The organism is Pseudomonas sp. Leaf59, from assembly GCF_920984685.1.
In the GTDB taxonomy this organism is placed as follows: Bacteria; Pseudomonadota; Gammaproteobacteria; order Pseudomonadales; family Pseudomonadaceae; genus Aquipseudomonas.
The window spans coordinates 1-46,305 of the sequence record NZ_CAKLBR010000032.1; the positions used below are offsets into that span (position 1 = coordinate 1).

At 59.8% G+C, this 46,305-nt stretch carries 46 protein-coding genes and 1 tRNA gene; 32 read left to right on the plus strand and 15 right to left on the minus strand.

Translation table 11 applies throughout. From position 1 onward, the window contains the following. Nucleotides 1-137: 137 nt before the first annotated feature. Nucleotides 138-1,589: a pyruvate kinase gene (gene pyk, locus LUB09_RS23005; RefSeq protein WP_209984319.1), complete on the minus strand. Its 1,452-nt coding sequence runs from the start codon at nt 1,587-1,589 to the stop codon at nt 138-140. Nucleotides 1,590-1,764: 175 nt separating this feature from the next. Here pyk and LUB09_RS23010 point away from each other — a divergent pair, with 175 nt between their 5' ends. Then, on the plus strand, nt 1,765-2,139 hold the full coding sequence (locus tag LUB09_RS23010) for a tetratricopeptide repeat protein (protein ID WP_209984316.1): 375 nt from the start codon (nt 1,765-1,767) through the stop codon (nt 2,137-2,139). Nucleotides 2,140-2,361: 222 nt separating this feature from the next. Next, nucleotides 2,362-2,721 carry a PilZ domain-containing protein gene (locus LUB09_RS23015; RefSeq protein ID WP_209984313.1) on the plus strand — a complete coding sequence of 120 codons (360 nt, stop codon included), beginning with the start codon at nt 2,362-2,364 and terminating at the stop codon, nt 2,719-2,721. Between the two features lie 60 nt (nt 2,722-2,781). Here LUB09_RS23015 and LUB09_RS23020 read toward each other — a convergent pair whose 3' ends face one another. The 6 genes from LUB09_RS23020 to LUB09_RS23045 are packed head-to-tail and all read right to left on the minus strand — an operon-like array spanning nt 2,782 to nt 9,455. After that, nucleotides 2,782-4,113: a DUF58 domain-containing protein gene (locus LUB09_RS23020; protein ID WP_231423785.1), complete on the minus strand. Its 1,332-nt coding sequence runs from the start codon at nt 4,111-4,113 to the stop codon at nt 2,782-2,784. A gap of 7 nt (nt 4,114-4,120) precedes the next feature. Then, nucleotides 4,121-5,116 carry an AAA family ATPase gene (locus tag LUB09_RS23025; protein ID WP_209984308.1) on the minus strand — a complete coding sequence of 332 codons (996 nt, stop codon included), beginning with the start codon at nt 5,114-5,116 and terminating at the stop codon, nt 4,121-4,123. After that, nucleotides 5,113-6,270 carry a DUF4350 domain-containing protein gene (locus LUB09_RS23030; protein ID WP_231423786.1) on the minus strand — a complete coding sequence of 386 codons (1,158 nt, stop codon included), beginning with the start codon at nt 6,268-6,270 and terminating at the stop codon, nt 5,113-5,115. The genes LUB09_RS23025 and LUB09_RS23030 overlap by 4 nt, the downstream gene beginning before the upstream one ends. Continuing rightward, nucleotides 6,267-7,799 (minus strand): DUF4129 domain-containing protein, encoded by a 1,533-nt coding sequence (locus LUB09_RS23035; RefSeq protein WP_231423787.1) that lies wholly within the window; start codon nt 7,797-7,799, stop codon nt 6,267-6,269. The genes LUB09_RS23030 and LUB09_RS23035 overlap by 4 nt, the downstream gene beginning before the upstream one ends. Then, a complete protein-coding gene (locus LUB09_RS23040; protein ID WP_209984300.1) occupies nt 7,786-8,766 on the minus strand; it encodes a stage II sporulation protein M in 981 nt (326 codons plus the stop codon). Before LUB09_RS23040 ends, LUB09_RS23035 begins: the two co-directional genes overlap by 14 nt. Continuing rightward, a complete protein-coding gene (locus LUB09_RS23045) occupies nt 8,763-9,455 on the minus strand; it encodes an RDD family protein (RefSeq protein ID WP_231423788.1) in 693 nt (230 codons plus the stop codon). Before LUB09_RS23045 ends, LUB09_RS23040 begins: the two co-directional genes overlap by 4 nt. 167 nt (nt 9,456-9,622) lie before the next feature. Between LUB09_RS23045 and sbcB the strand changes: the two genes are divergently transcribed. Next, a complete protein-coding gene (gene sbcB / locus LUB09_RS23050; protein ID WP_231423789.1) occupies nt 9,623-11,050 on the plus strand; it encodes an exodeoxyribonuclease I in 1,428 nt (475 codons plus the stop codon). 89 nt (nt 11,051-11,139) lie between these two features. Here sbcB and mvaT read toward each other — a convergent pair whose 3' ends face one another. Continuing rightward, entirely contained in the window at nt 11,140-11,514 is a 375-nt protein-coding gene (gene mvaT / locus LUB09_RS23055) for a histone-like nucleoid-structuring protein MvaT (RefSeq protein ID WP_003175830.1), read from the minus strand. 349 nt (nt 11,515-11,863) lie between these two features. Here mvaT and purU point away from each other — a divergent pair, with 349 nt between their 5' ends. The 3 genes from purU to LUB09_RS23070 all read left to right on the plus strand — a co-directional run bounded on the left by purU (nt 11,864) and on the right by LUB09_RS23070 (nt 14,566). Beyond that, nucleotides 11,864-12,712, plus strand: a complete 849-nt coding sequence (purU, locus tag LUB09_RS23060; RefSeq protein ID WP_003237644.1) for a formyltetrahydrofolate deformylase — start codon at nt 11,864-11,866, stop codon at nt 12,710-12,712. 82 nt (nt 12,713-12,794) lie between these two features. Beyond that, the gene (locus tag LUB09_RS23065) at nt 12,795-12,965 is read left to right on the plus strand and encodes a hypothetical protein (protein WP_231423790.1); all 171 of its coding nucleotides are present in this window, start codon (nt 12,795-12,797) and stop codon (nt 12,963-12,965) included. 122 nt (nt 12,966-13,087) lie between these two features. Continuing rightward, a complete protein-coding gene (locus LUB09_RS23070) occupies nt 13,088-14,566 on the plus strand; it encodes a helicase HerA-like domain-containing protein (protein ID WP_231423791.1) in 1,479 nt (492 codons plus the stop codon). Between the two features lie 4 nt (nt 14,567-14,570). Here the strand turns inward: LUB09_RS23070 and LUB09_RS23075 are convergent, their stop codons facing one another. Beyond that, a complete protein-coding gene (locus LUB09_RS23075) occupies nt 14,571-15,026 on the minus strand; it encodes a DUF721 domain-containing protein (protein ID WP_209984289.1) in 456 nt (151 codons plus the stop codon). Between the two features lie 305 nt (nt 15,027-15,331). Between LUB09_RS23075 and secA the strand changes: the two genes are divergently transcribed. From secA to LUB09_RS23090, 3 genes are all read left to right on the plus strand, one after another. Next, nucleotides 15,332-18,067 carry a preprotein translocase subunit SecA gene (gene secA, locus LUB09_RS23080; protein WP_209984287.1) on the plus strand — a complete coding sequence of 912 codons (2,736 nt, stop codon included), beginning with the start codon at nt 15,332-15,334 and terminating at the stop codon, nt 18,065-18,067. Between the two features lie 123 nt (nt 18,068-18,190). After that, nucleotides 18,191-19,408: a bifunctional glutamate N-acetyltransferase/amino-acid acetyltransferase ArgJ gene (gene argJ / locus LUB09_RS23085; protein ID WP_057007180.1), complete on the plus strand. Its 1,218-nt coding sequence runs from the start codon at nt 18,191-18,193 to the stop codon at nt 19,406-19,408. Between the two features lie 62 nt (nt 19,409-19,470). Then, complete coding sequence (locus LUB09_RS23090) at nt 19,471-20,415, plus strand: Nudix family hydrolase (RefSeq protein WP_231423792.1); 945 nt, start codon at nt 19,471-19,473, stop codon at nt 20,413-20,415. Nucleotides 20,416-20,540: 125 nt separating this feature from the next. Here LUB09_RS23090 and LUB09_RS23095 read toward each other — a convergent pair whose 3' ends face one another. Genes LUB09_RS23095 through LUB09_RS23105 form a run of 3 tightly spaced genes read right to left on the minus strand, consistent with a single transcriptional unit; the run spans nt 20,541 to nt 24,122 of the window. Next, nucleotides 20,541-21,119 (minus strand): cob(I)yrinic acid a,c-diamide adenosyltransferase, encoded by a 579-nt coding sequence (locus LUB09_RS23095; protein ID WP_209984269.1) that lies wholly within the window; start codon nt 21,117-21,119, stop codon nt 20,541-20,543. Between the two features lie 2 nt (nt 21,120-21,121). Continuing rightward, complete coding sequence (locus tag LUB09_RS23100) at nt 21,122-23,158, minus strand: sensor histidine kinase (protein ID WP_231423793.1); 2,037 nt, start codon at nt 23,156-23,158, stop codon at nt 21,122-21,124. A gap of 46 nt (nt 23,159-23,204) precedes the next feature. Next, on the minus strand, nt 23,205-24,122 hold the full coding sequence (locus LUB09_RS23105; protein WP_231423794.1) for a putative 2-dehydropantoate 2-reductase: 918 nt from the start codon (nt 24,120-24,122) through the stop codon (nt 23,205-23,207). Between the two features lie 123 nt (nt 24,123-24,245). On the opposite strand from LUB09_RS23105, the gene LUB09_RS23110 reads away from it, so the two are divergent. Further along, the gene (locus LUB09_RS23110; RefSeq protein WP_231423795.1) at nt 24,246-24,731 is read left to right on the plus strand and encodes a YajQ family cyclic di-GMP-binding protein; all 486 of its coding nucleotides are present in this window, start codon (nt 24,246-24,248) and stop codon (nt 24,729-24,731) included. Nucleotides 24,732-24,750: 19 nt separating this feature from the next. Further along, nucleotides 24,751-25,593: a mechanosensitive ion channel family protein gene (locus LUB09_RS23115; protein WP_231423796.1), complete on the plus strand. Its 843-nt coding sequence runs from the start codon at nt 24,751-24,753 to the stop codon at nt 25,591-25,593. 200 nt (nt 25,594-25,793) lie between these two features. On the opposite strand, the gene LUB09_RS23120 is transcribed toward LUB09_RS23115, so the two are convergent. After that, entirely contained in the window at nt 25,794-27,089 is a 1,296-nt protein-coding gene (locus LUB09_RS23120) for an OprD family porin (protein ID WP_209984255.1), read from the minus strand. 745 nt (nt 27,090-27,834) lie between these two features. On the opposite strand from LUB09_RS23120, the gene LUB09_RS23125 reads away from it, so the two are divergent. Both LUB09_RS23125 and LUB09_RS23130 read left to right on the plus strand, forming a co-directional pair. Further along, nucleotides 27,835-28,260, plus strand: coding sequence for an HIT domain-containing protein (locus LUB09_RS23125; protein WP_209984253.1), 426 nt, complete (start codon nt 27,835-27,837; stop codon nt 28,258-28,260). Nucleotides 28,261-28,263: 3 nt separating this feature from the next. After that, nucleotides 28,264-28,470: a SlyX family protein gene (locus LUB09_RS23130; RefSeq protein WP_209984251.1), complete on the plus strand. Its 207-nt coding sequence runs from the start codon at nt 28,264-28,266 to the stop codon at nt 28,468-28,470. Nucleotides 28,471-28,542: 72 nt separating this feature from the next. On the opposite strand, the gene LUB09_RS23900 is transcribed toward LUB09_RS23130, so the two are convergent. Continuing rightward, nucleotides 28,543-29,145, minus strand: coding sequence for a cold-shock protein (locus LUB09_RS23900; RefSeq protein WP_057007172.1), 603 nt, complete (start codon nt 29,143-29,145; stop codon nt 28,543-28,545). Nucleotides 29,146-29,471: 326 nt separating this feature from the next. Between LUB09_RS23900 and LUB09_RS23140 the strand changes: the two genes are divergently transcribed. The 19 genes from LUB09_RS23140 to nadA all read left to right on the plus strand — a co-directional run bounded on the left by LUB09_RS23140 (nt 29,472) and on the right by nadA (nt 45,581). Beyond that, nucleotides 29,472-29,945 carry a Dps family protein gene (locus tag LUB09_RS23140; RefSeq protein ID WP_003193874.1) on the plus strand — a complete coding sequence of 158 codons (474 nt, stop codon included), beginning with the start codon at nt 29,472-29,474 and terminating at the stop codon, nt 29,943-29,945. Nucleotides 29,946-30,125: 180 nt separating this feature from the next. Beyond that, a complete protein-coding gene (locus LUB09_RS23145; RefSeq protein WP_231423797.1) occupies nt 30,126-30,467 on the plus strand; it encodes a ribbon-helix-helix domain-containing protein in 342 nt (113 codons plus the stop codon). 171 nt (nt 30,468-30,638) lie between these two features. Then, the gene (locus LUB09_RS23150; protein ID WP_003237677.1) at nt 30,639-30,860 is read left to right on the plus strand and encodes an FmdB family zinc ribbon protein; all 222 of its coding nucleotides are present in this window, start codon (nt 30,639-30,641) and stop codon (nt 30,858-30,860) included. 107 nt (nt 30,861-30,967) lie between these two features. Then, nucleotides 30,968-32,743 carry an aspartate--tRNA ligase gene (gene aspS, locus LUB09_RS23155; RefSeq protein ID WP_021491234.1) on the plus strand — a complete coding sequence of 592 codons (1,776 nt, stop codon included), beginning with the start codon at nt 30,968-30,970 and terminating at the stop codon, nt 32,741-32,743. 136 nt (nt 32,744-32,879) lie between these two features. Further along, nucleotides 32,880-33,626 (plus strand): YebC/PmpR family DNA-binding transcriptional regulator, encoded by a 747-nt coding sequence (locus tag LUB09_RS23160; protein WP_231423798.1) that lies wholly within the window; start codon nt 32,880-32,882, stop codon nt 33,624-33,626. A gap of 154 nt (nt 33,627-33,780) precedes the next feature. Then, entirely contained in the window at nt 33,781-34,305 is a 525-nt protein-coding gene (gene ruvC / locus LUB09_RS23165; RefSeq protein WP_003237683.1) for a crossover junction endodeoxyribonuclease RuvC, read from the plus strand. 63 nt (nt 34,306-34,368) lie between these two features. Further along, nucleotides 34,369-34,980 carry a Holliday junction branch migration protein RuvA gene (gene ruvA, locus LUB09_RS23170; RefSeq protein ID WP_046069316.1) on the plus strand — a complete coding sequence of 204 codons (612 nt, stop codon included), beginning with the start codon at nt 34,369-34,371 and terminating at the stop codon, nt 34,978-34,980. After that, complete coding sequence (ruvB, locus tag LUB09_RS23175) at nt 34,981-36,039, plus strand: Holliday junction branch migration DNA helicase RuvB (protein ID WP_057007167.1); 1,059 nt, start codon at nt 34,981-34,983, stop codon at nt 36,037-36,039. 150 nt (nt 36,040-36,189) lie between these two features. Then, on the plus strand, nt 36,190-36,645 hold the full coding sequence (gene ybgC, locus LUB09_RS23180; RefSeq protein ID WP_209984239.1) for a tol-pal system-associated acyl-CoA thioesterase: 456 nt from the start codon (nt 36,190-36,192) through the stop codon (nt 36,643-36,645). A 1-nt stretch (nt 36,646) separates the two neighbouring features. Beyond that, on the plus strand, nt 36,647-37,342 hold the full coding sequence (gene tolQ / locus LUB09_RS23185) for a protein TolQ (protein WP_003237690.1): 696 nt from the start codon (nt 36,647-36,649) through the stop codon (nt 37,340-37,342). Nucleotides 37,343-37,365: 23 nt separating this feature from the next. Then, nucleotides 37,366-37,818 (plus strand): protein TolR, encoded by a 453-nt coding sequence (tolR, locus tag LUB09_RS23190; protein ID WP_162276088.1) that lies wholly within the window; start codon nt 37,366-37,368, stop codon nt 37,816-37,818. After that, a complete protein-coding gene (gene tolA / locus LUB09_RS23195) occupies nt 37,818-38,891 on the plus strand; it encodes a cell envelope integrity protein TolA (RefSeq protein ID WP_003237694.1) in 1,074 nt (357 codons plus the stop codon). Before tolR ends, tolA begins: the two co-directional genes overlap by 1 nt. A gap of 17 nt (nt 38,892-38,908) precedes the next feature. After that, nucleotides 38,909-40,189, plus strand: coding sequence for a Tol-Pal system beta propeller repeat protein TolB (gene tolB, locus LUB09_RS23200; RefSeq protein ID WP_032871425.1), 1,281 nt, complete (start codon nt 38,909-38,911; stop codon nt 40,187-40,189). 59 nt (nt 40,190-40,248) lie between these two features. Beyond that, the gene (gene pal / locus LUB09_RS23205; protein WP_003209827.1) at nt 40,249-40,749 is read left to right on the plus strand and encodes a peptidoglycan-associated lipoprotein Pal; all 501 of its coding nucleotides are present in this window, start codon (nt 40,249-40,251) and stop codon (nt 40,747-40,749) included. 6 nt (nt 40,750-40,755) lie between these two features. After that, nucleotides 40,756-41,589, plus strand: coding sequence for a tol-pal system protein YbgF (gene ybgF / locus LUB09_RS23210; RefSeq protein ID WP_003237697.1), 834 nt, complete (start codon nt 40,756-40,758; stop codon nt 41,587-41,589). A gap of 164 nt (nt 41,590-41,753) precedes the next feature. Beyond that, entirely contained in the window at nt 41,754-42,401 is a 648-nt protein-coding gene (gene queE, locus LUB09_RS23215) for a 7-carboxy-7-deazaguanine synthase QueE (protein ID WP_231423799.1), read from the plus strand. A 111-nt stretch (nt 42,402-42,512) separates the two neighbouring features. After that, nucleotides 42,513-42,588: transfer RNA gene (locus LUB09_RS23220), tRNA-Lys, on the plus strand. A 150-nt stretch (nt 42,589-42,738) separates the two neighbouring features. After that, nucleotides 42,739-44,301 (plus strand): lactate dehydrogenase, encoded by a 1,563-nt coding sequence (locus LUB09_RS23225; RefSeq protein ID WP_231423800.1) that lies wholly within the window; start codon nt 42,739-42,741, stop codon nt 44,299-44,301. Between the two features lie 221 nt (nt 44,302-44,522). Then, nucleotides 44,523-45,581 (plus strand): quinolinate synthase NadA, encoded by a 1,059-nt coding sequence (gene nadA, locus LUB09_RS23230; protein WP_231423801.1) that lies wholly within the window; start codon nt 44,523-44,525, stop codon nt 45,579-45,581. Nucleotides 45,582-45,650: 69 nt separating this feature from the next. Here nadA and LUB09_RS23235 read toward each other — a convergent pair whose 3' ends face one another. Beyond that, nucleotides 45,651-46,139 carry an RDD family protein gene (locus tag LUB09_RS23235; protein ID WP_231423802.1) on the minus strand — a complete coding sequence of 163 codons (489 nt, stop codon included), beginning with the start codon at nt 46,137-46,139 and terminating at the stop codon, nt 45,651-45,653. Nucleotides 46,140-46,305: the final 166 nt, after the last annotated feature.

The window sequence follows — 46,305 nt, forward strand, 5'->3', positions numbered from 1 at the left end:
GTGGATGAGTCGGTGCTGATCTACAACGGGGAGCGGCCGCACTTATCCCTGAAATACAAAACGCCCGATGCGGTGCATCAGGCGTTTTGAGACTGAAACAGGTGTAAACCTATTTCAGGACTAGACAAGCGAGTCACTCAGAACTGCGGGTCACCTACGTGCAGAATCTTCATGCCATTGGTGCCACCGGTGGTGTGGTAGCTGTCGCCCTTGGTCAGGATGACCCAGTCGCCCTTCTCCACAACACCGCGTTTGATCAACTCGTCGATGGCGGCCTGGCTGACTTCATGAGGCGGCAGCGAAGCAGGATCGAACGGCACGGTGTAGACGCCACGGAACATAGCCGCGCGGGCCTGGGCTTCGCGGTGCGGGGTGAACGCGTAGATCGGCACCGAGGAACGGATACGCGACATGATCAACGGCGTGTAGCCACTTTCGGTCAAGGCGATGATCGCTTTCACGCCCGGGAAGTGGTTGGCGGTGTACATCGCCGCCAGGGCGATGCTCTGGTCGCAGCTTTCGAAGACCTTGCCGATACGGTGGCTGGAGGTCTTGCTGGTCGGGTGCTTTTCGGCACCGACGCAGATACGCGCCATCGCCTGCACGGCTTCCAGTGGGTACGGGCCGGCGGCACTTTCGGCCGAGAGCATCACGGCGTCGGTGTAGTCGAGCACGGCGTTGGCCACGTCGGACACTTCGGCGCGGGTCGGCATCGGGTTCTGGATCATCGACTCCATCATCTGGGTCGCCACGATGACCGCTTTGTTGTGGCGGCGTGCGTGCAGGATGATTTTCTTCTGGATGCCGATCAGCTCGGCGTCGCCGATTTCCACACCCAGGTCGCCACGGGCAACCATCACGGCGTCGGAGGCCTTGATCAGGCCGTCGAGGGTTTCGTCATCGGCCACGGCTTCAGCGCGTTCGATCTTCGCCACCAACCAGGCGGTACCGCCGGCTTCGTCGCGCAGTTTACGGGCGTATTCCATGTCGGCAGCGTCGCGCGGGAAGGATACGGCGAGGTAGTCCACTTCCATCTCGGCGGCGAGCTTGATGTCGGCCTTGTCTTTTTCAGTCAGGGCCGGGGCGGTCAGGCCACCGCCGCGACGGTTGATACCTTTGTGGTCCGACAGCGGGCCACCGATGATCACGGTGCAGTGCAGTTCAGTCGGGGTGGCGGTGTCGACGCGCATGACCACGCGGCCATCGTCGAGCAGCAGTTCGTCGCCGACGCCACAGTCCTTGACCAGATCCGGGTAATCGATACCCACGACCTGCTGGTTGCCGTCGGTCAGCGGATGGCTGGTGGAGAAGGTGAACTTGTCACCAATCTTCAGCTCGATGCGCTTGTTGGTGAATTTGGCGATACGAATTTTCGGGCCTTGCAGGTCACCCAGCAACGCGACGAAGCGGCCGTGTTTAGCGGCCAGATCACGCACCAGCTTGGCGCGAGCCTTGTGCTCGTCCGGGGTGCCGTGGGAGAAGTTCAGACGGGCAACGTCCAAACCAGCCAGAATCAGCTGTTCGAGGACTTCCGGCGAGTTACTGGCCGGGCCAAGGGTGGCGACGATTTTGGTGCGACGGACGGACATGCACAGACTCCTGAGTTCAAGCGCTGGGGAAGGCTACTATGCTCTTTGGTTGTAGTCATTGTTCGTTTGCACTACTTATCGACGATTGGCTGGTTTGAGCGTCAATTGAATAGACGAACATCCTTGAAGATTTTCGACGAGGGGTCGATACACTGCACAAGACAGGAGAACCCCCATGCGAATTTTGCTCGTTGCTGCCCTGGCCGTCAGTGTTGTCGGCTGCACCCGCTGGTCCATGGACCATCATTTGAACAACGCCTACCGTGCGTACAAGGTGGGTGACTGTGAGCGCGTGACCCTGGAATTGTCCCAGGTCGACCGTGAAAGCCGTACCCGGCGCTACGTACAGCCGGAAGTTTCGATGTTGCGCGGGCAATGCCTGGAGCGACAGAAGCTGTTTGTGGATGCGGTGCAAACCTATCAGTTCATCATCAGCCAGTACCCGTCCAGCGAATACGCGTACCGCGCCCGCGCCCGCCTGGACACGCTGCAGCAACTGGGTCATTACCCCGGCGCCAGCGTCGCGCAACCCCGGCCCGCATCCCTTTGATAAAATTTGTCACGCTGTAACTGGCCCGTCTCACGTCTTAGGCTAATATTTGTATATCTGTTCGATATTTTTATATTCAAATGGATTGAATGTCTGGAGTTGGTAGATTCATAGCGATGACGCACAGCACCGTTGTCGCGCCGACCTCGGGGAGAGCGGGCCTGTATCGCCGTTCCGAATCACTGGCTCGGCCAGAGTAATATCCAATGGATGGCACTCATCATGTTTACTAATCGACGTATTGAGCGGCATGAGTTATCCCGTTTCCTGCAAGTGTTCAATCGGTTTACGGACAAGCCTATTGGTTACCTGGGCAATGTGTCTGAAGACGGGCTGATGTTGATCAGCCAATTACCGATGATGATCAGCGCGACGTTTGAACTGTGCGTGAAGGTTCCCATGGCGAATGGGGACGTTCAGGCAATCGACCTCACTGCTACATGTTTGTGGAGTCGTGAGGACGTCAATCCGCAGCACTATGACTCAGGTTTCAGTGTGGTCGCCGCGCCTGCGGAGTACAGACAACTGATCACCGCCTTGTTGCGTTACTTCAGTTTTGACCACTTGCAGGCTTCTGCCTAGACATCGCGCGTTGTCGACCCGGGCAGGTGTGTTTACCTTCGCCGTGGTCGTGCGCATTTTTTATAGCACCCCGGCTTTTTTCCAGTCCATGTAACGCGTCACCAACGCCGGTCCCAGCGCTGAGGGCAGGGTATCCAGTACGGCCAACCCGTGGGCGTTCAGACGATCATGCAATTCGTCGCGCCGGGTGAGGTAGTCGACGGCGCCGCTGTAGGCCAATGCCTCGGGCAAGGTTTGCACGGAAGACTGGCGCAGTTGGTCGAGCACTTCCTCGCGCAGGCTGGCGACCAGCACCCGGTGTTGGCGGCCGATGCGTTTGACTGCAGTCAGTAATGCCTCATCGTCCTCGTCCCGCAGGTTGCTCACTACAATGACCAGCGCACGGCGTTTCTGTCGGGCCAGCAGTTGGCTGGCAGCGGCTTCGTAATCGGCGGTGCGTTGCGTGGTATCCAGGTCGTAGACGTTGTTGAGCAACAGGTTCAACTGGCCGGTGCCCTTGACGGGCGCCAGATAACGGGGCTGATCGCAGGCAAAGGTGCACAGCCCCACCGCATCGCCTTGACGCAAGGCGACGTAGCTGAGCAGCAGGCAGGCATTGAGGGCGTGGTCGAAGTGGGAAAGCTCGGCGTCCTGGCTGCGCATGCGCCGACCGCAATCGAGCATGAACACGATTTGCTGGTCGCGCTCGTCCTGATACTCCCGGGCGATGGGTGTGCGTTGGCGTGCGGTGGCCTTCCAGTCGATCTGCCGCAGGCTGTCGCCCTCGCGAAACTCGCGCAACTGATGAAACTCCAGCCCTGGGCCGCGTCGCGGATGCTGTCGAACACCCAATTGGCTCAGCCAGCTGTCCACGCCCAGCAGTTGTGCGCCATACAGGCGCGCGAAGTCCGGGTAGACGCGGGTGGCGTCGGATACCTCCACAAAGCGTCGAGCCGACCACAGCCCCAGTGGGCTGGGCAGATGAATTTCACACCGACTGAAACTGAAATGCCCGCGCCGCAACGGGCGCAGGCGATAGCCCAACTCGCTGCGCGTGCCGGGTCGCAGTTCAATCAGTTGGGGCATGTTCTCCACGCTCAGCCCATCGGGTGCGTGATCGAATACCTGCACGGTCAGCGGCTGCGGATAATCGTGGTGCAGGGTCAGGCGCACGTCGCCCCAGCGACCCAGGGCCAGGCTGCCAGGCATCTGCCGTTGCACCCGGATGCCCGGGCGGCGGCGCAGGCGAAGGGCGTCCAGCAGGGCCAGCAGCAACAGCGCCAGCAACAGGCCCCACGCCACCTGGTGCAGGGTGTCGGGCAGCTTGAGCTGCAACGCCGCGGTGATACCCAGCAGAGTGTTCAAACCCAGCAGGACACCGAGCCAGATCAGCAGCAGACGGGTTGGCTTCATGGGTGGCTCATTGCCTCGGCGCCGGAATCTGATCCAGCAGTTGTTTGAGCACCTGATCCACATCCAGGCCATCGATGTCCAGTTCGGGGGCAATTCGTACCCGGTGGCGCAGCACTGCCATGGCGCAGCTCTTGATGTCGTCCGGGGTGACAAACTCGCCGCCGCGCAACAGGGCGCGGGCACGAGCGCCGCTGACCAGGGCAATTGAGGCGCGCGGACCGGCACCGATGGTCAGTCCTGGCCAACTGCGGGTGGCCCGGGCCAGGCGTACGGCATAGTCGAGCACTTGCTCATCCAGCGGCAGCTCAGTGGCGACCCGCTGCAGGTGCAGCACATCCGCAGCGAGCAGCACGGTACGCAGCGGTTGTACATCCAGCATGTCGGCACGCGAAGAACGCGTGACTTCGCGCACCATGTCCAGTTCCTGCCGAGCATCCGGGTAGTCCATGCGAATTTTGAGCATGAAGCGGTCCAGTTCGGCCTCCGGCAGGGGGTAAGTGCCTTCCTGCTCAATGGGGTTCTGAGTGGCCAGCACCATGAACGGCTGCCCGATGGGCAGCGCCTCGCCCTCCAGGGTCACCTGGCGTTCCTGCATGGCCTCGAGCAGCGCCGCCTGGGTTTTGGCGGGTGCGCGGTTGATTTCGTCGGCCAGCAGCAGGTGGGTGAACAACGGACCCTTGCGCAACTTGAACTGTTCGGTGTGCAGGTCATAGACAGCGTGGCCGGTGACATCGCTGGGCATCAGGTCGGGAGTGAACTGGATACGCGCGAAATCACCGCCGAAGCAGCGCGCCAATGCGCGTACCAGCAACGTCTTGCCCAGCCCAGGCACGCCCTCAAGCAATACGTGGCCGCCTGCAATCAATGCCGTCAGTACGTCATCAATTACGTCGTCCTGGCCAATCACCGCCTTGCGCAGTTCAACGCGCAAAGCGCTGGCCAGTTCGCTGGCCTGTAGCAAGGTGGCGCTGGTCAGGGGCGTGGCGCTGGGAAATTCACTCATAGGGCATTCCTGAGGGTTTGCAGGCATGCCACCTGATGGCTGAAATCGGCGCTGGAGAGCCGTTTTGCCGCAAGTGGCCCAAGGGCCTGGCTGATGACGTGAGAAGGTTGGCGGGTAAGGTGTTCAAGGACCTGGCACTGTGCCGCGTTATCGAGGTGTTCAAAGCCTGGGTGGCGGCGCCGCGCGGTGCGCAGGATATCGCGCTGCAAGGCCTGCAGCAGCGTGCCCTGGCCGCTGCGGCGCAGCAGGAAGTCAGCGCTGGCCTTCAAGTGTTCCTGCAATTGCCGACGCGCTTTGGGGGCCGGAGTCTGCACCGGGCCCTGGCGCATGCCGGCCTGCCAGAGTGCCAGGACAATCAGCGCGGCAAGCGTTACCAGAGCCTGGGGGAAATAGTGCATCAGCAGGCTGAGCAGGTTGTCGACGTCACTGTTGAACAGCAACGTGACGGCTGTGTCCCGGTTCAGGTACCACAGCAGCCAGGCGTTATCGTGCTGGCCGATGATGGGGGCTTTCCACAGGTCGCTGTCGGTGACCACTGTCACACGGCCTTGCCCGAGGTTGAGCTGCATCAGGTGGCTGGCCCTGGCGCTGTTGGCGGAAAACTGGGCCAGATGCGTGGGGTCGGTGAGGTTGAAGTCGGTGTCGAAACTGAAATAGGCCGGGGCGGTTTCATTGTCGACGTAAAGTTTGGTCAGGTCCGGCTTGCTCCCTTTGCGCGCGGGAGCCGGTTCCTCGGGATCGTCACTCAACCACTGATGGATGTGCAGGCGATCGAGCAGCAAGTCGCCGCTTTTATCGGTCTCTTCATCCCAGAGTGCTTCAGCGACCAGCAACAGATGTCCGCCTGACCTTGCCCAGTCCAATAGTTGCTCTGCCTGGCGTGGGGTCATGTTGCCGCGCTCGCCCAGCAGCAACAGGCTATTGCCTTTGGCGGGAAGGTCGGCGAGCCGATCCAGGCCATGGGCATGCTCAACCACAAGGCCTTGCCCGCGCAGGAACTGCTCTGCCGCAAGGTAGGGATTGGCCAGCGCCTCCGGCGATGGGCCTCGATCCACTACTTCGTCATAGGGAATGGCCTTGCTCCACAGAAACAACCCGCCTGCCCCCAGCAGGCCTGCCAGCAGCAATCCTACACACAGCAATGTCCGGTTCATTGGGCAATACCTGCGTTGAACAGGCTGCGCCAATCGCTGCACAGTTGTTGTTGCGCCAACGGGGGAGGTGGCCGGTGACCGTAGGCGAGGTTTTGCCAATGGCGAGTCAGGTCTGTGCTGAAGGCCAGCAGGTGTGGTTGTTGCAATTGTTGAATGCGCTCCAGCACCTGGCCCTCGGTATCGGCGCTTTTCAGTGGCAGGTTGAAGTCGTGCAGCAACCGGCTAAGCAGGCCACGGTAGAGCAGTCCAAGGGCTTCGCGTGGCTGAGTGGGCCACAGTTGTTCGGCCGCACCGGCAACATCGTTGGGCAGGGTCTCGATGCCCACCGCCAGCCCGAATAACTGGGTGGGCGCAGGCAAGGCTGTGTCGGGTTTGCGTGGCCTTCGTCGGCTGACAAAGGTGCGCAGCCAGTCGCGATAACGCCAGACCAGCAACGCCACGCCGCTCGCCAGCAAACCCCACAACAGGACTTCGACGACCTGGGCCAGATGTTTGAAGCTGGCGCTGTTGAAGTTGTCCAGCAGTGCCTGCAGCCATGCGGGAAGTTTGCCATCACCACGCGGCTGGTTTTTTACGGCGGGTTTTTCGTCGCCGAAGCGATAGCGCGTGACGGTCTCGGGGTTCTTGAAGGGTGGCTTGTCCAGCAGAGTCTTGATCGATTGGCTGGCGGCCTGGGTGCTGACCGGTTTGGGCGGGCTGGCGTCATCCGCCATGGACGGCTGGCTGAAGAAGGGCATCAGCATCAGGCCTGCTACCAACAGCAACAGCGGCGCGACGCTGCCCAGGCGCTCTCGAAGGCGGCGAAATACCAGTTCCAGGTCCCAGGCCTCGAGTACGGTGCGGCGGTTGAGGTACAGGCTGAAGCCGCAGGCGACGTAGATCGGTTCCCAGAACACCAGAATCAATGCGTAGAACGCATTGCTCATGTGTTCCAGCCACAGCGCTTGCGAACCGGTGGCCTGCGCCAGGCGTTGCCAGTCCCAGTCCAGCTCGATCTGCTGGGGGATGAACAGGTAAAACAATGCCATGGCGCCGAACCACAACGTTATTTCAAGGCACATCCCAAGTAGGGTGAGCCAGCGCGAAGCTCCACCGTTACGTTGGAGCAGCACGCCCAGGCGTTTCTGACGCGCGTCACCGTCCAGTCCTTCGAGCTGGCTGACGGGCATCACAAAGCTGCGACTCAGGCTGAGCCGTCTCCAGATCAAGCTGCTCAACAACTGGCCTTTAAGCAGGCGCGGCCACTGGCGCACAGCCTGCCTGAGGCTGGGAGTCTCGCCGAACAAGGCCCTGGACAGGATGTACAGCGGCAAGCAGTCGAACGCCGGTTTCAGCCACCAGAACAGAAGCATGGCGGTGGACGGATACTTCCAAAACGCAGCGCTGAGCAAAATAAATACTGGCAAGCTCACAATCGCCCAACTGGCTATCAGCAGCCAACGGTGTTTACGGGCCATCAGTACACCAAGGTCCATGGCTTCCCAAGGCGTGCGCGGCCGAATGACTACGCTTGAATCACTCAGGCGCATGGCGGGTGCGTCCGGTCAATGTCAGATAAGCGATCACCAGCAGCCATAGCACGGCGCCCACCAGGTATTTGATCCAGAGTGCAGTGGTGGTGGAGGACGACCAGTAGGCTTCGATAAAGGCTGCGATGAGCAGCAATATCATGACGCCGCAGAGCATTTGTATGCTTTTGCGCGCTGCCAGCCGCAGTGACTCGGCGCGTGTGAGGCGACCGGGCGCGATCAATGCCCAGCCCAACTGCAAGCCTGCCGCGCCGGCGAGGGCGATGGCAGTGAGTTCGAAAGCGCCATGGCCGATAACGAACGACCAGAAGGTCTGGCCGTAGCCGATTTCAGTGAGGTGCCCGGAGATGGCGCCGATGATCAAGCCGTTGTAAATCAGGAAAAACACACTGCCCAGCCCGAACAGCAAGCCTGCGGCGAATGTCTGGAAGGCAATCCCGATGTTGTGCATCACGTAGTAGCCGAACATCATCCAGTCCTCACTGGATGCTCGCTCGGCGACGCGGCCCAGGCGACTGGAATCGGGGTCATACATACCTTGCATCTCGGCGACCTGCTGCGGGCTGACAATGCTGTAGATCAATTCGGGAAACAGGTATACCAGCAGCGCAACCACCATCAGGCTGCCGAAGAACAGCAGCCCGGCGATCAACACGAAGCGCCACTGCTCGCGCACCAGTCGTGGAAAATCGGCCAGCACGAAGCTCAATACGTTCGCGGTCAATTGGCTGCGGTGCCGGTACAGCTGCTGATGACCGCGCAATGCCAGTTGTTGCAGCGGGTCGACCAGATAACTGCTGTAGCCGCGCTCCTGGGCCAGGGCGAGGTGCTGGCACAGACGCCGATACTGATGGGGAAAGTCGGCCATATCGCCGGTCTTGAGCTTGCCTTGCTCCAACTGTTTCAGTTGTGCGGCAAAGGCTTGCCACTGCGGTTGGTGACGGCTTTCGAACAGGCTCTGTTTCATGTCGGCCCCAGCAAACCACGCGCGACGCCATTGAGTTGCTCTGCGGCATGAGCCGCCGGCACCTGCAGGGGCGTTGCGAGGATGGAAGCCAGTTCGTGCACCCGCTCTGCGGACAATTCGCTCTGGCGCTCGGCAAATCCGAGGATGGCGCGTTGTTCGCTGAGGTGCAGGGCGAACGGCAGGCGCAGAGGTGCGGCCTGCGGCACTTTGGGGCGGGCCAGTGGCTGTTCGCGATAAATCACCAGCGTGCCAGCGGCGAGATCGCCGAGTCTTTTGAAATGGGGATGTTGCAGGCAACTGACGGCGCCGAAAAAGTAGCCGAAGGGCAGCATGTCGACAAAGCGCAGCAGATTGCGGATAAGCGAAGCGGACCAGCCGACGGGTGTGCCGTCATCCTGCACCACGCGCAGGCCCATGACCTGCTTGCCGGGTGAGCAGCCCTGGTTGAGCACTTCGAACAGCACCATGTACCACCAACTGACCAGAAACAGCAGCAGCGAACCCAGGCCGATGCCGATATTGCCCAGTAGCGCCAGTGGCACCAGCAGGATGCCCATGACCAGCGCGCGTACGCCGAGGTCGAAGGCAAAGGCCAGCGCCCGTGGCAGCAGGCCGGCGGGACGCAGGGGCAGGTCGATGCCCTCCGGGGTCTCGATCTGGTAGCGGGTGTCCAATGGGGCTGATTGCATCGCGGTCCCTGGCAGTGCGGAGCGGCTGGAAGACACGGATGCTAGCAGTGTCGACGGCGGAAGCAACCATCCAAGATTTTACTGGATGTTTGTACAGCTGATTTGGCGCTGGCCCTGGACGCCTTGCAGCGCCTAGACTTTATCAATCTTCAGCTCAGGAATGGCCCGTGACCTCGATTTTCTGGTACGACTATGAAACCACCGGCATCAATCCACGCAGCGATCGTCCTCTTCAGGTCGCCGGTATTCGCACCGATCACGACCTCAACGAGATAGACGCGCCGGTCAATCTGTATTGCCTGCCCAGTGACGATATCCTGCCGCACCCGGCAGCTTGCGCAATTACCGGCATCACGCCTGCAATACTGGCGCAACAGGGCCTGGCCGAGGCGGACTTCATGACCCGTGTGCATGCGCAACTGGCAGCCCCCGGCACCTGTGGCGCCGGTTACAACACCTTGCGGTTTGACGATGAAATGACGCGGTACAGCCTGTACCGCAATTTCTTCGACCCTTATGCGCGGGAATGGCAGGGCGGCAACAGTCGCTGGGACTTGATCGATGTGGTGCGCACGGCCTACGCATTGCGTCCCGAAGGGATCACCTGGCCCGAACAGGACGGGCGCGTCACCCTCAAGCTTGAACGCCTGACCCAGGCCAACGGGATTGATCACGGCCAGGCGCACGATGCGTTGTCCGACGTACGCGCCACGATTGCGCTGGCCCGCCTGGTCCGCGAGAAACAGCCCAAGCTGTACGACTGGCTGTTTCAACTGCGCAGCAAGCAGCGCGTCATGGATCAGATCCGCCTGCTGCAGCCGATGGTGCATATATCCGGGCGCTTTTCCGCCGAGCGTCACTATTTGGGCGTGGTGCTCCCCCTGGCCTGGCACCCGCGCAACCGCAATGCCTTGATTGTGTGCGACCTGGGGCTTGATCCGCAGGGGCTGATCGAGCTGGACGCTGAAACTTTACGTCAGCATCTCTATAAGCGCCGCGATGAACTGGCCGAGGGCGAGATGCCTGTGCCGCTCAAGTTGGTGCATATCAACCGTTGCCCGGTGGTTGCTCCCTTGAGTGTGCTGCGGGCGCAGGACCGTGAACGGCTGCAATTGGACATGGACAGTTATCAGGCACGTGCGCTGCGGCTAACTGACGCACAGGCTGTATGGCGTGACAAGTTGACGGCTATTTATGCCGAGGAAGATTTCGCCGCGAGTGAAGATCCCGAGCAGCAGCTGTACGCTGGTTTTATCGGTGACCGCGACCGCCGATTATGTGAACAAGTCCGAGCCGCAGAACCCGCACAACTCGCCCGTCAGCAGTGGCCATTTGATGATCACCGTTTACCGGAATTATTATTTCGCTACCGCGCCCGTAACTTTGCTGACACCTTGAGCAGTGAGGAGCAACAACGCTGGAAACTTTTCTGTCAGCAACGTTTGTCGGACGCACAATGGGGGGCTCCCAATACGCTGGAGGCATTTAATCTTGCGCGACGGGAGTTGGCGGTTAGTGCTACATCGATTCAGTGTCAGGTACTGGATCAATGGCAGGATTATGTCGATGCTTTGGCGGCGCGGATGAATTTGTAGGAGGATAACTGCAGAAGTGTTCCGGCAATAAAAAACGCCAGCAAGCTGGCGTTTCAGGGGGGCGCAAATCAGGCGGGGCCTGGCAAGGCTTAGCCCAGCAGAGTGGCCCAACCTTCGACCACGTCACCGCCCCACTTGGCTTTCCACTCTTTCAGCGTCTTGTGGTTGCCACCTTTGGTTTCAATCACTTCGCCGTTGTGCGGGTTTTTGTATTGCTTGACCTTGCGAGCACGTTTGGTGCCGGTAGTTTTCACAGCGCCACGCGGTGCTTTAACTTTCGACTCTGGATCCAGCAGCGCGATGATGTCACGCAGGGACTTGGAGTATTCACCCATCAGGGTGCGCAGCTTGCCTTCGAATTCCAGCTCGGTTTTCAGTTTGTCGTCTTGGGACAGATTCTTCAAACGGGCTTGCAGCTCTTTGATAGCTTCTTCGGTGGCGCGGTATTCGTTGATCAGGGACATGTGGACTACCTTATGTAGAACGCGGATGACAGGGACAGTGGGCCAATAATAGTCAGGCAATTTGCTCAAGTAAACATTTAAGCGTGTATTCAGGTGAATTACGTTGAATGTAAGCGGCACCGCGATGCAATCGACTTAATAAGTAGCGGTATGTGCAACGACATTCTGATTAATTTCTCGCTTACTGCTCACGCATACAGGTTGTACATTTATCTAAGGGCGGTAAAACCTTACACAATTAAGGGGCACCGGCAGAGCGGGAGGGCAGAATAAGCGCGAAGGAATACTGCAGTTTTTCTGCGCAATCGCTAGAATGGCGGCCTTTGCGAAGTTCTGGAGTTTCCCCCTAATGCGCACTTTTCGGCTGGTGATTGCTTGCCCGGACCGGGTTGGCATCGTTGCCAAAGTCAGTAACTTTCTGGCCTCCCACAACGGTTGGATCACCGAGGCGAGCCATCACTCGGACGATCTCAGCGGTTGGTTTTTCATGCGTCACGAAATACGTGCCGACACGCTTCCCTTTGGTCTGCAGGCCTTCCGCGAGGCGTTTGCGCCGATTGCCGAAGAGTTTTCGATGACCTGGCACATCACTGACACCGAGCAGAAAAAACGAGTGGTGCTGATGGCCAGCCGTGAGTCCCACTGTTTGGCCGACCTGCTGCACCGTTGGCACAGCGATGAGCTGGACTGCGAGATTGCCTGCGTGATCTCCAACCATGACGACCTGCGCAGCATGGTCGAATGGCATGGCATCCCGTACTACCACGTGCCGGTCAACCCGCAGGACAAGGAGCCGGCGTTTGCCGAGGTTTCCCGTCTGGTCGGGCAGCATGAAGCCGACGTGGTAGTGCTGGCGCGCTACATGCAGATCCTGCCGCCGGAACTGTGCCGCGAATACGCTGGCAGGGTGATCAACATTCACCACAGCTTCCTGCCCTCGTTTGTCGGCGCCAAGCCGTACCATCAGGCGTCCCTGCGCGGTGTGAAGTTGATTGGTGCTACCTGCCACTACGTCACTGAAGAGCTGGATGCCGGCCCGATCATCGAGCAGGACGTGGTGCGTGTCAGCCACAGCGACAGCATCGAAGACATGGTGCGTTTCGGCCGTGACGTCGAGAAGATGGTGCTGGCCCGTGGCCTGCGTTATCACCTGGAAGATCGCGTGCTGGTGCATGGCAACAAGACAGTTGTGTTCTGATCTCAGCGATTGAAGAATCAAGGGCCTGGGCGTTAAATCGTCCCAGGCCCTTTTTCTTTGCCTGTATGTCGAGGATTGAGTCATGAATGGCCCTTTGGACAAAGCGACCGCAAAGGCGCCGGCGACCCTGGGTGAGGGCTGTTTGAGCCGCTATGACCCGGATGACCTGAACAGTGAAGACGGCACGGACTTTCCCGGTGCCGCCCAGTTATGGGAACGCGAGCGCAGCAAGTCCGAGCCTGACAAGGACTGATCAAGTTCGAACGTTACCCATCTTTCAAGCGCAGATTTTATTCATCGCGTGATAGAGGCGGCTAATGTCTTAATATTCCAGGCGCCTACCTGCGGCACTGGACATCAACCATGGGTGACGAAATGCCTGATTCCACACAACTCCTGATCGGTGCCGACTCAGACGGCCAGCCCATCGCCCAGCCCATGCGCCTGGCCAATCGTCATGGATTGATCGCCGGGGCAACGGGCACGGGCAAGACCGTGACCTTGCAGCGCCTGGCGGAAGCCTTCAGCGATGCGGGGGTGGCGGTATTTGCCGCCGATATCAAAGGAGACCTCTGTGGCCTCGGCGCCGCCGCCAACCCCCAGGGCAAGGTGGCCGAGCGTATCGCCGGCATGCCTTTCATTAATTACACCGCCAGGGCGTATCCCGTCACGCTGTGGGACATTCACGGCCAGTCCGGTCATCCATTGCGCACCACCATCAGCGAAATGGGGCCGCTGTTGCTCGGCAGCCTGCTGGAGCTCACCGACAGCCAACAGTCGGCACTGTACGCGGCCTTCAAGGTGGCCGACCGCGAAGGCCTGTTGCTGTTGGACCTCAAGGACCTCAAGGCGCTGCTCAATCACCTGCACTATCACCCAGAACTGCTGGGCGATGACGCGGCATTGATGAACACGGGCTCCAGCCAGGCGCTGCTGCGACGTCTGGCAGTGCTGGAACAGCAGGGCGCCGACGCTTTGTTTGGCGAGCCCGCGTTGCAACTTGAAGATATTTTGCAGCCCGCCGCAGAGGGCCGCGGCCGTATTCATCTACTGGACGCCAGCCGCCTCGTGCATGAAGCGCCGAAGGTGTACGCCACGTTCCTGTTGTGGCTCCTGGCGGAGCTGTTCGAGCAATTGCCGGAGCGCGGCGATGCCGAAAAGCCGCTGCTGGCGCTGTTCTTCGATGAGGCCCATTTGTTATTCGCCGATACCCCCAAGGCGTTGCAGGATCGCCTGGAGCAAGTAGTGAGGTTGATTCGCTCCAAAGGCGTTGGCGTGTATTTCGTCACGCAGTCCCCGGGGGATCTGCCTGACACCGTACTGGCGCAACTTGGCCTGCGTATCCAGCACGGCTTGCGCGCGTTCACCACTAAAGAACAGAAATCCCTGCGCGCCGTGGCCGAGGGTTTCCGCGCGAATCCGGCGTTCGATGCATTAACGGTGCTGACGGAGCTGGGCACTGGTGAGGCGTTGGTCGGCACGTTGCAGGAAAAGGGCATGCCGGAGGTCGTCCAGCGGGTGCTGGTGGCACCGCCACAATCGCGGATCGGCCCGCTCAGTGAGGTCGAACGTGCGGCGCTGATCGCCAGCTCGCCCCTGCAAGGCCGTTATGACAAACCGATCGATCGCGAATCCGCCTATGAAGTGCTGATGGCGCGCAAGGAATTGGGGCCAGGCGCAGACTCCACGCCTGCCGCCCAGGAGCCGAGCTTCACCGACAGGGCCGGCGCGTTTCTGGGGACGGCGGCAGGCAAGGCGCTCAAGTCCGCGATGCAGCAGGCAGCCAATCAAATGGGGCGGCAGTTGGTGCGCGGTTTGCTGGGCTCGTTGCTCGGCGGCAGCAAGCGCAAGTAGCGGCTCAGGCCTTGGGCCTGGCGTGGGCGGCCAGGCGTTCCAGTGCCGCGCGCAAACCTGGATCGCTGATCCCGTCGGCCGTGGCCTGGATGGTTTCGGCGGCGTTTTCCGACAGGTCCATGGTATGGCCCACTGCACCTTGCTGCACGGTGGGCGGCTGTACCTTGAACTGGATGCGCGTCAGGCTGACGAACTCATCAAATGCCATCAATTGTCGCTGCAGGCGTTTTTGCTGGTAGCGCAGGCGCGTCGCCCAATGGCCGTCAGTGACGATCAGCAGCAAATTGCCTTCACGCCAGGACGCCACGTGACAATGTTCGCGTGCGGCGGGTTGCAGCTGGCTTTCGAGTAGGCGTTGCAGGTGTCCCAGGCGTTGGGCGTGGCCGAAGATGGCTTTCAACGGCTTGGCTTCGCGAAGCAACACGCTGGGCGCGCGGGCTGTAAGAGGGCGAAATGCCATAAGCGGACACCTTAAGTAACAGAGCGGCCATCTTAACAGAAAGCGCGCAGGCGGCCCTGGGCAATGCCGATGCCCGGCTTTTCCCGCGAAATCAATAGGTAACTTCTGCATTCGATGGGTTGAAGTTCGCGCAAAAGCCCTTATTTTAAACAGGCCCTCTCACAGCCCCATGCCAGCATCTGGGAATAACGCCACTTTCCTCACCCACGTTTCCGGGTAGAATGCGCGTTCGCATGCGGCCGTGAGGGCTGCTCGGGCCACTGACGGTGCGCCCTCCATCCCTATGTGTGGAAGAACCTGCCGATATGTTTGCGCCTTTGTTAAAGAAACTTTTTGGAAGCAAGAATGAGCGCGAAGTCAAACGCATGCTCAAGACGGTGCAGCTGGTCAATGCTTTCGAAGAGCAGATGGTTGCCCTTTCCGACGAGCAATTGCGCGCCAAGACCCAAGAGTTCAAGGCCCGCATAGCCAAAGGTGAAACCCTCGACAAACTGCTGCCCGAAGCCTTCGCGGTTGCCCGTGAAGCCGGCAAGCGCGTAATGGGTATGCGCCACTTCGACGTCCAGTTGATCGGCGGCATGACCCTGCATGAAGGCATGATTGCCGAAATGCGTACCGGTGAAGGCAAGACCCTGGTGGCGACACTGGGCGTTTACCTCAACGCACTGTCCGGCAAGGGTGTGCACGTTGTCACCGTGAACGACTACCTGGCCCGCCGGGACGCCAATTGGATGCGCCCGCTGTATGAATTCCTCGGCCTCACCGTCGGCGTGGTCACGCCGTTCCAGCCGCCGGAAGAGAAGCGCGCGGCCTACGCCGCCGACATCACCTACGGCACCAACAACGAATTCGGTTTCGACTACCTGCGCGACAACATGGCGTTCAGCATGGAAGAAAAATTCCAGCGCGAACTCAATTTTGCCGTGATCGACGAAGTCGACTCCATCCTGATCGACGAAGCCCGTACCCCGCTGATCATCTCCGGCCAGGCCGAAGACAGTTCGCGCCTGTACACCGAGATCAACAAGTTGATCCCGCGTCTGGAGCAGCACATCGAGGAAGTGGAAGGCGTAGTGACCAAAGAAGGTCACTTCACCATCGATGAGAAGACCCGCCAGGTCGAACTCAACGAAGCCGGTCACCAGTTCGTCGAAGACATGCTCACCCAGATCGGCCTGCTGGCCGAAGGCGAAAGCCTCTACTCGGCGCACAACCTGGGCCTGTTGACCCACGTGTATGCCGGTCTGCGCGCGCACAAACTGTTCCATCGCAACGTCGAATACATCGTGCAGGACGGCCAGGTCGTGCTGGTTGACGAACACACCGGCCGTACCATGCCGGGGCGTCGTCTGTCCGAAGGCCTGCACCAGGCCATCGAGGCCAAGGAAGTGCTCAACATCCAGGCCGAAAGCCAGACGTTGGCGTCCACCACCTTCCAGAACTACTTCCGTCTGTACAACAAGCTGTCCGGCATGACCGGTACGGCCGACACCGAAGCATTCGAATTTCACCAGATCTACGGTCTGTCGGTCGTGGTTATCCCGCCGAACAAGCCGCTGGCGCGCAAGGACTTCAACGACCTGGTGTTCCTGACCGCCGAAGAGAAGTATGCGGCGATCATCAACGACATCAAGGACGGCATGGCCCAGGGCCGCCCGATCCTGGTGGGCACCGCGACCATCGAGACGTCCGAGCACGTGTCCAACCTGCTCAATAAGGAAGGCATCGAGCACAAGGTGCTCAACGCCAAATTCCACGAAAAGGAAGCCGAAATCATCGCCCAGGCCGGTCGCCCAGGCGCGCTGACCATCGCCACCAACATGGCCGGTCGTGGTACCGACATTCTGTTGGGCGGCAACTGGGAAGTGGAAGTGGCCTCGCTGGATAACCCAACGCCCGAGCAGGTCGCCCAGATCAAGGCCGACTGGCAGAAGCGTCATCAGGCCGTGCTGGAATCCGGTGGCCTGCAGGTGATCGCTTCCGAACGTCACGAATCACGTCGTATCGACAACCAGCTGCGTGGCCGTGCCGGTCGCCAGGGTGACGCCGGTTCCAGCCGTTTCTACCTGTCCCTGGAAGACAGCCTGATGCGTATCTTCGCCTCGGACCGCGTGAAGAACTTCATGAAGGCCCTGGGCATGCAGTCCGGTGAAGCGATCGAGCACCGCATGGTGACCAACGCCATCGAAAAGGCCCAGCGCAAGGTTGAAGGGCGCAATTTCGACATTCGCAAGCAACTGCTCGAGTTCGATGACGTCAACAACGAACAGCGTAAAGTGATCTATCACATGCGCAACACGTTGCTGGCTGCCGACAACATCGGCGAGACCATTGCCGATTTCCGTCAGGACGTACTCAACGCCACCGTCACCGCACACATTCCGCCACAGTCCCTGCCTGAACAGTGGGATGTTGCCGGTCTGGAAGCGGCGCTCAAGAGCGACTTTGGTGTCGACCTGCCGGTCCAGCAATGGCTGGACGAAGACGACCACCTCTACGAAGAGACGCTGCGCGAGAAGCTGATGGCCGAGCTGCTGGCCGCGTACAACGAGAAAGAAGAGCAGGCGAGCGCCGAAGCCCTGCGCACGTTCGAGAAGCAGATCGTACTGCGCGTGCTGGACGACCTGTGGAAAGACCACCTGTCGACCATGGACCACCTGCGTCACGGCATCCACCTGCGTGGCTATGCCCAGAAGAACCCGAAGCAGGAGTACAAGCGCGAGTCGTTCACGCTGTTCTCCGAATTGCTCGATTCGATCAAGCGCGATTCGATTCGCGTGCTCTCCCACGTTCAGGTGCGTCGCGAAGACCCGATCGAAGAAGAGGCGCGTCTGCGCCAGGAAGCCGAGGCACTGGCTGCGCGCATGCAGTTCCAGCACGACGAGGCACCGGGCCTGGACGCGCCGGAAGTGCTTGGCGAAGAGATCGATGTAGCCCTGGCGCAAACTCCGGTGCGCAACGATCAGAAGCTGGGTCGCAACGAACTGTGCTGGTGCGGTTCGGGCAAGAAGTACAAACACTGCCACGGCGAAATCAACTAGTATTTTCGCCTGACGCTGCAACACCCCGCGCCGCGACCGGCCTCTGCCGTCGCGGCGTTTTGCAATTAATCTCACCGTCAATCAAGACGGCACAGACATCATCTATTGTTGAGGAGCGCATTCATGGCTGTTGGTCTTGGTCCTTTGCCCACATTGCACCCGGTTGCCGGCTTTGAGCTCGGTATCGCTTCGGCCGGCATCAAGCGGCCGGGTCGCAAGGATGTGGTAGTGATGCGCTGTGCCGAGGGTTCGACCGTCGCTGGCGTGTTTACCCTCAATGCTTTTTGTGCCGCGCCGGTGATTTTGGCCAAGCAACGCGTGGCCGGCCCGATTCGTTACCTGCTGACCAACACCGGCAATGCCAACGCCGGTACTGGCGAGCCTGGCCTTGTCGCTGCTGCGCGCACCTGTGCAAAGCTTGCGCAATTGACCGGCGTGGATGCCAGCCAGGTGCTGCCGTACTCCACCGGTGTGATCGGCGAGCCGCTGCCGGTCGAGAAAATCGAAGGGGCTCTTCAAGCCGCGCTTGATGATTTGTCTGTGGACAACTGGGCGGCAGCGGCCACTGGCATCATGACCACCGATACCCTGCCCAAGGGCGCGAGCCGTCAGTTCGTGCATGACGGCGTGACGGTGACCGTCACCGGCATCAGCAAGGGCGCGGGGATGATCCGCCCGAACATGGCCACCATGCTCGGCTACATTGCCACCGACGCCAAGGTGTCGCGCAACGTTCTGCACAGCCTGATCCTGGATGGCGCCAACAAGTCGTTCAACCGCATCACCATCGATGGCGATACCTCGACCAACGACTGCTGCATGCTGATTGCCACCGGCCAGGCCAACCTGCCGGAAATCACCGACGCCAGCGGCCCGCTGTTCGCGGCGTTGAAGCAGGCGGTGTTTGAAGTGTGCATGGACGTGGCCCAGGCCATCGTGCGTGACGGCGAAGGCGCAACCAAGTTCGTCACCGTTGAAGTCAATGGCGGCGGCAACCATCAGGAATGCCTGGACGTGGGCTACACCGTGGCCCATTCGCCGTTGATCAAGACCGCACTGTTTGCCTCCGACCCGAACTGGGGACGCATCCTCGCTGCCGTCGGCCGCGCCGGCGTGCCGGAGCTGGACGTGAGCAAGATCGACGTATTCCTCGGTGACGTGTGCATCGCCAGCCGTGGCGCACGGGCCGAAACCTACACTGAAGCCCAAGGTTCGGCAGTGATGCAGCAGGAAGAAATCACCATCCGCATCGAGCTGGGCCGCGGCGATTGCAGCGAAACCATCTGGACCACTGATCTGTCCCACGAGTACGTGAAGATCAACGCGGAATATCGCACCTGACAATGACCCTCCCCCTGTAGGCGTTCGCGCCTGCAGGGGTTACCACACGAGGAAGCAGTGGCGTGAAACGAGTACATGTAGCAGCGGCGGTGATCCGCGGCCTCGACGGCAGGATTCTGCTGGCGCGCCGTGCCGACACCCAGCATCAGGGCGGTTTGTGGGAGTTTCCCGGCGGCAAGGTGGAGGCTGACGAGTCGGTTTCCACTGCGCTGTCCCGCGAACTGCAGGAAGAGTTGGGCATTCAGGTCACGACGGCGCGTCCGTTGATCAAGGTGCAGCACGACTACCCGGACAAGCAGGTGTTGCTGGATGTCTGGGAAGTCTCGTCGTTTACCGGCCAGCCTCACGGCGTCGAAGGGCAGCCCCTGGCGTGGGTGGCCCCTCGGGATCTGCTTAACTATGCGTTTCCCGCAGCCAACACACCGATTGTCGCGGCCGCGCGCCTGCCTGCCGACTACCTGATCACCCCCGGTGAGCTGGAAACCCCGACGCTGTTGCGTGGCATCCAACAGGCTGTCGCCGCTGGCATCAAGCTGATTCAACTGCGTGCGCCCAATGGTTACGACCCGAAATACCGCGACCTGGCGGTGGATGCGGTGGGATTGTGTGCCGGCAAAGCGCAATTGATGCTCAAGGGACCGTTCGAATGGCTGGGGGATTTTCCTGCGGCGGGTTGGCACGTGACCTCGGCGCAACTGCGCAAATACGCGAGCAAGGGCCGGCCGTTGCCGAAGGACCGCTGGTTGGCTGCGTCCTGCCATAACGCCGAGGAACTGGCGCTGGCCGAATTGATGGACGTGGACTTTGTCACGTTGTCGCCTGTGCAACCGACCCAGACCCATCCGGATGCGCAGCCGTTGGGCTGGGAACCGGCGTCGCAGTTGATTGCCGGTTTCAGCAAACCGGTGTTTCTGCTGGGCGGGGTAGGACCTGCCGAGCGGGAGCGGGCCTGGGAGGCAGGGGCTCAGGGTGTGGCGGGTATCAGGGCGTTCTGGCCGCAGGGTTGAGGGGGCTCTGAAGGGCCTCATCGGGAGCAAGCCCCCTCCCACAGTTGACCCGGTTCCAACGCTGGAATGCGGTCACCTGTGGGAGGGGGCTTGTCCCCGATGAGGCCAGACAAGGCACTGCATAATCAGTGCGGCTTGGCCGCCGCCTGCCACAGCACCTCCGCCACTGCCTGGCGCCTGGCAATGACCCGCGCCGCCACAAACAGCAGATCCGACAACCGATTGATATACGCAAGCCCGACCCCCTCCAGCGGTTCCACCGCGTTCAGGTGCTGACACCGACGCTCCGCGCTGCGTGCCAGGCTGCGGCATACGTGTGCCTGGGCAATCAAGGCTGAGCCTCCGGGCAGGATGAAGTTTTCCAGCGGCCCGACTTCTTCGTTCCAGCGATCAATCGCCGCTTCCAGCCGGTCCACCTCGGCCGCATTCAACGCTTTGTACACCGGCATGGCCAGCTCACCGCCGAGGTCGAACAAGCGATGCTGGCAAGGCGTCAGCACTTCAATCACGTCCCTGAGTTCAGGGTGCTTGCCGCTCTGCTCTTCAAGATTGGCCAGCAGCAGGCCCAACTGGCTATTGAGTGTATCGACTTCACCAATGGCCTCCACGCGCGGATGGTCCTTGGGCACACGGCGGCCGTCGCCGAGGCCGGTTTCGCCCTGATCACCAGTACGGGTGTAGATCTTCGACAAGCGAAAGCCCATGGTCATTGCTCCAGTTGGGTAAGTGCAGTGGGGGACAATTGGCTGCCGGCCAAAGGCAGGCGCAAGGTAAAGCAGGTGCCCTGGCCCAGGGTGGAATGCACTTCCATCTGGCCCTTGTGGTTGTTGGTGATGATGAAATACGACACCGACAGCCCAAGCCCGGTGCCCTGGCCGATTTCCTTGGTGGTGAAGAACGGCTCGAAGGTGCGCTTGCGCACGCTTTCGCTCATGCCAATGCCGTTATCTTCCACCTGGATTTCGGCCCATGGCGGATTGAGTCGGGTGCGCAGGATGATCCGTCCGGGCTCGCTGTCGTCCTCGCGCAGGTGGATGGCCTGGGCGGCATTTTTCAACAGGTTGAGCAGCACTTGTTCCAATTCGTTGGCGGTGCCGGGCACCGGGCCCAACTGCGGGTCGAATTGGCGAATGATCGCCTGCCCCTTGAAGTCGAAGCCGATGGTCAGGTCAAAATCATTGCCGGCGATTTCCACGGCTTGATCGATCAGCGCGGGCAAGTCGCAGGGTGCCATTTGCCGGTTGCTGCGGCGGCTGAAGCTGAGCATATGGGTAACGATCTTCGCCGCCCGCGCCCCGGCTTGCTGGATGCCGTCAAGCAGTTGCGGCACTTCGCGGCCTTCGAGGTAGCGGTTGACCGTTGCCAGCTCGATGCCGGCCTGTTCGGCGTATTCCAGGTTTTTCGGCAAATCGGCCGACAGCCGACGGCGGATGTTCTGCACGTTGTGCAGGATCGCGCCCAGCGGGTTGTTGATCTCGTGGGCCATGCCGGCCGCGAGCCCCCCGACGGACAGCATTTTTTCCGACTGCACCATCATTTCTTCCAGAGACAGGCGCTGGGTGATGTCGTCGATGCGGATCACCACGCCGCGCCCCGCGCCGCCCGTCAGCGGGTAGAAGGTCAGGGCGTAATGCCTGGGCTCGTCATCCTTGATCCAGGTGACGCGTTCGATGCGTTCCACCACATGCTGCTCGATCGTGGCCTTGATCTGCGGCAGAAACGGCTTGAGCGGCTGGAACGCGAGGAAGATCGGCTGGTTCAGCGCTTCATCCAGGCGTGTACCGGAAAGCGCGCTGGCCTCCTGGTTCCACTGGGTGACATACAGCTGCTCATCCAGCGCAATCAGCGCCGAGGGCATCGAGTCGATAATGCTGTTGAGATAGTTCTGGAAACCGGTGAGTTTTTTCTCGATCTTGCTGCGAACCTGCACTTCCAGTTCGAGTTTGCGGTTGGTGTGGCGCGTTTCTTCGGCCAGGCCTTGAGCCTGGTCATAGGCCGCCTGGGAGTCGTCCCGGGCGCGCTTGAGCTGCTGCTCGCGCGCTTCAATGCGCGACAGCATGGTGTTGAAGGCTTCCGCCAGGCTGCCAATTTCGTCGTGGTTGCCGCGCCCGGCGCGCAGGGCGTAGTTCTCTTCGCGTGTCACCTGGCGCGAAAGCTCTTCCAATTCGTAGATGGGCCGAGTGATCAGCCGCTTGATCTGGCGGGCAATCACCAACCACAACAGCACGCTGAAAATCAGGATGCCAAGGCTGGCGGTGAGCGTGCCGGTGTAAAACGCCACAGGCAGCTCGCTGCTGGCCACCAGCAGCAAATGCCCGGATGCCTGGCCGGGACGGGGCAGGGTGATGACCTGGTTGCTGCGAAACTCGGTGACGCGCCACGCCTCGATATGCCGATAGGTGTCCGGCAGGTGCAGGCGGTCGCCGTGCTGCATCTGCGCCAGGCGATTACCTTCGCCGTCGTACAGCGCAGCGGCGCGCAGTGGCGAATAACTGGTCAATTCGTTGAGCAGGGCATCGGCCTTGGTCGGCGATTCGAGGGCTTCGGCGGCAAGGGCCGGGTTTGACACCAGCCGGCCAATGGCCTGTAACGCCTGCGGTGCCATGCTTTCCTGGGAAATCCAGTAGGCGGCGCTGATAAAGGTGAGGTTGGCCACCAGCAGTACGGTGGTCAGCAGCACCAGCAGCGCGGCCAGCAGTTTCTGGCCGACCGGAAGGTTTTCAAGACGCTGGCGCAGGGGCATCAGGGTGTTCGCTGTTTAGAGACAGGCAGGCAGGGTAGCGCGTGCCTCAGTCGCTGGGCAATCCGTGTGCAACCAACTGCTCGACCAGACGTGCCTGCACGGCGTGCAGATGAGGCACGGGCAACTGGTGTCGGGCGGCTGCCCGGCAGGCGTACCCCAGCAGGTAGCTGATTTCCGTACGGCGCCGGTTGGCCACGTCCTGATACATGGAGGAAAAATTCGCGGCAGTGGCCTGGATCACCCGTTGCACTTCATCGTGAAGATTCTGCGCAGCCGCTGGCTGGCCACAGCATTGGAGCAGTTCGGTCAATTCGGCGCACAGCGTCGCGACTTCACACGGGTGCGCCTGCAGTCCGCCGTTGCGGCATTGATAAAGCACGGTCAGTGGGTTGATTGCGCAATTGAGCGCCAGCTTTCGCCACAGGCGCGTGAGCATATCGATGCTCCATTCATGGGGGATTCCAGCGGCGTGCAGCTCACCCAACCATGGCGGCGCCGTCGGGCGGGACGCGTCCCCCAGCCAGGTGTAGCCATGCCCGGCGAACACCACGCGCCACTCGCCGTCGCGAAACGCGCCCTCGGTGCTGGAAGCAAATACACAGTGCGCGTGGGGCTGTTCAGCGGCGACCGCGTCCTGGCTGCCCAGACCGTTCTGCAGCAGGATCAGCTCGGCGTGCGGCGCAAGGCGGTGCTGCAATTGTGCGATAGCGCCTTGTGCATCGTAGGCTTTGCACGCCACCAGCAGGCGGTGAATCGGCTCTGGGCTGTCGGGCGTTTCGGCGCTCACCGGATAAGTCTGTGCAACACCGTGCTCGACCAGCGTCAACCCTGGTCCTGCCTGATAACTGGCCAGCCGCTCTGTATTGCGCAGAATCAACCGCACTGGTACGCCGGCACGCGCCAGGCGCGTGGCCCAGAGCGTGCCAAGGCTGCCGGCGCCGAGAATGTGCCAGGTGGTCGACATCGGTTTGTGCTCCGTTGGGTCGCCTGCGATGAACGGGACGAAAGAATCGCTATAATGCCCCGGCATTTTAGCTCGGGCGCGCTCCATCTTTACTGAGCCTGCCCCTTATATTGGAGAAATGACATGCCTTCGTTCGACGTGGTATCCGAACTGGACAAACACGAAGTCACCAACGCCGTCGAGAACGCCGTCAAGGAACTGGACCGCCGCTATGACCTGAAAGGCAAGGGCAGCTTCGAGTTCAAGGAAAAGGAATTGACCGTCAACCTGACCGCTGAAGCCGATTTCCAGCTGGAAGCGATGATCGAGATCCTCAAGCTGTCGCTGGTCAAACGCAAGATCGACGCACAGTGCCTTGAAATCAAGGACGCCTACGCCTCCGGCAAGCTGATGAAACAGGAAGCCGTACTCAAGGAAGGCATCGACAAGGAGCTGGCGAAGAAAATCGTCGCCCACATCAAGGATGCCAAGCTCAAGGTGCAGGCCGCCATTCAGGGTGAGCAGGTGCGGATCACCGGCAAGAAACGTGACGACCTGCAAGAGGCCATCGCGGTCCTGCGCGCCAAGACGTTCGACATGCCGCTGCAGTTCAATAACTTCCGCGACTGATTGCAAGAGGAGAAGATAGATGGATTTGAATGCTGAAATGGATCACTTGATCAAGACCTCGCAGTCCTGGATCCCGATGATCATGGAATACGGCAGCCGAGTGTTGCTGGCCGTGATTACGCTGGCCATCGGCTGGTGGCTGATCAATGTCTTTACCAATCGCGTAGGGCGTTTGCTGGCCCTGCGTAAAGCGGACCTGGCGCTGCAGCACTTCATCACCAGCCTTGCGAACATTGCATTGAAAGTGATGCTGGTGGTCAGCGTGGCTTCGATGATCGGCGTCGCGACCACCTCGTTCGTCGCTGCGATCGGTGCCGCAACTCTGGCCATTGGCCTGGCCTTGCAGGGCAGCCTGGCCAACTTTGCCGGTGGTGTGCTGATTCTCCTGTTCCGTCCGTTTCGCATCGGCGACTGGATCGAAGCTCAGGGCACCTCCGGCACGGTCGACAGCATCCAGATCTTCCACACCGTGCTGCGCACCGGCGACAACAAGACCGTGATCGTGCCCAATGGCATTCTGTCCAACGGCATCATTACCAACACCAACCGCCAGCCGACCCGCAAGGTGGTGTTTGACGTGGGTGTGGACTACGAGGCCGACTTGCAGAAAGCCCGTGAAGTGCTGTTGGAGCTGGCAAAGGATCCGCGTGTCTTAGCTGACCCTGCACCGGCGGCGGTGGTTTCGACGCTGGGTGACAGTTCCATCACGGTTTCACTGCGCTGCTGGACCAACACGCCGGATTATTGGGACGTGGTGTTCATGTTCAATGAACTGGCGCGCGACCGGTTGAAAGCGGCGGGGATTGATATTCCGTTTCCACAGCGGGTTATTCGTGTCATGCAGGAAGCGCCGGCGAAGTAACAGGGAAGTGTCGCGTTTAACTTGGCCGATAGGTCAGGTTAAATGTGAAGAATGAATATAGCCCGTGAACATAGTTACTTAGCTTGCTAGTTAGTTTTGCTGAAATAGTATTGCAATAAAAAAGCCGCTCTCCTGAAACAGGGGAGCGGCTTTTTGTTTAAGGCCCAAGCCTTAAACCATCGCTGTAATTAAGCGGCTAATTACAGAATGTTCAACGGGTATTGCGCGATCAGACGCAGTTCGTCGAGCGATGGCGAACCATAAACGTTATCAGAGGAGCGATAGGTCGCTTGACGTAGACGCAGGCTCAGGTTTTTGGCTGGACCGTTCTGAACTACGTATTTGGCTTCGATATCGCGTTCCCACTCCTTACCGTTGTTGGTGAGGTTGGTGTTGGCACCACTACCTGTTACGTAGCGTGTCATGAAGCTCAGGCCTGGGATGCCAAAGGTCGCCATGTTGAGGTCGTAGCGGGCCTGGAAGGAACGTTCGTCTTCAGCGTTGAAGTCGGAACGGGCAATGGAGTTGGCCAGGAAAATTGTGCCGCCGCCGTCTACGCCGTAGCCATATTGGCCGTCGCCGCTGACTTTCTGCGCTGCCAGGGTGAAGGTGTGAGCGCCAATGGTGTACGCGCCTTGCAAGCTGAACGCGCGGTTGTCGAGCTTGGTGGTGCCGTCTTTGTCAGCACGTACCAGGCCTGCGCCTTCGCTCTTGGTGTCGTAGATGTTGAAGTCAACGGCCACGGACTGGTCATCGCTGAGTGCATGGGTCCAGTTAACGTTGGCGTAGAGCTTGCGCCAGTAGTCTTCCACTTTAGAGTAGTAGAGGCTGGTGGTGACTTCAGGCGTCCAGGAGTACACGCCGCCGACGAAGTTGGCGTCGCGCAGGCCGCGGCTCGAGCCAGGCTCGGCGCTGGAGATACTGTCCTTGTAGGTCTGGTCCTGGGCAACGATCGAGGTGAAGTGACCGGCTTCCAGCTTCAGGTCCTTGATTTCGTTGCTGGTGATGGAGATGCCTTGCGGCAGTTCCGGCAGCAGACGACTATCATCGGAGGCGAATACAGGCGCGGTGGTGTATTGATCGCCCACTTTGAGCACGGTGTTGGAAATGCGGAATTTAACCGCAGCGCCGGCTTTGGAGAACTCATCCTGCGCACGGCCATCGGAGCCGTTAGGGAACATGCCGGTGTTGGCGCGGCCCTTGCCGCTATCGAGCTTCAGACCCATCAAGCCAATCACGTCTACACCAACACCGACGGTGCCTTGGGTGTAACCCGAGCTGAACAGGCCGTGGAAGCCCAGGCCGGTTTCTTCACGACGGCTTTGGCCGGTATCGTTGTTACGGAAATCACGGCTGAAGTACAGCGTACGAGTCAGGATGCTGGCTGTACTGTCTTCAATAAAGCCCTTGGAATCGTCCTGGGCGGACGCCATTGCGAACTGCGAGGTGCCTGCTGAAACAGCGAGGGCGATCATGCTCCACTTCATCACGCGCATCGTGATTTGCTCCTTTGGTTTTAGGAAGAGTACTGCCGTCCCACCTGTATTTTTATCTGGGCGGCTCTTTCTTTTTTGTGTCGGCGCAAAGTTATATCACGCAGACCCTATTGACGATACTTACCCAACTTTCCTTTCAGCTTCTTTACGAGGCTGTCGTAAATCGCTAGCTCCCTGTCGCAAATTCACAGCCCAACTGTAACCGGGCTGACAACTTCAATACTGTCTTCCTTCAAACCGGTTTCAAAGTTTGAACGCTTCCCTGATGCGCATTGAATCGCTGCTGTTCTTATCGCGAAACACCTGCATCCACGGGTGCCGTTGCCGACGATAGGAGGAAGCTTGCAACAAGCGTGCACAAACCGGTAATCGAATGTCATTTTTTCGTGAAAAACGTGAAAAGCCTGTAAACGCTGCATAAAGACGGGCTTTCTGGGCGGTTTGGCCTGTGCTGAATGCACACCGCTTGCCCGTGCCTTGCGTTACACGAAACCCGCGCCGTGGCAAAACGTTACCGGTTCACCCCAACGAGTGGGTACTCGGCGAATCGCTTTGAAGCACGGACGGATCATTTTGGTGCGTCCTGTCCAGACCCGTTCCTGCGTAGCCCCCACACGTGCTTGCCTCGAAAGGGTGCAGGTTTTTATCGTCCTGCGCCGCCGCCTTCCTGCATTCGCCGTGAAGCCTTGCGCAATCGAAGGTATGCTGGGGCGCAAAACCTGACCTGTTCAATGGAGTGCCCGCGGTGTTCGCACTGGATCAACGCCTGCAACAAGACACGCTGACCCTCGGGGATTTCCCGCTGTGCCGGCTGCTGCTGTCCAATGACTCGAATTATCCCTGGTTCATCCTGGTACCGCGTATCGACGGTATCAGTGAAGTGTTTCAGCTGAATGTCGCGGACCAGCAGGTGCTGTGGCAGGAAACCACAACCCTGGCGCACTTGCTGAACGAGGGCCTTGGCGCCGACAAGATGAACATTGGCGCATTGGGTAATGTCGTCAGCCAGTTGCATGTGCACGTCATCGTGCGCAAGCGTGATGACGCCGCCTGGCCTGCGCCGGTTTGGGGCAAACATCCGGCCCGTCCCTACACGCCTGAGCAAGTGACGGCCATTCGTGCGCAATTGCGTGGCCTGCTGCCTGCCGACTTCATCTTCACCCAGGACTGAATCATGGACCTGCAAGACCGCGTCACCGACCTGGAAAGCCGCCTGGCCTTCCAGGACGACACCATCGAAACCCTCAACGATATCCTGGTCACCCAGCAGCGCGCCGTCGAGCGCTTGCAACTGCAGATCGCTGCCCTGCTCAAGCGCCAGGAAGAAATGGGTGGCCAGTTCGAGTCATCCGAAGAAGAAGCGCCGCCGCCTCACTATTAATGGGCGTGCAATAAAAAACCGCGACCCGGCCAATGCCGGATCGCGGTTTTTTTTGCTGCGAAGGTGTGTGAATCAGCGACGCGGCAGCGCGGCGATCACATCTTCGGCTTGCAGGCCTTTGTCGCGGTTCATTACCGAGAACTCCACACGCTGGCCTTCGACCAGAACGCGATGGCCTTCGCCGCGGATGGCCCGGAAGTGGACGAAGATATCATCGCCCGAATCGCGGGAAATAAAGCCGAAGCCCTTGGAGGTATTGAACCACTTGACGGTCCCGGTATCCCGGTTGGTCATGTCGTAATTTTGCGACGCGGCCGCTGGGGACGAACGGTAGAAGCTGATGGCCAGGTGAAGAACGATGGCGACCACAGCAATAACCAGGCTGAGCAGAATGGCCGGGTGACCGCCGACTTCAGGCATGGGTGCCAGGAGGGTGAGAGTTTGCACGACAACGGCCAGTACCAGCAGCGCGCTGACCAGGTTTTGCAGTTGATGACGCGTGCCTTTGTTCCAGTAAGGGATTACCGGTGCGAGCGTCAGGTTCAGCAGGCCGAACAAGGCCAGGTACAGGGCATCATGTTGTTGCAGGTAGGGCAGGCTTTCAGGCTGCAGGCTCGGGATAAAGGACAGCAGCAAAGCCGCAACGCCCGTTAGCAGGTGGACGATTTTCAACATTTTGATTAACTCACTTTAAGACGGATCACGAGGAAGAGCTGACTGGCACGGTTCGCTTCTGAACAATGGGAGGCGTTGGGCACGTGCGCGGGGATCAGCCTATGTGACGTGCCGCACAGATAAACGGCAGCCACACGGCACCTATTTAACAGCAAAGGCTGTGCCTACTCAAATCAAGCATGGTGGGGACTTGTGCGGAGCGCGGCATTTCTGCTTCAAACGCTTGTCCTAGACGGATGCAGGCTTTTCGAGCGGCGTTCAGGCATTTCTTGCTAGAGTGGCCGTTCATTTGATCAATGAATACTCATCAATTGAAGGGGAAACACATGGCAATCGATATTGGTATCAGTGAAGAAGATCGTAAATCCATCGTCGACGGACTTTCACGGTTGCTGTCCGATACCTACGTACTGTATCTGAAGACCCACAATTTCCATTGGAACGTCACCGGCCCCATGTTTCGCACGCTGCACTTGATGTTTGAGGAGCAGTACAACGAGCTGGCGCTGGCGGTGGATTCCATTGCCGAGCGTATCCGTGCCTTGGGGTTCCCTGCACCGGGTGCCTACTCGATTTATGCCCGCCTGTCCTCGATCAAGGAAGAAGAGGGTGTGCCCAGCGCCGAAGAGATGATCAAACAGCTGGTGGCCGGTCAGGAAGCCGTCACGCGTACCGCTCGTGGCATCTTCCCGTTGCTCGACAAAGTCAGCGATGAGCCGACGGCAGACCTGTTGACCCAGCGCATGCAGGTGCACGAGAAAACGGCGTGGATGCTGCGCTCCCTGCTCGAAAATCAGTAAACGTCGTACACCGGTGGCGCCGTGCTGGCGCCGCCTGCGTGTTTCCGCGCACTTCCTGGCGTTGTCCTACGCCCATCTACTCCCCGTCTTCTGGCTGCCTGCCGCGCCCTGCTGTTTTATAGAGCCATTGCCCAATGGGAAGTCCCATGGGCTGCTGTTTGGCAATGGAGTGTCAGGTGTATGTCACGTGGAGTCGGTAGTGGAGTAATGGAAACCGCTGGTTTTCATAAGATAAAGGTCGACCCGTTTGCAAAAGGGTTCGATATGGGGCTGGCCAAGCCACTGTCCCGGTCAGTCAGGCTCAATGGGTTTTCCACCTGCCTGCGGCTCGAACAGATCTATTGGAATATCCTCACGGAAATTGCCAGGATCAATACCTGCTCGGTCAGTGCGCTGTTGTCCTATGTCGATCGGGAAGTGCATTTGCGCTACGGCGGCGTGAAGAACTTCAGCGGGCTGGTGAGGGTGGTGTGCGTGGTGCATGTATTGAACGGCTGCGTCACCCCCTCCTGCCCAGGTTAGTTCGTTGGTGCTTCGGGCCGGCCTGCCACCCAGGCTGGTCGGCCCTGGGCAGAAAGCCGGCTGCGCTGCCTCGATTTACCAGATATAATCCCGCGCTTTGCTGCGCATGCCGGGGCTTTATGCACAACGGCAGGGCGTGGCGCAGCAGGTTTTGATCGCCGAGACATCTCAATGCCCATGTACGACTATCAATGCGCTTCCTGTGGTCATCAATTGGAAGCCATTCAAAAGATCAGCGCCGCGCCGTTGGTCGATTGCCCAGCCTGTCAGGCGCCTGAATTGAAAAAAATGATGTCCATGCCAGGCTTCCGCCTCAGCGGCAATGGTTGGTACGAGACCGATTTCAAGACCGGCGCCAAGAAGAACCTGGCGGGCGGCGACAAGGCAGACTGAGTTGAACTCTACGCGCAGGCTCCTGCATTATCCGTCCCCTGCATAACTGTACGGTGACGAGGCGGGCCTCCACCGAATTTCGAATTACGAGAAGTGAAACCACGACCATGATGCGCAGCCACTATTGCGGCCAACTGAACGAGACCCTGGAAGGTCAGGAAATCACCCTTTGCGGATGGGTTCACCGTCGCCGCGACCACGGCGGGGTGATCTTCCTCGATATCCGTGATCGTGATGGTCTGGCCCAGGTGGTATTCGACCCGGACCGCGCCGAGAGCTTCGCTGCCGCCGACCGCGTGCGCAGCGAATACGTGGTCAAGATCACCGGCAAGGTGCGCCTGCGTCCGGCCGGTGCCGTGAACAAGAACATGGCGTCCGGCGGTATCGAAGTGCTGGGCTATGAACTCGAAGTGCTGAACGAGTCGGAAACCCCGCCGTTCCCGCTGAACGAATACTCCGACGTGGGCGAAGAAACCCGCCTGCGCTATCGCTTCCTCGACCTGCGTCGTCCGGAGATGGCCGAGAAGCTGCGTCTGCGTTCGCGCATGACCACCAGCATCCGCCGCTTCCTCGACGAAAACGGCTTCCTCGACGTTGAAACGCCGATCCTCACCCGGGCCACCCCGGAAGGCGCGCGTGACTACCTGGTGCCAAGCCGTACCCACGCCGGTTCGTTCTTCGCCTTGCCGCAGTCGCCGCAGCTGTTCAAGCAATTGCTGATGGTGGCCGGCTTCGACCGTTACTACCAGATCGCCAAGTGCTTCCGTGACGAAGACCTGCGCGCCGACCGCCAGCCGGAATTCACCCAGATCGACATCGAGACCAGCTTCCTCGATGAAAAAGAGATCATGGGCCTCACCGAACAGATGATCCGCAACCTGTTCAAGGAAGTGCTGGACCTGGAATTCGGCGACTTCCCGCACATGACCTTCGAAGAAGCCATGCGCCGCTACGGTTCCGACAAGCCGGACCTGCGCAACCCGCTGGAACTGGTGGACGTGGCCGACCAGCTCAAAGAGGTCGACTTCAAGGTGTTCAGCGGCCCGGCCAACGACCCTAAATGCCGCATCGCCGCACTGCGTGTGCCTGGCGGCGCGAGCATGCCGCGCAAGCAGATCGACGACTACACCAAGTTCGTCGGCATCTACGGTGCCAAGGGCCTGGCGTACATCAAGGTCAACGAGCGCGCCAACGGCGTTGACGGCCTGCAATCGCCGATCGTCAAGAACATTCCGCTGGACAACCTGAACGCGATCCTCGATCGCGTCGGTGCAGTTGACGGCGACATCGTGTTCTTCGGCGCCGACAAGGCCAAGATCGTCAGCGAAGCCTTGGGCGCACTGCGTATCAAGCTCGGTCACGACCTCAACCTGCTGACCTGCGAATGGGCCCCGATGTGGGTCGTTGACTTCCCGATGTTCGAAGAGAACGACGACGGCAGCTTCAGCGCCTTGCACCACCCGTTCACCGCGCCCAAGTGCTCCCCGGCCGAGCTGGAAGCCAACCCGGCAGGCGCCTTGTCCCGCGCCTACGACATGGTATTGAACGGCACCGAGTTGGGTGGCGGTTCGATCCGTATCCACCGCAAGGAGATGCAGCAAGCGGTGTTCCGTCTGCTGGGCATCAACGAAGCGGAACAGGAAGAGAAGTTCGGCTTCCTGCTCGACGCCCTCAAGTACGGCGCGCCGCCCCACGGTGGCCTGGCCTTCGGTCTGGACCGTCTGGTCATGCTGATGACCGGTGCTCAGTCGATTCGTGAAGTGATCGCCTTCCCGAAAACCCAGAGCGCTGCAGACGTCATGACCCAGGCGCCAGGTGTGGTGGATGCCAAGGCACTGCGCGAACTGCACATTCGCCTGCGCGAGACGCCAAAGGCTGAGTAAGGCTGCTGCGTGCTGGCGCACTGAGGTTTACGCAGTTAAAAAAGGCGCATCTTCGGATGCGCCTTTGCGTTACAAGGGTTGTATTGCGCCGCAAGCGTGATTGATAAGGTTTCTAGAGAATTTTTGGAGTTGTGTTATGGCTGGCCATTCCAAGTGGGCGAACATCAAGCACCGCAAAGAGCGTCAGGATGCCAAGAAAGGCAAGATTTTCACCAAGTGGATCCGTGAACTGACCGTCGCCGCCCGTCAGGGTGGCGGCGACCCGGGCTCCAACCCGCGCCTGCGCCTGGCGCTGGACAAGGCGTTGGGCGCCAACATGAGCCGCGACATCATCGACCGCGCCGTGGCCCGTGGTGCCGGCGCCGCCGACACCGACGACATGGTCGAACTGACCTACGAAGGCTACGGCCCGGGCGGCGTGGCGGTGATGGTCGAGTGCATGACCGACAACCGCAACCGCACTGCCGCTGCCGTGCGCCATGCGTTCAGCAAGTGCGGGGGCAACCTCGGTACCGACGGTTCGGTGGCCTACCTGTTCGAGCGCAAGGGCCAGATATCCTTCGCGCCGGGTGTGGATGAAGATGCGCTGATCGAAGCGGCGATGGAGGCCGATGCCGACGACGTGGTGACCAACGAAGACGGTTCCATCGACGTGTTCACCTCGTTCGCCAGCTTCTATGCCGTGCGCACTGCACTGGAAGCTGCCGGCTTCAAAGGCACCGACGCGGAAATCGTGATGCTGCCGACCACCAGCGCCGAGCTGGACCTGGACGGTGCACAAAAAGTGCTGAAGATGCTGGATATGCTCGAAGACCTGGATGATGTGCAGAACGTGTATTCCAACGCTGACATCCCTGAATCCGTCGCCGAACAACTAGGCTGAAGGACGACGCAGGTTCAAATGTGGGGGGGCTTGCTCCCGATAGCGGTGGTTCAGTCGAGTAATAGATAACTGACTCACCGCCATCGGGAGCAAGCCCCCTCCCACAGTTGAAACTGGTGTATCAAAAAATGTGTTTATCCAACCCGCAGGCGCTATGACTTTAATCCTTGGTATCGACCCCGGTTCGCGCATCACCGGTTTTGGCGTGGTGCAACACACCCCGCGTGGCTGCGTCTATGTGGCCTCGGGCTGCATCCGCACCGGGGCGGGCGAGTTGGCTGAGCGTCTGCAAATTGTCTATCGCGGCGTGCGTGAAGTGATCCAGACCTATGGCCCGGTTACCATGGGCATCGAAAAAGTATTCATGGCCAAGAACGCCGACTCCGCGCTCAAGCTCGGCCAGGCCCGGGGTGCCGCCATTGTGGCGGGTGCCGAGGAGGGCATGGAGATCGCCGAATACACCGCGACCCAGGTCAAGCAGGCCGTGGTTGGCACGGGTGGGGCGAATAAAGAGCAGGTGCAGATGATGGTCATGCATATGCTCAAACTCACCGCCAAACCGCAGATCGACGCCTCCGACGCCCTGGCCATTGCCATTTGCCATGCGCACACCCGATCCAGTCTGCTGCCCCACGGGCTTGGCACGGCACGTAGTCGTGGCGGGCGCCTGCGTCTCTGATAGCATCAGCGTTATTTCCGGTCAGGCGTCGATCTGGCCCTATGCTTTTTAAGGATCCGAACCGTGATTGGACGCCTGCGCGGCACCCTGGCTGAGAAACAGCCGCCGCACCTGATTCTGGATGTAAACGGGCTTGGGTATGAGCTTGAAGTGCCCATGACCACCTTGTACCGCCTACCGTCGGTCGGTGAGCCGATTACGCTGCACACTCATCTGGTGGTGCGCGAAGACGCGCAATTGCTCTATGGTTTCATCGGCAAGCGCGACCGCGATTTTTTCCGCGAACTGATTCGCTTGAATGGCGTAGGGCCGAAACTGGCGCTGGCGTTGATGTCGAGCCTGGAAGTGGATGAGCTGGTGCGGGCGGTGTCGGCCCAGGACACCTCGGCGCTGACCAAGGTGCCGGGGGTGGGCAAGAAGACCGCCGAGCGCCTGCTGGTGGAACTCAAGGACCGCTTCAAGGCCTGGGAAGTCGTACCGAACATGTTCGCGCTGGTGCCGAACCAGCCGGACATGCCGGCGGGGCAGGTCGCCAGCGCCGAAAGTGATGCGGTCAGTGCGCTGATTTCCCTGGGCTACAAGCCGCAGGAGGCCAGCAAGGCGGTATCGGCCATCAAGGACAAGAACCTGAGCAGCGAAGACATGATCCGCCGAGCCCTGAAGGGAATGATTTAAGTGATTGAAGCTGATCGTCTGATTGCGGCCACCGGCCCGCGCGACCGTGAAGAAGTCCAGGACCGCGCCATCCGCCCGCTGAGTCTGGCCGACTACATCGGCCAGCCCACCGTGCGCGAGCAGATGGAGCTGTTCATCCAGGCCGCGCGCGGGCGCAGCGAGTCCCTGGACCACACCCTGATCTTCGGTCCGCCGGGGCTGGGTAAAACCACCCTGGCCATGATCATCGCCAATGAAATGGGCGTGTCGATCAAGTCCACCTCCGGCCCGGTGCTTGAGCGTCCCGGCGACCTCGCGGCGCTGCTGACCAACCTTGAACCGCATGACGTGCTGTTTATCGACGAGATTCATCGGTTGTCGCCGATTGTCGAGGAAGTGCTGTACCCGGCCATGGAAGACTTCCAGCTCGACATCATGATCGGCGAGGGGCCGGCTGCCCGCTCGATCAAGCTCGACCTGCCGCCCTTTACCCTGGTGGGTGCGACCACCCGTGCAGGCATGCTGACCAACCCGCTGCGCGACCGTTTCGGTATCGTTCAGCGTCTGGAGTTCTACAGCACGGCGGACCTGGCGACCATTGTCATACGGTCGGCAGGTATTCTCGGCCTGCCGCTGGACCCTGAAGGTGCCTTTGAAATCGCCCGTCGGGCTCGCGGCACGCCACGTATCGCCAACCGTCTGCTGCGCCGCGTACGCGACTTTGCCGAGGTGCGCGCCAAGGGGCATATCACCAAAGCCGTGGCGGACCTGGCGCTGAACCTGCTGGATGTGGACGAGCATGGCTTCGATCACCAGGATCGACGCCTGCTCCTGACCATGATCGAGAAGTTCGACGGTGGCCCGGTAGGGGTCGACAGCCTTGCCGCCGCTATCAGCGAAGAGCGCCATACCATCGAGGATGTGCTGGAGCCGTACCTGATCCAGCAGGGCTACATCATGCGCACGCCGAGGGGGCGAGTGGTGACGCGTCATGCTTATTTGCACTTCGGGTTAAATATTCCGTCACGATTGGGAGAGATGCCCGTGGTAGACGAATTCCTCGATGCAGTGGACGATTAAAAGCTTGCGCCGCGCGATTTATCTGAGGTTTGTGCTGTCCCAGTGTCTGGCGTCGTCATTCAGTCGTTGTAAATATTCTTCAGGATGAAGAACGGGAATGAAAAAACAGTGGCGGGCCGGATTGGCAACCTGAGGAGTAAGCACTAGAGTATGCGCGCGCAAAACGTGGATCAGTCGTTCGTACATCGCTGTCGCGTTTATTACGAGGACACCGATGCCGGCGGCATCGTGTATTACGTCAATTACCTCAAGTTCATGGAACGGGCTCGAACCGAGCGGCTAAGGGAGCTGGGCTTTGCCCAATCCACGCTGGCAGGGGAGGACCTGTTATTCGTCGTGCATTCCAGTGAGGCGCGCTACCACTCACCTGCGCGCCTGGACGACGAGTTGCTGGTCAGCGCTGAAGTAATCGAATTGAACCGTGTCAGCCTGCGTTTCAAACAGCAGGTCAGGCGGGCAACGGATGCAACGCTGCTCTGTGAGGGGCAGTTTCTGGTGGCGTGTGTGCGCACCAATAGTTTGAAACCTCGGGCCATTCCCGAAACTCTACGTGCGGCCTTTGCCGCCGTGAGCGGCGCGGGTAAACAATCAGAGCAGGAGATTTAGCGTGGAACCTACCGTCGTCGACCATTCCTCCATGTGGAGCCTGGTCAGCAATGCCAGTGTTGTGGTTCAACTGGTCATGCTGACCCTGGTAGCCGCATCGGTTACCTCTTGGGTCATGATTTTCCAGCGCAGCAACATGCTGCGTGCCGGTCGACGTGCCCTGGAGAGCTTCGAGGAGCGCTTCTGGTCGGGTATCGACCTGTCCAAGCTGTACCGTCAGGCTGGCAGCAACCCGGACCCGGATTCGGGTGTGGAGCAGATCTTCCGTGCCGGTTTCAAGGAGTTTTCCCGTCTGCGTCAGCAGCCCGGCGTCGATCCGGAAGCCGTCATGGAAGGCGTGGCCCGTGCCATGCGCGTCGCCATTTCCCGTGAAGAAGAGAAGCTTGAGCAAAGCTTGCCGTTCCTGGCCACTGTGGGTTCCGTCAGCCCGTACATCGGCCTGTTCGGCACCGTGTGGGGCATCATGAACTCGTTCCGCGGCCTGGCCCAGGCCCAGCAGGCGACCCTGGCCACCGTGGCCCCGGGTATCGCCGAAGCGCTGATCGCCACCGCAATCGGCCTGTTCGCGGCGATCCCGGCAGTCATCGCCTACAACCGTTTTGCTGCCACCAGCGAAACGCTGATCGGCCGTTACTACACCTTCGCCGATGAGTTCCAGGCGATCCTGCACCGTAAAGTGCACACCAGCGAAGAATAAGCAGGTAATTCCCAATGGCTTTAATCGCTCGAGCGCGCAAAAAGCGCAAGCCGGTCGCCGAGATGAACGTAGTGCCCTACATCGACGTGATGCTGGTGCTGCTGGTGATTTTCATGGTGACCGCGCCGATGCTCAACCAGGGCGTGAAGGTTGATCTGCCCAAGGTTTCCAGTGAAGCCTTGCCGCAGGACAACAACACGCAGGTGCTGACCATTTCGATCAAGTCCGACAAGACCTATTACTGGAACCTTGGCAGCGAAGTCGACACCCAGAAACAGCAGGACAAGGCCCTGACCCTGCCGGCGATGACCGATGCGGTGACCAAGATCATTCGCTCCGGCAACGAAGGCGGCAAGCGCACCCAGGTCTTCATCCGCGGCGACAAATCGGTTGACTACGGCTCCGTCATGGGCGCCATGGGCGGGCTGCAGAAGGCCGGCGTCGGTAACGTTGGCCTGATCACCGAGGCGCCCTGATGCAGCAACAGCGAGAGCCGTCCGCCTCGGAAAGCTTCTTCTGGCCTGGCGTGTGGGCGATAGCTCTGCACGTGCTGGTGTTCGGCATGCTGTTCGTCAGCTTTGCCATGACCCCGGACCTGCCGCCGGCCAAGCCGATCGTGCAGGCGACCCTGTATCAACTGAAATCGAAAAGTCAGGCTACCACCCAGACCAATCAGAAGATTGCGGGTGAGGCCCAGAAGTCGGCCGCGCGCCAGACCGAAGTCGAGCAGATGGAACAGAAGAAGGTCGAGCAGGAAGCGGTGAAGGCGGCTGCGGAACAAAAGAAAGAAGAGGCGGCTCAAAAGGCCGAGGAATCGAAAAAGGCTGACGAAGCGAAGAAAGCCGACGAGGCCAAAAAGGCTGATGAAGCCAAGAAAGCCGACAAAGCTGCCGAAGCTAAAAAAGCTGAAGAGAAACAATTGGCTGATATAGCCAAGAAGAAATCTGAAGAAGAAGCGAAAAAAGCTGCTGAAGAAGAGGCCAAGAAAAAGGCCGCTGAAGAAGCCAAGAAAAAGATTGTCGAAGACGCGAAGAAGAAAGCCGCCGAAGACGCCAAGAAAAAAGCTGAAGCAGACGAGGCGAAGAAGAAAGTCGCCGACGACGCGAAGAAGAAAGCTGCCGCCGACGCCACCAAGAAGAAGGCCCAGGAAGCAGCGCGTAAATCCGCCGAAGAGAAAAAGGCTCAGGCCCTGGCAGATTTGCTCTCCGACACGCCGCAGCGTCAGCAAGCCTTGGCCGATGAGCGTGGCGATGAAGTAGCGGGCAGTTTCGACGACCTGATTCGGGCACGGGCAGCAGAAGGCTGGACACGTCCACCTTCGGCACGTAAAGGCATGACAGTAGTGCTGCAGATCGGCATGTTGCCGGACGGTACGGTGACTTCGGTCAGCGTGGCCAAGTCCAGTGGTGACGGTTCGTTCGACAGTTCGGCGGTTGCCGCGGTCAAGAACATTGGCCGGTTGACCGAGATGCAGGGAATGAAACCAAGCGACTTCGCTCCCTATCGTTCATTCAAGATGACATTCACACCTGAGGATCTAGCCTTGTGAGAAACCTTCTTCGAGGAATGCTTGTCGTTATTTGCTGTATGGCAGGGATAGCGGCGGCGGATGAAAAGAACATCCTGGTAACCAGCGGCAGTGATCGGGCCACCCCGATCGCGGTGGTGCCGTTCGGCTGGCAGGGCGGCAGCGTGCTGCCGGATGACATGGCCCAGATCGTCAGCGACGACCTGCGCAACTCCGGCTACTACGCACCGATTCCAAAAGGCAACATGATCAGCCAGCCAACCCAGGCCAGCGAAGTCAGCTTCCGTGACTGGAAAGCAGTGGGCGCGCAGTACCTGATGGTCGGCAGCATCACGCCGGCCGGCGGTCGTCTGCAGATCCAGTACACCTTGTTCAACGTGGCCACCGAGCAGCAGGTTTTGACCGGCAGCGTGTCGGGGACTGCCGAGCAACTGCGCGACATGGCCCACTACATTTCGGACCAGTCGTTTGAAAAGCTCACCGGCATCAAAGGGGCGTTCTCCACGCGCCTGCTGTATGTCACGGCTGAGCGTTTCTCGGTGGACAACACCCGTTACACGCTGCAGCGCTCGGATTACGACGGTGCACGCGCCGTAACCCTGCTGCAATCGCGTGAGCCGATCCTGTCGCCGCGTTTTGCACCGGATGGCAAGCGTATTGCCTATGTCTCGTTCGAGCAGAAGCGCCCGCGCATCTTCGTCCAGCACATCGACACAGGGCGTCGTGAGCAGATCACCAACTTCGAAGGCCTCAACGGTGCGCCGGCCTGGTCGCCGGATGGTTCGCGCCTGGCGTTCGTGCTGTCCAAGGACGGCAACCCGGATATCTACGTGATGAACATGGCTTCGCGCCAGATCAGCCGCGTGACCAGCGGTCCTGGCATCAACACTGAACCGTTCTGGGGCAAGGATGGTTCGACCATCTACTTCACCTCCGACCGGGGCGGCAAGCCACAGATCTATAAAACGAGCGTGGGTGGTGGTGGCGCAGAACGCGTAACCTTCATTGGCAACTACAATGCTAATCCGAAGCTTTCGGCCGATGAAAAGACGTTGGTGATGATTCACCGTCAGGATGGTTTCACTAATTTCCGGGTTGCGGCCCAGGATTTGCAGCGTGGAACCGTAAAAATCCTTACAGATACCAACCTTGATGAGTCAGCCACTGTTGCGCCCAACGGCACCATGGTAATCTACGCCACCCGCCAGCAGGGCCGGGGAGTCTTGATGCTCGTGTCCATTAATGGACGCGTAAGGCTCCCGCTTCCTACCGCACAAGGCGAAGTCAGAGAACCATCCTGGTCCCCTTACCTGAACTGACGCGGCGCTACAAAAAAAGAGATTTGCTTAACACACTGGGGTTCATTAGGAGTTTCACGATGGAAATGCTGAAGTTTGGTAAGTTTGCTGCTCTGGCTCTGGCTCTGTCCGTAGCCGTTGGTTGCTCGTCCAAAGGCGGCGACAACGCCGGTGAAGGCGCAGCTGTTGATCCAAACGCTGGTTACGGCGCTAACACGGGTGCAGTTGACGGCTCCCTGAGCGAAGAAGCTGCTCTGCGCGCTATCACCACTTTCTACTTCGAATACGACAGTTCGGACCTGAAACCAGAAGCCATGCGCGCTCTGGACGTTCACGCCAAGGACCTGAAAGCTAACGGCGCTCGCGTTGTTCTGGAAGGTAACACCGACGAACGTGGTACTCGTGAGTACAACATGGCACTGGGCGAGCGTCGTGCGAAAGCCGTTCAGCGCTACCTGGTACTGCAAGGTGTTGCTCCAGGCCAACTGGAACTGGTTTCCTACGGTAAAGAGCGTCCAGTTGCTACTGGCCACGACGAGCAGTCCTGGGCTCAAAACCGTCGCGTCGAACTGCGTAAGTAATTCGTCATGCGAACGTGCCGTCGTGCTCTAACTGTATTGGCTCTCAGCCTCGCACCGCTTGCGGTGTGGGCTGCGGTTCCTGTAACGGACAGCAACTCAGGCTATAACAATAGCGGGAGCAGCTATCCGCCAGCGGGTTATGGCACGAACGGCGCCTATGCCGGGGGGGCGGCGACGTCCGCCCCTTCGGCACAGGGCGAACTGTTCAATCAGCTGCAACGCATGCAGGATCAACTGGCGCAGCAACAAGGCACCATTGAAGTTCTGCAGAATCAAGTGAATCAGCTCAAGCAAGAAGGCCTGGAGCGTTACCAGGATCTTGATCGACGTATTGGAGCCGGCGTAACACCTGCCGCTACTCCTGATAATTCTTCTGCCGGTGGCGCGCCAAGTGCCGCTGCCGGTGGTGCAGCAGCAGGGGCGGCTGCCAGCCAGGCCCCTGCCGCGAGCAGCGAACCGGGCGATCCGGCGAAGGAAAAACTGTATTACGATGCAGCCTTCGACCTGATCAAAGCCAAGGATTTCGACAAGGCGAGCCAGGCATTTGCCGCTTTCCTGCGTAAATACCCAAACAGCCAGTACGCGGGCAATGCCCAATACTGGTTGGGCGAGGTCAACCTGGCCAAGGGTGACCTGCAAGGTGCCGGCCAGGCGTTTGCCAAGGTCAGCCAGCTGTACCCCAAGCACGCCAAGGTGCCGGATTCGCTGTACAAACTCGCTGACGTAGAACGCCGCCTGGGTCATACCGACAAGGTCAAAGGCATTCTGCAGCAGGTAGTGGCCCAATATCCGGGCACCTCAGCTGCGCAGTTGGCCCAGCGGGATCTGCAGCGCTTGTAAGCCATGCAGTCCGTTCAGAAGAAACCCGCGCCTGGCGCGGGTTTTTTCGTTAGAATCCACGCCCTTTTATGACACCCGCTTCCTGGGGTCGGCGCATTGGCGCAACCCCTTGAAGTGCCTGACGGAGGCGGACAGCCTGTTTAGCTGTTACGCCCGTGGCGACTATGCAAGACACATTACGTATTACCGAAGTTTTTTACTCGTTGCAGGGTGAAACGCGAACCGCTGGCCTGCCCACGGTTTTTGTTCGCCTCACCGGTTGCCCGTTGCGCTGCCAGTACTGCGACAGCGCTTACGCCTTCAGTGGCGGCACCGTGCGTACCCTCGACGACATCCTCGAGCAGGTTGCCGGCTACCGGCCGCGCTACGTCTGTGTAACGGGCGGTGAGCCCCTGGCCCAACCGAATGCCATCCCTTTGCTCAAGCACTTGTGCGACGCCGGCTACGAGGTGTCTCTGGAAACCAGTGGTGCGCTGGATATCTCCGCTGTCGACCCGCGTGTAAGCCGCGTGGTCGACCTCAAAACACCGGGCTCCAGGGAAGCACACCGTAACCTCTACGAGAACCTGGATTTGCTGACGGCCAACGATCAGGTCAAGTTCGTCATCTGTTCCCGTGAAGACTACGACTGGGCCAACTCCAAGCTGATCCAATATGGCCTGGACCGTCGCGCCGGTGAAGTGCTGTTCTCTCCCAGCCATCACGACCTGAACGCCCGCGACCTGGCAGACTGGGTAGTGGCGGACAACCTGCCGGTGCGTCTGCAATTGCAGTTGCACAAGTACCTGTGGAACGACGAGCCTGGCCGCTGAGAGGGCCTGAAAACGGCCACAATTGCAGATGCAACGCGGTATTTCTGATTTATTTCAAATAAGGTGTTGAATAATCCTTAGAAATCAGTATTATACGCGCCACCACACAGCGGGTCGTTAGCTCAGTTGGTAGAGCAGTTGGCTTTTAACCAATTGGTCGTAGGTTCGAATCCCACACGACCCACCATATTTGGCGGTTTAGAAAATCCGGAAGGCCCACGAAAGTGAGGATTTCCGGGTTTTTTTTTGCCTGGTTGAAAAGTCAAAATCAACCCGCTGTCAATCGCACCCTATCTTGGTTAAATTGGAGACTGCTCCACTCACGACAGGGATCGTCATGACTACGCTTTCACCCATCAGCTCCAGCCTCAGCCCGATTCTGCGTCTTGCGGGTCAACCACTTGCCGCCCAGCCACGCTATACCCCTGTTGCTGATCGACCTTCATCCGTCGTCAGTCTGGGCAACGTGGTATCCGACACGCTCTCCAGCACCTACTCTGTGCGTGGGCAACTGCCCGGCCAGGCCCCGGCGCTGGCTTGGGAGAGTGACAGTCATGACACCCTGAGCAAGGCGATCAATACCAACTTCAACGCATTATCCATTGCCAACCGCTTCAAAGGCCTGGGCGACAGTCTGGTGGCACAGTTTGCCGAGGGCGGTACGGATATTTCCCAGTCGGTACGCTATGCAGGCGCAGAAAGTGCCGGCGAGCTCAAGCTCAGTCAGTCGCTGCTGCACAGTAAGGCCGACAATCTGGTCAGCCTTAACATCAAGACCGCCAGCGGCAAGACCATCACCTTCAGTTTATCCAGCCAGAGCGATGGCCTGGGCGTTCAGGCCACTGTGGACGGTGGCACCTTGAGCGACGATGAGCTCAAGGCCGTCGGTCAGTTGAGCAGCGCGTTCCAGGCAGCGGTCGACGGGCTGACCGCCGTGCCGCCGAAGCTCGATCTGGGCGGCCTGACCCGGTTCGATTCCGGAATATTGGCATCCGTCGACCTCAACGCCAGGTTGGAGATAGCGGACACGCAGCAGCAGACCCTTGCGTTTCACGCCGACAACCAGAGCCGTACCACCCGCATGAGCGGTGCGGATGGCGAATTGAGCCTCGCGGTGGACCTGAAAAACGCTGCGATCCTCGGCGAAGCTCAACAACAGGCCAAGGCGCTGAAAAGCTACCTGGCTCAGTTTGATCGAGTGCAGGAGCGGGGCAATGCCAAGGCGCCATTGATGAGCATGTTCAAGGACGCGTTCAGCGCCATGAACAGCAATTATCCTCAAGGTGCCGCTGCACCCGAGGCCCTGACCCGCAATCCGGCAGATCAGCGCTTGCTCAGTGGCTTGGCTGACTTCAAGGCATCGATCAAACAGGCCAGCGAAGCTTCCAACCCGATGCGTCCGTCCGAGGTCGATAGCTTTGCCTACGACGTAGCGCAGAACACCCGCGTGGGTGGCAGCAGCACGTTGGACCGCAGCGTGACCCAGGATCAGCAATCGAGCCTGTCCGCCAGTTTCCACAAGGATCTGAACGGCACCCTAAACCCCGCGCTCGGCACCACGGCCGAATCGCAGAATTACTTTTATGTGCAGGTCGAGGACACGGCCAGCAGCTCGACCCATCTGGGGTATAAGGAAGGAATGCTTACCCGGGCCTCTGTCTCGCAGTCCGCAAGCCAGGATACGCGTACGCAAAAATACGTGATGGGCAAGCAGGTCGACGAGACGTTTGTGCCCCGGCACGCTTCGGCCAGGCGTGACTACGTGACATTGCTGGAACACGCGGCAAGGGAAAGCAATAAGTCCAGGGAGGCGCTGGAAGAGCCTACGCTCAAGGAGGCATTGGCGCACATGCATGCCGCTGTGCTGCTGCAGGAAGATCCCTCCGCACTGTCGCGCTGACAACGTCCATAAAACAGGAAACCCGGTTTCCTGTTTTTAGGCCTGACAGATGCGCACGTCAGCCCCAAATTAGGCTTTTGAATCGATTCGATATTCTGTAGCCTTGCGCAGCTTCATCCGTGCTTGATGAACACAATCACTTCGTCCGGCGGCGCCCGAAGGGCTCCAGAGCCGGTGGTACACTCGACTTTCGCGCAACTGCGCCTGCAGGTCTTGCGAACATGACGCACATTTCCGAACGCCTACTGGTTCAAGCCCATCTCGACGCCAAGGCGCCCAAGGCCCTCAGCGCCGACGAAGAGGCCGCCCTGCGCGTCGCTATCGCCGCCGAGCTCAACGCTCAGGACGCGGTGCTGGTTGCCCACTTTTACTGCGATCCGGTGATTCAGGCCCTGGCCGAAGAAACCGGTGGCTGCGTCTCCGACTCCCTTGAAATGGCGCGCTTCGGCGCTGCTCACCCGGCCAAAACCGTACTGGTGGCCGGCGTGCGTTTCATGGGCGAGACCGCCAAGATCCTCACCCCTGAAAAGCGCATCCTCATGCCGACCCTGGAAGCCACCTGCTCCCTGGACCTTGGCTGCCCGGTGGATGAGTTTTCGGCGTTTTGCGACCAGCATCCCGAGCGCACCGTGGTGGTGTATGCCAACACCTCGGCAGCGGTCAAAGCCCGTGCCGACTGGGTGGTGACCTCCAGCTGCGCGCTGGAAATCGTCGAGAGCCTGATGGACAACGGCGAGACCATCATCTGGGGGCCGGACAAGCACCTGGGCACCTATATTCAGCGTCAGACCGGCGCCGACATGTTGCTGTGGGACGGTGCCTGCATCGTCCACGAAGAGTTCAAGTCCAAGCAGCTCGAAGACATGAAGGCGCTGTACCCGGACGCTGCGATCCTGGTGCACCCCGAGTCGCCGACCGCCGTGATCGAACTGGCGGATGCGGTGGGTTCCACCAGCCAACTGATCGCTGCAGCGCAGCGCCTGCCGAACAAGACCTTCATCGTGGCGACGGACCGCGGCATCTTCTACAAGATGCAGCAGCTGTGCCCGGACAAGGTTTTTGTCGAAGCGCCCACAGCGGGCAACGGCGCCGCATGCCGCAGTTGCGCGCACTGCCCGTGGATGGCGATGAATACCCTGGAGCGCACGTTGCAGTGCCTGCGTGAGGGCAGTAACGAGATATTCGTCGAGCCGTCGGTGATCCCCCATGCGGTGCGCCCGCTCAAGCGCATGCTGGATTTCACCCAGGCTGCGCGGCTCAAGCTGGCCGGCAACGCCTGACGCCAGCCGGACATCGCTAAAATGTGGGAGGAAGCTTGCTCCCACATTTGGATTTTCATTATTTCGGAATTATTTTTTCTGCTTGGGGATTCGCACCAGTTGCGTGTCCGAGTAGATGTCATGCCAACTGCGTTTGTGCTTATCGAACAATGACCAGACGAACCCAAGCCCCACGCACAGCCACGACGCAATCGATACCATAAAGCGCAACAGCGCCTGCCACAGGCTGATACGCGAGCCGTCGGCGTTCTGCACGCGCACGCCCCAGACCTGCATGCCCAGTGTCTGCCCGGAGTGAGTCCAGAACTTGGCAAAAAAGCCGAACAGCACAAACAGCAGGAGGGTCGACAGTATCGGGTCACCGTCCAGCGCGCCGGACTCGCTGAGCGTGCGCATGTTCGCTTCCCCCACGAACGCAATCCACACCAGCGTGTAGATAAAAGCGGTGACGATCAGCAGCGCAGTGCACAACAGAGCGTCATAGAGCATCGCTGCCAGGCGACGACCCAGGCCGGCGGCGGGGAACGCGCCCTGGGGGCTCAGCAGGGGCTTGGGCATGGCAGGGCTCTCGCAGGAAAACGCCCAGTTTACGGATTCGCGTGTCTAGTCCTGAAATAGGTTTACACCTGTTTCAGTCTCAAAACGCCTGATGCACCGCATCGGGCGTTTTGTATTTCAGGGATAAGTGCGGCCGCTCCCCGTTGTAGATCAGCACCGACTCATC

Excerpts from the sequence above, each read along its gene's own strand:
- LUB09_RS23140 (WP_003193874.1), top strand. The coding sequence starts at position 29,472 with ATGGCAATCGATATTGGTATCAGTGAAGAAGATCGTAAATCCATCGTC.
- pyk (WP_209984319.1), bottom strand. The coding sequence starts at position 1,589 with ATGTCCGTCCGTCGCACCAAAATCGTCGCCACCCTTGGCCCGGCCAGT.
- LUB09_RS23015 (WP_209984313.1), top strand. The coding sequence starts at position 2,362 with ATGTTTACTAATCGACGTATTGAGCGGCATGAGTTATCCCGTTTCCTG.
- LUB09_RS23130 (WP_209984251.1), top strand. The coding sequence starts at position 28,264 with ATGGACCTGCAAGACCGCGTCACCGACCTGGAAAGCCGCCTGGCCTTC.
- nadA (WP_231423801.1), top strand. The coding sequence starts at position 44,523 with ATGACGCACATTTCCGAACGCCTACTGGTTCAAGCCCATCTCGACGCC.
- LUB09_RS23075 (WP_209984289.1), bottom strand. The coding sequence starts at position 15,026 with ATGGCATTTCGCCCTCTTACAGCCCGCGCGCCCAGCGTGTTGCTTCGC.
- LUB09_RS23030 (WP_231423786.1), bottom strand. The coding sequence starts at position 6,270 with ATGAACCGGACATTGCTGTGTGTAGGATTGCTGCTGGCAGGCCTGCTG.
- LUB09_RS23040 (WP_209984300.1), bottom strand. The coding sequence starts at position 8,766 with ATGAAACAGAGCCTGTTCGAAAGCCGTCACCAACCGCAGTGGCAAGCC.
- LUB09_RS23150 (WP_003237677.1), top strand. The coding sequence starts at position 30,639 with ATGCCCATGTACGACTATCAATGCGCTTCCTGTGGTCATCAATTGGAA.
- LUB09_RS23110 (WP_231423795.1), top strand. The coding sequence starts at position 24,246 with ATGCCTTCGTTCGACGTGGTATCCGAACTGGACAAACACGAAGTCACC.
- ybgF (WP_003237697.1), top strand. The coding sequence starts at position 40,756 with ATGCGAACGTGCCGTCGTGCTCTAACTGTATTGGCTCTCAGCCTCGCA.
- ybgC (WP_209984239.1), top strand. The coding sequence starts at position 36,190 with ATGCGCGCGCAAAACGTGGATCAGTCGTTCGTACATCGCTGTCGCGTT.
- LUB09_RS23100 (WP_231423793.1), bottom strand. The coding sequence starts at position 23,158 with ATGCCCCTGCGCCAGCGTCTTGAAAACCTTCCGGTCGGCCAGAAACTG.
- secA (WP_209984287.1), top strand. The coding sequence starts at position 15,332 with ATGTTTGCGCCTTTGTTAAAGAAACTTTTTGGAAGCAAGAATGAGCGC.
- LUB09_RS23105 (WP_231423794.1), bottom strand. The coding sequence starts at position 24,122 with ATGTCGACCACCTGGCACATTCTCGGCGCCGGCAGCCTTGGCACGCTC.
- LUB09_RS23235 (WP_231423802.1), bottom strand. The coding sequence starts at position 46,139 with ATGCCCAAGCCCCTGCTGAGCCCCCAGGGCGCGTTCCCCGCCGCCGGC.
- tolB (WP_032871425.1), top strand. The coding sequence starts at position 38,909 with ATGCTTGTCGTTATTTGCTGTATGGCAGGGATAGCGGCGGCGGATGAA.
- mvaT (WP_003175830.1), bottom strand. The coding sequence starts at position 11,514 with ATGTCCCTGATCAACGAATACCGCGCCACCGAAGAAGCTATCAAAGAG.
- LUB09_RS23115 (WP_231423796.1), top strand. The coding sequence starts at position 24,751 with ATGGATTTGAATGCTGAAATGGATCACTTGATCAAGACCTCGCAGTCC.
- LUB09_RS23035 (WP_231423787.1), bottom strand. The coding sequence starts at position 7,799 with ATGCGCCTGAGTGATTCAAGCGTAGTCATTCGGCCGCGCACGCCTTGG.
- LUB09_RS23020 (WP_231423785.1), bottom strand. The coding sequence starts at position 4,113 with ATGAAGCCAACCCGTCTGCTGCTGATCTGGCTCGGTGTCCTGCTGGGT.
- purU (WP_003237644.1), top strand. The coding sequence starts at position 11,864 with ATGCGCACTTTTCGGCTGGTGATTGCTTGCCCGGACCGGGTTGGCATC.
- pal (WP_003209827.1), top strand. The coding sequence starts at position 40,249 with ATGGAAATGCTGAAGTTTGGTAAGTTTGCTGCTCTGGCTCTGGCTCTG.
- LUB09_RS23160 (WP_231423798.1), top strand. The coding sequence starts at position 32,880 with ATGGCTGGCCATTCCAAGTGGGCGAACATCAAGCACCGCAAAGAGCGT.
- LUB09_RS23065 (WP_231423790.1), top strand. The coding sequence starts at position 12,795 with ATGAATGGCCCTTTGGACAAAGCGACCGCAAAGGCGCCGGCGACCCTG.
- aspS (WP_021491234.1), top strand. The coding sequence starts at position 30,968 with ATGATGCGCAGCCACTATTGCGGCCAACTGAACGAGACCCTGGAAGGT.
- LUB09_RS23900 (WP_057007172.1), bottom strand. The coding sequence starts at position 29,145 with ATGTTGAAAATCGTCCACCTGCTAACGGGCGTTGCGGCTTTGCTGCTG.
- LUB09_RS23010 (WP_209984316.1), top strand. The coding sequence starts at position 1,765 with ATGCGAATTTTGCTCGTTGCTGCCCTGGCCGTCAGTGTTGTCGGCTGC.
- LUB09_RS23070 (WP_231423791.1), top strand. The coding sequence starts at position 13,088 with ATGCCTGATTCCACACAACTCCTGATCGGTGCCGACTCAGACGGCCAG.
- LUB09_RS23145 (WP_231423797.1), top strand. The coding sequence starts at position 30,126 with ATGTCACGTGGAGTCGGTAGTGGAGTAATGGAAACCGCTGGTTTTCAT.
- LUB09_RS23225 (WP_231423800.1), top strand. The coding sequence starts at position 42,739 with ATGACTACGCTTTCACCCATCAGCTCCAGCCTCAGCCCGATTCTGCGT.
- tolA (WP_003237694.1), top strand. The coding sequence starts at position 37,818 with ATGCAGCAACAGCGAGAGCCGTCCGCCTCGGAAAGCTTCTTCTGGCCT.
- argJ (WP_057007180.1), top strand. The coding sequence starts at position 18,191 with ATGGCTGTTGGTCTTGGTCCTTTGCCCACATTGCACCCGGTTGCCGGC.
- queE (WP_231423799.1), top strand. The coding sequence starts at position 41,754 with ATGCAAGACACATTACGTATTACCGAAGTTTTTTACTCGTTGCAGGGT.
- LUB09_RS23095 (WP_209984269.1), bottom strand. The coding sequence starts at position 21,119 with ATGGGCTTTCGCTTGTCGAAGATCTACACCCGTACTGGTGATCAGGGC.
- LUB09_RS23120 (WP_209984255.1), bottom strand. The coding sequence starts at position 27,089 with ATGCGCGTGATGAAGTGGAGCATGATCGCCCTCGCTGTTTCAGCAGGC.
- LUB09_RS23025 (WP_209984308.1), bottom strand. The coding sequence starts at position 5,116 with ATGAGTGAATTTCCCAGCGCCACGCCCCTGACCAGCGCCACCTTGCTA.
- ruvC (WP_003237683.1), top strand. The coding sequence starts at position 33,781 with ATGACTTTAATCCTTGGTATCGACCCCGGTTCGCGCATCACCGGTTTT.
- LUB09_RS23045 (WP_231423788.1), bottom strand. The coding sequence starts at position 9,455 with ATGCAATCAGCCCCATTGGACACCCGCTACCAGATCGAGACCCCGGAG.